Genomic DNA, 56,742 nt, shown 5'->3' on the forward strand with positions numbered 1-56,742 from the left:
GCCGCCGGGGACGCGACCGCCGTGAGACCATGGATGATTCGAGGCAAGGGAGCAAACGGCGATTGGCGGCGACGCCGTCAGCGCAGCGTGTCCACTTCCTGATAGACCAGCACCATGTCGACATTCTCGCCGTCGGTGCTCAGGGGCAGCAGCAGGGTCTCGGCTTCGCGGGAGAAGCCGTCGGAGGATGGGGTGCGGTCCCAGTCGTAGACCAGGGTCTGCTCCTCGATCACGAGGCGGTAGTTCTCCAGCGCCGCCTCGACATTGGCGCCGAAATAGCCGCTCTCGACCCGCATGCCGGTGACGTCCTGGCCGCGCAGCAAAGTCGGCCGCGTGCCGATCAGGCGATAGCGCAGCGCGTAGGGACGCAGGCGTCCCGGCGGCTCGCGCGTCACATCGACCAGCGCGGTGCCGGCAAGCCAGGGCTTCATCTCCAAGGGGTCGATGTCGGCGCGGGACGGCATCTTGCGGCCGCGCCGCTTGCTGTCCCAGTAGCGATAGAAGGCGGCGGTCGACGGGCGGCAGCGCTCCAGGAAGTCGAGCGAGGTGGTGCGGGGATAGCCGGTGGTCGATGCAGTGCCGGTGCTCGTCATCTGTCTAATCGGCGCGGGCTGTCTTTTTGGCGCGGGCGGTCATGGATGGGTGTCGCGTCCTTTAGCAGAGCGCCGACAACATGCATTGACGCAGCGCAAATCCATTCGACCGCAATGCCCTGTTCTGCTTCCCTTTTTCGACTTAACCACAAAATATCGTTCACGAAAGCTTGAAAAGCACCCGATCGGTGCTTTTATCGTATTCCGTGACCAGAGGTCGAAGAGGCGGGGAGTTTGGGCACTGCCGGTTGCAGCTGCTCATCGCGCAAGATGAACCCGCAGCCGCGTCGTTGCGGCAAACGGTGGATGCGCATCGGGAATTGCTGCGCTGGCTCGACGGCCACGTGCCGACCGAGCACAGCCACGACCTGGTCGCCCTGCACCGCCATTTCTACGAGGCGGCACGGAAGCAAAGCGGACTGCAGGCGCGCGCGGTGACGCTCGCCCTGAAGGACTTCGTGCAGCGACGGCGCGGCAAGATTGTAGAGGGCGCGCCGCTCGACGAGAAACTCTACGGGCTCAAAGGCATCGAGCTGGTCTCGATCGCCACCTTGAGCGGACGCGTCACCATCCCCTTCCGCGTCGCCGGCTACGGCGCGGAATGGAATGGCAAGAGTCCGGCGAGATTGATTGTTCGGCACGTGGGTCGGCGGGAGTCTTTGCGGGGCTCCCCCTCCCCACCTCCCCCGAAGACGGGGGAGGAGCTCACCGAGTTCGAGTTGCTGATCGCCGTGCGCTTGTCAGTTGTCGAGGGTGTGACTGCTTCGGGGTAGGCCATGTTTTCCTTTTTGACAGAGGTCGGGTTCCAGCCCTTCGTGATTGCGGGGCTGGTGCTGGTGGGGCTTTGCGCGATCGAGGTCGTGAGCCTGGTGTTCGGGCATTCGCTGTCCGGCGCGGTCGATCACCTGCTCGGGCTCGACCATGCCGATGCGGACCTGCATGCGCAGGTCGAGCACGGCTCGGTGCTGGACGTGCATGCGGAGATGCCGCACGGGAACCTGTTCGGGAGCTTCTACGACTGGCTGAATGCCGGGCGAGTGCCGCTGCTGATCCTGCTGATGGCGGCGCTCGGCGTCTTCGCGGTGGTCGGCCTGGCGATCCAGATCGTGGCGATGCATGTCGCCGCCCCGTTGCCGACCGTGGTCGCCGCGCTGCTCGCCTTCCTCGGCGTCATCCCGACCACGCGCGGCGTCAGCCGCCTGCTGGCGCGCTTCCTGCCGCGCGACGAGAGCTATGCGGTCGATGAGGAAGCGCTGATCGGGCGCACCGGCGTCGTCACTCTCGGTCCGGTGGATTGGGAGTCGGCCGGGCGCGCGAAAGTGATGGACGCCCATGGCAACGCGCATTTCCCGCGGGTGCTGGCCGCGCGCGAGAGTCTCAGCATCGAACAGGGCACCAGCGTGCTGGTGGTCGACCGCGTCGGCGGGACGCTGACGGTGGTGCCGAGTGCGGAGCGGTTGCTGGAGAAGAGCATCTGAGATTTATCGGCGGGAGTTTTCAGTCGCACCCCCACCCCAACCCTCCCCCGAAGTCGGGGGAGGGAGAAGGAAGGAGCCCTCCCCATCTTTGGGGGAGGGTTGGGTGGGGGTGCCGCGGCTCGAGCCTCTCCGCTTGCAAAGAATACCCCGCGCGTGGGTCGCGGGGGCTGGCCGGCGGCATGGGTCCGGTGACTCGGAGGTGAGGACGTAACATGGACATGATCTTTCAGTTGATGGTTCCGGCCGTGCTCCTGCTCGTGGCCTTGATCGCCATCGGCATCGTGCTGGCCAGGCTCTATCGCCGCTCGGAGAAGGACCGCGCCTATGTGCGCACCGGCTTCGGCGGGCAGAAAGTCGTGCTGGACGGGGGTTCGCTGGTGCTCCCCGTCTTTCATTCGATCGCCTGGGTCAACCTGCAGACCCTGCGGCTCGACGTGCGGCGCGACAATGCCGAGGCGATGATCAGCAAGGACCGCATGCGGGTCGATATCGGCGTCGAGTTCTACGTGCGCGTGAAGCCGGACGCGCAGTCGATCGGCCTGGCGGCGCAGACCTTGGGTGCGCGCACCAACGACGCGGCCCTGCTGCGCGAGCTGGTGGAAGCGAAGTTCGTCGATGCCCTGCGCTCGGTGGCGGCGACGATGACGCTTGCCGACCTGCAGGAGCAGCGGGCGGCCTTCGTGAAGTCGGTGCAGAACACGGTCTCCAGCGATCTCGAGCTGAACGGCCTCGAGCTGGAGAGCGCGTCATTGACCAAGCTCGACCAGACCGACACCAAGTATTTCAACCCCAACAACGCCTTCGACGCCGAAGGCCTGACCGCGCTGACCAAGATCACCGAGGCCAAGCGGCAGGAGAGGAACCAGACCGTGCGCGCGGCCGAGGTCAACATCGCGCAGCAGGATCTCGACGCGCGGCAGAAGACCCTGGAGATCGAGCGCCAGAAGAAGGAGGCGGAGCTCAACCAGCAGCGTGACATCGTCAACAAGTCGGCGGCGACCCGCGCGGAATCCGCGTTGAAGGAGGCCGAGGCGCAGCGTGCCGAGGCGACGGCGAAGATCGAGGCCGAGCAGGCGATCGCCGAACGTCAGGCTTTGGCGAAGAAGGTCCAGGAATCGGCGACCATCGACGCGCAGCTGGTGATCGCGCAGAAGCAGACCGAGGCCGATCGCGCCGCCGAGACGCTCAGGATCGCCAAGCAGCGTGACGTCGAGCTCGCCGACCAGGACCGCTCGATCGTGGTCGCGGCCAAGAGCCAGGAGCAGTCGGTGGCGCAGGCCAAGGCGGAAGAGGCCCGGGCGCTGGCGACCAGCGCCTCGGAATCAGTCGAGACCGCGCGTAAGGTCGCGATCGCCGAGCGTGACCGCCAGACCGCGGTGATCATGGCGCGCCAGCAGGCCGAGCAGGAAGCGACCAAGATCACCGTCGCCGCCGAGGCGGAGAAGGAAGCGGCACAGAACACCGCGCAGGCGGTGAAGATCTCGGCGCAGGCGGAAGCCGACGCGGCGAAGATCAAGGCCGATGCCTTGGAGAAGACCTATGCGGTCGAAGCCGAGGGCCAGCGCAAGATCAACGAGGCGCGGAATGCGATGTCCGCGGCGGTGATCGAGCTGGAGATCACCAAGGAGCGGCTGCGCATCCTGCCGATCGCTCTGGCCGAGGCGGTGCGCCCGTTGGAGAAGATCGGCGAGGTGCGGATCATCGATATGGGCGGCGGGCTTGCGGCGATCGGCGGCGCGGGTGGCGGCGGGAACGGCGGCAAGGCGGACAGCCTGGTCGATGCGCTGCTCGCCTATCGCGCCCAGTCGCCGGTGATCGACAGCCTGCTGAAGGAGGCCGGTTTCCATGCCGAGGGCAATCCGGTGACCAGCCTGATCTCGGCGGCCAAGGCCCCTGGGCATTTGAACGGCGGCGCGGTGGCGCCGGCGGATGAAGCGCCGAAGCACTAACCGCGTGTGAGGAGAGCGCCCGATTCCGCCCGGAATCGGGCGCTTCTTTCATCACGCGGCGGGAAATTTCGGCTAGACTGAAGCCGCCATGAAGCTCGCTGCCGGACCGATCGCGCTTCTCCTCGCCGCCTGCCTTGCGCCGCCCGCCGCGGCGGAATGCGGCCAGCCGGCGCATCCCGACATCACCGTCAAGATCGAGGAAGGGCCGGTCCGCGAGGACCGCTCGCTGTCGCTCACCGATCTCTCCAAGATCCCGAGCGCCTCGCGGCGCACCGGGATGGAGGCCTATGACCGGACCCTGGGCATGACGGAGGCGGATATCGGCGCCAAGGCGGATATCGACCTGGTGACGGTGCCGGACGGCGACGGCAATTTCTGCACCACCGCGCGCAAGGCGCTGATCGTCCTGGAATGGAGCACGGTGGTGCGGGTCGCCAAGCAGATCCCACCCGGCTCCTGCATCGACAAGGTGGTGACCGAGCACGAGCAGAAGCATGTCGCGATCGACCGGCACCTGATCCCGATCGCCCGGCAGGTGATCGAGATCGCGCTGACCTCGGTCATCCGCAAGACCGTGGCGGGGAAGTCGATCGAGGATTCGCAGCGCAACCTGCAGGACCAGGCACGGGCCACGGTCAACAAGGCGATCGACATCTTCTCCGTGGTGCGCACAAGGCGGCAGCTCTCGCTCGACAGCAAGGAAGAGTACGACCGGGTGCCGCGCGCCTGCGGCCTGCTCGAATATATCCGCGTGCTGCGCGACAGCGGGAGCCAGGTCGGGTCCTGAGCCCGCGTCGGGGTTTCAGGTGCCCGGGTCTCAGAGGCTGGGGCGCGTCATGCGGAAGCGGACGCTTTCCTCGACCGCGAAATAGTCCGCCGGGCCGCCGCCGCGGGCGATCGGCCGGGCCGCGACCGTGTCGTAGACGCCATCCACGATCAGGCGCCTGGCGATGTGGATGCAGACCACCTCGCCCAGGGCCAGCCAGGAATTCACCGCCTGGCCGGCGAGGTTGGTGAGCGGAACCATCTGGGTCAGCCTGCATTCGAAGGCGACCGGGCTCAAGGCGACCCGGGGCGGCTTGACGAGACGCGAGGGCGCGGCTTCGAGCCCGGCGCGCTCGAACTCGTCCTGCCCATGCGGCAGCGGCGCGCTGGTCGCGTTCATCGCCTCGGCGAGGTCGCGGGTGGCGAGGTTCCAGACGAACTCGCCGGTCGCCTGCACGTTCTGCACGCTGTCCTTCCAGCCGTTGGAGCAGAAGCCGACGATCGGCGGCTTATAGGTATAGAGGTTGAAGAAGCTGTAGGGCGCCAGATTGCGCCGGCCCTGCCCGTCGAGAGTCGAGATCCAGCCGATCGGCCGCGGCACGACGATGGAGTTCAGCGGATCATGGGCCAGGCCATGGCCATTCTTCGGTTCGTAGACGTGGTAATCTGCCAAGGCGATGGTCCTACCGTTACAGGCGCGCCCCCGGCGCGCGGGAGCGGCGAATTGCAGCAACCTAGCATGGATGACGCGCCCATTCCCTATATCACCCGCACGCGGGATTACTACGCGGCGCTCGGCTATCCCGCGCCCTATCGCTGGGCGGAGCATGCCGAGGTGCCGTTCCAGGCGCTGCGGAAACCGCTCCGCGCCGCGCGGGTGGCGCTGATCACGACCGCGGCGCCGAAGCGGCCGGGCCACGGCAACCAGGAACCGGGTGCGGCCTATAACGGCGCCGCCAAGTTCGGCAAGGTCTACACGGCCGACGCCAGGACCGAGCCGACGCTGGGGATCAATCACGTGGCGATCGATTTCAAGCACACGACCGGGGAGGATCAGGGGAGCTACTTCCCGCTGCAGGCGCTGCGGCGCGCGGCGATCGGCCGGCGGATCGCGGGGCTCACCGACCACTTCTTCGGCGTGCCCACCAACCGCAGCCAGCGGGTCACGCGGGACGAATATGCACCCGACGTATTGGCGCGCTGCCGGGCTGATGGCGCCGATGTGGCGCTGCTGGTGCCGAACTGCCCGGTCTGTCACCAGAGCCTCAGCCTGGTGGCGCGGCACCTGGAGGCGAACGGGATTCCGACCGTGGTCATGGGTGCCGCCAAGGATATCGTGGAGCGGGTCGGCGTGCCGCGTTTCCTGTTCTCGGATTTCCCGCTCGGCAATGCGGCGGGACGGCCGAACGATCCCGCATCGCAGGATATGACGCTCAAGCTTGCACTCGACCTCCTGGAGCAGGCGACGGCACCGCGGACGACGGTGCAATCGCCTTTGCGCTGGTCGGAGGATTCATCCTGGAAACGCGACTACGGCAATGTCGAGGGCTTGAGCGCAGCGGAGCTGGCGGCGCTTAGGGAGGATTTCGAGCGGCAGAAGCCACGGGCACAAGCCCCGCGATGACCCGGCGAAAACAACTGGAGATCGGGAGCGGCGCTGGCTATAACGCTCTGCGCATCCTGCCGTTATGGTTGCAAACGCAAAGTTCGGGGAATCGATGGACAAGTTTCTTGGTTGGGCCGCCTGCGGGCTGCTGGTCCTGCTGTTGGGTGCCTGCGTCACGCATATCGAGCCTTCGGTGACAGCCAATCCGCCGCCGGCGGAGCCGCTGAAGAACTTCGGGCAGTTCGAATTGCTGCCGGTGCAGGCCTCGGCGGAAGCGAAAGAGGAAACCGCGGCCTTGACCAAGATCCAGACGAATCTCCAGCAGAAGATCTCCGCCGTCACCAAGCCCTGGGAACGGACGGAGCCGAACGCACGCAAGCTCAAGATCGAGCCCTATGTAGACCAGCTGAAGTTCGTCGACGGCGGAACCCGCTTCTTCGCCGGCGCCTTCGCCGGCAGCTCGGCGGTCGTCATCAAGCTGAAGCTGATCGACGCGGCGACCCAGCAGGTGATCGCCCAGCCGGAATTCTTTCAGCGCGCAGCCGCAATGGGTGGCGCCTGGTCGGTTGGGGGGACGGATAACGGCATGCTGGAACGCATCGCCGATGTGGCACAGGACTATCTGCGACGGAATTACGATCAGGCGGTCGGGGGACCGACCGGCGCGGAGGAATAGCCCGGCAAGCCGCCGTCACGCGTCGTCGGGCGGATAGGTCGCCAGGAATTCCGGCCGCCGCTCGCAACGGGCGGCGAGCGCCGCGAGATTCGGAAACCGCGCCGGCGGGGCGAGATCCGGCGACCTCAGCGCAATGTAGCGCAGCAGGCAGACGGTGGTGACCTGCGCCTGGTCGAGCGGCGCATCCGCTGGCCAGGACAGTGCTTCCAGCGCGGCGATGGCGCTGACCGCCTGGGTCTGCAGCCGCGCGATCCATTCCGGCCATTGGTATTGCTGCGGGCGCAGCAGGCGCTCGTAGTTGGCGGCGCCCGCCTTGTCGATGGCGGCGCAAGCCAGCGCCACGCGATGCAGCGCCTGGCGCCGCGCCGGGCCGCTGCGCGGGATCAGGGCGCGTTCCGGGCCGACCTCTTCGTCGAGGTAGTCGAGGATGGCCCCGGAATCGACCAGCACGGAGCCGTCATCCAGCACCAGCGCCGGAATGCGGCCGGTCGGGTTGGTCTTGCGGATGGAATCGAAATCGCCGAACACCGAGCGCGTGTCGTGCTCATAGGCGAAGCCGAGTGCCTGCAGCGAAATCGCCACGCGGCGCACGTAGGGCGAATCGTATTGGCCGACCAGAATCATGTCTCGAATGCCCCCTGTGAATTTTTCGGAACCTAGCATCTTCGCCCGGGCGGCCATAGAATTTCCGGCGTGACCGCGGTCACCAGGGGATCACCGGAGGAAGGATGGCCATCGATCGGGGCAAGGCCGTGCTCAATGCCGTCGAGCGCGGCGACCGCGCAGGCTTGAAGAAGCTGTTGCAAGCCGGGGCGCCGGTGACGGCACGCAACGCTGCGCGGGCGACGGCGCTGCTGCTGGCGGTGCGCAAGCGCGACGCGGCGGCGGTGAAGCTCCTGGTCGCGGCCGGCGCCGAGGTGAATGCGCAGGACAACATCAAGGACTCGCCCTTCCTGCTGGCGGGCGCCCTGGGCGACGTCGAGATCCTCAAAGCCCTGATCGCCGCCAAGCCGGGACCGGATTTCACCAAGGTCAATCGCTATGGGGGTTCGGCCTTGATCCCGGCCTGCGAGCGCGGCCATGTCGCGGCGGTGAAGCTGCTGATCAAGGCCGGCGTCCCGGTCGATCATGTGAACCGGCTGGGCTGGACCGGCCTCCTGGAGGCGATCATCCTTTCCGACGGCGGCAAGAAGCATCAGCAAATCGTGCAGGCGCTGCTCAAGGCCGGCGCCGATCCCAATCTCGCCGACAAGGACAAGGTGCGCCCGCTGCAGCATGCCAAGCAGCGCGGCTATGCGAAGATCGTCGCACTGCTGGAGGCGGCGGGTGCCCGCTGACGTTCACGCGGCGCCCGAGAGCTTCAGGCCGCTGATGAAATCGGTGACGCCGCTCAAGGCGATCTGGGTGCCGACGCAGAGCAGCAGGAAGGCGGCGAGGCGCGAGACCACCTGGGCCTTGGAGCGGCCGAGCAGCCGTTCCATCTTGTCGGCGAAGGCATAGGTGATCCAGACGATGGCGGCGACGGTCAAGGCCGCCGCCGAGGCGCCGAGCACGAAGGTGAGCGCCGCCTCGCCGGCATAGGGGCGATTCGAGCCCAGGGTGATCGCCACCGCAATCGTGCCGGGGCCGGTGGTGAAGGGAATGGTCAGCGGAAAGAAGGCGACGGCGTCGATGCCCTCGGCCTCGGAGGCCTGGCGCTGCTTCCGGGCCTCGGTGGTCTCCGGCGCCTGCAGCAGGCTGAAGGCATTGACCGCGACCACGATGCCGCCGGCGATGCGCAAGGCCGAGAGGCTGATGCCGAAGAAGCTCAAGACATAGGCGCCGCCCCAGAGCGCCACCAGCATGACGATCGCCGAATAGAGCGCGATCTTGCTGGCGAGCTGCACCCGTTCGGCCGAGGCGCGGCCGGCGGTGACCGTGCTGACAATGAAGGCCGAGCCCAGCGGGTTGACGATCGAGAACAGCGCCGAAAGCGCCAGCAGATAGGTCTGGAGGGAATCGCTCATCGTGCCGTCTTGGATCTTCCCGGTCGCCGCGGGGGCCGCATCTTTGGTAGCACGGCGCGCCGCGCGGGACCAGGAGGCTGGAGCGCGGGATCTTGCGGAATTTGTCGCCCCCTACGCAGCGGCCTCGTCCTGTGCTAGGAATCCGGCGATGAATCGACCCCTTGCTCCAGAGGCCTTCAAACCGGAACGGTTTGACAGCGCCGAGGCCGCGGTAGAGCGGCTCCAGGACATCTACAACGCCAACACCGCGCGGCTGCGCGAGGCCTTCCGCGCCTTCGTCGGCGGCAGCGCGCCGGCGCGGCCGGTCCGCGCCTGCTACCCTTACGTCGCGATCACGGTCTCCGGTTTCAGCCCGCGCGACACCCTGCTCTCCTATGGTTTTGTCGACCGGCCCGGCACCTTCATGACCACGGTGACCCGGCCGGATCTCTTCCGCCACTATTACACCGAGCAGATCGGCCAGCTGATCCGCAACCACCATGTCGGCGTCGAGGTGGGCGTGAGCGAGACGCCGATCCCGGTGCATTTCGCCTTCCCCGACGTCCATGTCGAGGGCGAGCTGACGCCGCAATCGCTGCAGAAGCTGCGCAACCTGTTCGACCTGCCCGACCTCGCGGCGATGGATGACAACATCGTCAACGGCACCGCGGTCATTCCGCCCGGCGTGCCGCATCCACTGGCCCTGTTCACGGCGCCCCGGGTCGATTACTCGCTGTTCCGGCTGAAGCACTACACCGCGACCTCGCCGCAGCATTTCCAGAATTTCGTGCTGTTCACCAACTATCAGTTCTACATCGACGAGTTCGTGCGGCACGCCCAGGAGCTGATGCGGCAAGGTGGCGGCGAGTATGATGCCTTCGTCGAGCCCGGCGACCGCGTGACCAAGGCGGGCGAGACCCCGCCCCCGCCCTCGATGCAGCGCCTGCCGCAGATGCCAGCCTATCACCTGGTGCGGCCGGACCATTCCGGCATCACCATGGTGAACATCGGCATCGGCCCCTCGAACGCGAAGACCATCACCGACCATGTGGCGGTGCTGCGGCCGCATGCCTGGATCATGCTGGGGCATTGCGCCGGCCTCAGGAATACCCAGAAGCTCGGCGACTACGTGCTCGCCCATGCCTATGTGCGCGACGACCACGTGCTCGATGCGGATCTCCCGCTCTGGATCCCGATCCCGGCCCTGGCCGAGATCCAGGTGGCGCTGGAACGCGCGGTCGGCGAAGTGACCGGCCTTAAGGACCAGGGGCTGAAGGGCGTGATGCGCACCGGCACGGTCGCCACGATCGACAACCGCAACTGGGAGCTCCGCGACTATGCCGAGCCGGTGCAGCGCTTCAGCCAGAGCCGCGCCATCGCGCTCGACATGGAGAGCGCCACCATCGCCGCCAACGGCTTCCGCTTCCGGGTGCCCTACGGCACCCTGCTCTGCGTCTCCGACAAGCCGCTGCACGGCGAGCTCAAACTGCCGGGGATGGCCGACGCCTTCTACAAGCAGCAGGTCGGCCAGCACCTGAAGATCGGCATCCGCACCATGGAGCGGCTGCGGGCGCTCGGGCTGGACCAACTGCATTCCAGGAAGCTCCGGAGCTTCGCCGAAGTGGCGTTCCAGTAGGCCGGCGGCTCAATTCGGCCGCTATTCCCCGCGATCGACCGGCAGGTCGATCCAGAAGCTGCTGCCGATGCCCGCTGCGCTGCTGAAGCCGATCGTGCCGTGCATGAGCTCGACCAGCCGCTTGCTGAGCGCCAGGCCGATGCCCGTCCCTTCGATGCCGGTCTGCTCCTGGCCCAGGCGATTGAACTCCTGGAACACCTCGGATTGGCGCTCGGGCGGGATGCCGATGCCGTTGTCGGTCACCTTCAGCCGGACCAGGCCGCCAGGCCGCGCTTCCGCCGAGAAGTCGGCGTAACCGCCCGGTTTGTTGTACTTGATGGCGTTCGAGCCGAGGTTCAGCAGCACTTCGGCAGCGCGGGTCGGATCCGCCGATAGGCGGGGCAGAGCGGGATCGAGCGGTGTCTGGCGGATCTCGATCCGGAGCTTCTCCGCCATCGGCGCCAGGCTGGCGACGACCGAGCCTAGCAGCGACCCCACGGCAACCGGCTGTTCGACGATCTTCAGCTTGCCGACCTCGATCCGGTTGAGCTCAAGGATGTCGTCGATGAGATGCAGCAGGTGCCGGGCGCTGAAGTGAACCAGCCCCAGATACTCCTGCTGCCGGTCGTTGAGCGCGCCCGGGTGTCCCGTCTGCAGCAGCTCGGTGAAGCCGATGATGCTGTTCATGGGCGTGCGCAGCTCGTGGCTCATGCGCGACAGGAAGTCCGACTTCGCGCGGGTCGCCTTCTCGGCCGCTTCCTTTGCCGACTTCAGCTCCGCCTCGGTGCGCTTCAGCGCGCTGATGTCAAACACCAGGACATAGAAGCCTTCGACCCTGCCGTCCCGGAAATTCGGGATGTAATGCGCCTGGGTCTGGCGTCGCTCGCCGGACGGGATGGGGATCTCCCGCTCGAAGCTCTGCCGCTCGCCGCGAAGCGCGCCTTCGATATGGGGGCGGTTGAGCGCGAAGAGCCGCTCGCCGATCACGTCGCGAATATGCATCCCGGTCATGATCTGGTCGGGCGATTTGCCGAACCATTCGATATAGGCCCGGTTACAGAACCGGTTGCGCAGATCCTTGTCCCAGTAGGCGATCATGGCCGGGATGTTGTCGATGACGCTTTGCAGGTCGCGGCGGCTCTGCGCCAGACTTTCGGCATTGCGGCGCTGATCGGTGATGTCGTTGGCGATGCCCAGATAGCCGGTGACGGCCCCGACGCGGTCGCGCAAGGCGGTGACCGAGAGCCGGACCGGAAACGTGCTGCCATCCTTGCGCGCGTAGGTCCATTCCCGCTCGTCCGGGCCGAGATGCGACTTGGCGGCAAACACCGTGGCATCCGGCGAGACCGGATGTCCGAGCTCGGCCGAGAGCACCGCCGCGCGATTCTCGATCTCCTCCTTGAGGTGGAATATCGCGGGCGTTGCCTTGCCGATGATCTCGTCCGGCGCGTAGCCCAGCATGCGGGCGGCGCCGGCGTTGAAGTGCGTGATGATTCCGTCGATATCGGTGGCGATGATCGCGTAGTCGGTGCCGTCGAGAATCGCCTGCTTCAGGTTCGAGACCTGAAGCACCCGATCCTCGGCGCTCCGGCGTGCCTCCACCGCCGAGGCGACGGGCAGGGCCGTGAGGTTCATGACCAGCAGGAAGAGCTGCAGGACCAGGATGCGGTATTCGAGGGAAGCATCCCCGACCAGCGTCAGGGGCCCGTAACCGAGCAGAGTTCCGGTGATGGCGATGGCCGAAACCAAGGCGCAGACCAGCCCGGTGCCGGTGAAGCCCAGCCGGAACGCCGGAAGAATGACCGCCGGGAACAAGAGATACTTGATGGGCAGCTGGGTGTTGACGACCGCAAAGACCGTGATGAAGGCGCTGGCCGCCAGCAGCAGGGTGACTTCACCGGCGCTGCGTCGGGCGAGGAGGTCCTTGCCGTCCGTCGCGCTGATGGAGAGCAGGACCGGGGTGATCACCAGAATGCCGAGCGCATCCGACATCAGCCACTCGGTCCAGACCGTCGCCGGCGGTGCACCATTGGCAAACCAGAGCAGGCCGCTGGCGAGGCTGGCGGCAACGGCCGGCGCCAGGCAGCCGCAGATCGCCGCGAAGCCCAGCAGGGCGCGCGCGCCGGCGAAGCCGAGAAAGCGCCCCTCCGCGTCCACCGCGGCGAAGCGCCGATAAAGCGAAGTCGCGAGCGCAATGCCGACCAGGTTGCAGAGCGCCAAGGCGATGCCGAGCCAGAGCGCCCCGCCGGCGGCGACGTTGGCGGCGGCGATCCCCAGCAGGCCGGCGGCGAGAAGCGGCGGCGTTAGCCGGCGCGACTGGACCAGCACGGCAGCCAGGATGATCGCGTCCGCGGGCCAGATCGCGGAGACGCCGCCGGCGCTGCGCGTCATGACGATGCTGACCAGGGCGGTCGCGAACACCACGGCGCCCAGCAGCACGACCACGGTCCAGCCGGTAAAGTTGCCGCGCCCAGCGGACCGCGAACGAAGGATCTCTGCGAGGGTCAATCGAATTCGGGCCTCTCTCTCCGATGGCGTGTCCACCCGGGTCGCGGAGGCATCGCCCCGGTCCAGTGCCGGCGCCCCGGAATAACCATAGGACTATTCTCAGCGCCTGGTCGCTTTGATCTCCCTCAACGCCGCCGCGGCGGCGACGCCATCCGCGGCCGGTTCAATCGATAACCGGCCGGCCGCTGTGCGGCCCGTCACAGGCGAATCCATTGGATCGCTCCAGCCGCCGCCCCGCCTCCCGCACCACGTTGACCGACCCTGGTTCCCGGCGCTGAGTGCCATTCTCCGTGGGGACTTGACAATGTGTATGCGTCACGCATATAAATACATGCATCAGTCATATATCGTGGCTGACGCAGTCAACACGGAGGAACGTCATGGACCGCAGCAACCGCAAAGACAATCGCGTCCCGCATGGCTTGAGCTTCCTGATGTGGCCGGCCCTCCTGCGCGCCCCCTGGCTGATCGGCGACGTGATGGGCGACGGCATCGGGAATGACGACCGGCGCGATGCGGAGCGCCGCCGCCGGCGCGACCGCTGAGTATCGCAAGCGCCGAGGTTGGGGGCTTGACGACTATGTGCTCCGCGCATATTTCCCTGGAGGGTGCCGATCCTTCAGAGGATGAGACCATGACCACGCGGCTCGAGAATCTGCTGGGCGCGTTCAGCGTCGCCGTCAGCGACAGCATGGACGATGCCTTCGACGAGGCCTGCGCCGTGGGCGACAGTGCGCCGGCGGCCCTGATCCTGATCCATGAGAATCCGGACACGCGGATCGAGGCGCTGGCGCGCTATCTCAACCTCAGCCATTCGGGGACGGTGCGGCTGGTCGATCGCCTGAGCCAGGCCGGCTGGGTCGCGCGCGAGACCTGCGACGACAAGCGCGCCGTCGTGCTCGTGCTCACCAAGGCCGGCGAGAAGGTGGCGGAGCGCCTGCTGGAAGGCCGCCGCAAGAGTCTCGGCAAGGCCCTGGCCGGGATCAGCGCCACCGACCGCAAGATGCTGGAGCGGCTGCTGCCGCAGATGCTCAACAACCTGGTGACCGACCGGGCCCAGGCGGACCATACCTGCCGCTATTGCGATTCCGGCGCCTGCGAACGGGAAGGCTGTCCCCTGCCCGATTGAACGACTGGATTGAACCGTCCGGCTGGGCGACGCGACCAATCGACCGATTGGGCAGGGTTAACCCGCCACGTCATGCGCAATCCACATCGCCCCGCTTCTGGGTCAGAGGTTCGATGTGGATGGCGGAACAACCGGCGCGGTGGCGGCGTTTCTTAGGCGTTAACTCACCCTCTTCGATGATGCGGAATCGTCACGGTGCGGCGCAATCGCGCCGAGTGCAACGCATCCCGCTTGAACGACGTCAGGCGCGTGACTAGCTTCAAGCCGGGGACGATCGGAAAGGATCGACGGCAAGATGCCGACGGGGACAGAATCAACCATGCCCGACGCAACACCAGGCGGCCCGGCATCCGCGCGCGCGGATATCTTCCGCGAGGCGAAGTTCAAGATCGGCGACGTGGTGAAGCACCGGGTGTTCCCGTTCCGCGGCGTCGTGTTCGACGTGGATCCGGTGTTCGACAACACCGAGGAATGGCTGGCCTCGATTCCCGAGGATGTGCGCCCGCACAAAGACCAGCCGTTCTATCACCTGTTGGCCGAAAACGCGGAGACGACCTACGTCGCCTATGTCTCGGAGCAGAACCTGCTGGCCGATGACAGCGGCGAGCCCTGCCGTCATCCGCTGCTGCGCGAGATGTTCAGCAGCCCGAAGCGCGGCATCTATCGCATGAAAGCGATGAAGCCGAACTGATCGAGTCGACTCGCATCCGCTTCTGCTGTCCGCTGCGCTGCAGCGCGCGATGAATAGCCGGTAATTCACAGCAAAGCGCATCGCGGATGTGAATTGCACGGGCAAAGTGATGCGCAGGCGCCACGGTTCCCGGCAAAATTCAGCATATTTGCCGCGATTTCCTTGACGTTAACCAGCACGCGCGTAGCTTCGTTCGCAGGGGAGAATTGCAACGACGACTGAGGACACGATGCGCGCGTCGTTTCCAGCGCTGCGCTGCTGCAGCGACATCCTGATCGGCCTGATGGTGCTGGCGACGGCCTGGGGCCTCGGTTTCGGCCTGCTGCGCATCCTGCCGCACTTCCTCTCGACCTTCCTCAACTACACCGGCACGCTCGGGATCCTGATCGCGCTCGGAATCGTCGTGCCGCCGGTGACGCTGGTCATCCTCGGCAAGACCCGGAGGCGCATCGGCCTCACCTTGAGCCCGGTCTTCGCCGCGACCCTCGCGGCCGCGGCCTTCCTCTCGGCCGGCTATCTGCAGATGCTCGAGGTGCGCGAGCTGGAACAACGCGCCTTCCTGAAGCCGGAGGCGCAGCACGATGTGCTGGTGCTGCCCAGTTCCGGATGCGATATCGACTGCATGAAGGTGCTGGTCCAGACCAGCTATTCGGTGGCCGGCTACGCAGCCACCTCGAGCGACCAGATGGTGCTCTATCGCAAGGCGAGCGGCGATGTCTGCTACCAGAAGGACAACGTCGCGATGCTGGTCAAGTTCACCCGCGCCGGCTATGCCGGCGTCTGCACGACGCAAAGTCCGATCAGCGATCTGAGCAACGCCCTGATCCTCGAGCGGCAGGTCGGGCATGGCAGCAAGACCGACCTCAGCCTGCCCAGCTGGTATGACGGCGCGCTCTACAGTTTCATCGAGCGCAACAACGGCAAGGACCGGCTGCTCGGACGCTGGGCCGACGGCAAGGTGAAGGCGCTGACCGACTTCTCGGTCGGGCCGCGTTTCGAGGAGATCGACTTCTACGGCGCGGCGCTCGGGGTGCATTTCTCCAAGGAGAAGGTGTTCGGCAAGGACGATCTGGTCGCCCGGGTCGAGAAGCTGCGGCCGGTCCTCAAATCGCCTGACGTCCAGCCGGAGGTGGTCTGGGCCTATGGCGACCTCTTGAACGAGCTGCGCAACAGCCGGCCCGCCGTCCAAGAACCGGTCGCCGCGCCGATAGCCGCCCCGGCCGAGCCGAGGGCGGCGCCGGCGCCGGAGCTGCAGCCGATCAAGGCCTCCGCCACCGTCACGAACTGACCCCGGTCCGCGTTCTCGGACGGCGCCATCGACTGCGCTTGACTCTGGAATAAAATGAGAACATTATGTGTACATAATTAATACAGAGGGTGAGGTTGGCGATGTTTCGCACGCAGTCCACGGGGACCGGGATCCACAAGATCATCCATCAGATCGGCGAGGGTGCGGTCTTCGGCGCACTGATCACCCTCATTCTCTGGGCGCCGCATTTCATCGCTTCCTGACGCGGCAGTTCCGAAAATTCAGGACACCCGGCACTGAGCCCCCTATCTATGCGGCAGTGATTCGCCGAGGGGACGCATGCCGGGTGACCAGGAAACGAGTAGAACGACCGCATTGCCGGTGCCGCTGCAGGCGCTGCGCGATTTCGTGCGGCTCGAGAGCGCCGGCGGCATCCTGCTGCTGATCGCCGCGGCGCTGGCGCTGATGATCAGCAATTCACCGCTGGCCTGGCTCTATGAGGGGCTGCTGGAGCTCGACCTCGGCGTGACGCTCGGCACCTTCACCTTCCAGAAGACCCTGATCCACTGGGTCAACGACGGCTTGATGGCGGTGTTCTTCTTCCTGGTCGGGCTGGAGATCAAGCGCGAGGTGCTGGAAGGCGAACTTTCCAGCGCGCGCCAGGTGGCGCTGCCGGGGCTTTGCGCCCTGGGCGGGATGGCGATGCCGGCGCTGGTCTATCTCGCCTTCAACTGGTCGACACCGGAGAACCACGCGGGCTGGGCGATCCCGGCCGCGACCGACATCGCCTTTGCCGTGGGCGTGATGGCGCTGCTCGGCGGGCGCATCCCCGAGGGGCTGAAGATCTTTCTGCTGGCGCTGGCGATCATCGACGATCTCGGCGCGATCGTGATCATCGCGATCTTCTACACCGCGGATCTCTCGCTGATCTCGCTCGGCCTGGCAGCAGTCGGCATTCTGGGGCTGGCCGTGCTGAACCGGCTCGGCGTGCTGAAGCTCGCCCCCTACGTCCTGGTCGGCATCTTCATCTGGATCTGCGTGCTGAAATCCGGGGTGCATGCCACGCTGGCCGGCGTCGCGCTCGCCTTCGCCATTCCGCTCAAGGTCCAGGGGCCGCGCGAGCTGGCGCCGCTGCGGCGCTGCGAGCACGCGCTGCATCCCTGGGTCACCTTCGGCATCATGCCGGTCTTCGCCTTCGCCAATGCCGGCGTGCCGCTGGGCGGCGGGATCGGGCTCGCGGCCTTCCTGCAGCCGATCGGCCTCGGCATCGCCGGCGGCCTCTTCATCGGCAAGCAGCTGGGCGTGATGCTGGTGGCCGCGCTCGGCGTGGCCCTGGGCCTGTTCCGCCTGCCCGAGCGGGTCACCTGGGCGCAGATGTACGGCGCCAGCGTGCTGACCGGGATCGGCTTCACCATGAGCCTGTTCATCGGCACCCTGGCCTTCAACGGCCCGGAATCCGCGGCGACGCTGAGGCTGGGCGTGCTCACAGGCTCGATCGCGTCGGCGGTGTTCGGCTATCTCGTGCTGCGCCTGGCGCCGCGCGCTACTGCAGATTCAGCGCCGCGCTGACGCTTTTCGCGAAGGCGGAGACCGGGACGGCGGTGGCGATCGGGCCCTTATCGGTGTCGGCGACGGCGTTGTGAATGCCGATGATCTCGGCCTTGCCGTCCTGGATCAGCAGCAAGGGCGCTCCCGAGACGCCGAAGGTGACGTCGCAGCGGTGCACCAGCAGCTTCACGTCGGTCGCCTCGCCGAGCAGCTGGCAGCCCTGGTCGCGCATCAGCTGCTCCCCGTAATCCACCGCATAGCCGGCGACATTCATCTCGCCGGACTTCGCCGCCGCCATCGTGTCGCTGAGCGAGCGCTTGGTGAGCGGGATCGGCCGCACGTCGAGCGGCTCCGCCAGCTCGATGATCGCCCAGTCGCGCGCCATCTCCTTCAATTCGGTGCGGCGGTTGGGGTTGTAGCCGGGGGCGATGGTGAAGCGCGCCGCCTTGCTGTGCGCGGCATATTTTCCACGCTGGTAGCCGGCAACGAAATGCACCTCCACCGGCAAGGCCCAGCGCTGGGTGGTGGTGTTGAACAGGCAGTGGGCGGCGGTCAGCACCTGGCGGGCGCCGATCAGGGCGGCGGTGCAATGGCCGCCGATCTCGCGATTGAGGCGCCCGATGGCGATCCAGGGCCATTGGCTGGAATCCGCCGGCACGCGGTTGTCGAGGCCGACGATCCCGATCCGCAGCGTCGATCGCGCGGCCGCAGCCGTCGCGGCGGTCGGTGCCGCGATCGGATCGGCGAAGGCCGGAAGCGCGAGACCGAGCGCGAGGAGGAGCGCCGCGCTAACTCGCCAGAAAGGCATTCTGCACCACGACGCCGATCAGGGCTGCCAGCGCAAAGGCGGAGATGCCGAACAACGCCAGCAGCAGATGGCTGAGGCGGTCGGTCGGGCGCAGCTGACGGTCGGCGGCGACGCGCTTCGGGCTGCGCAGGTCCTTGCCGACCAGGAGAACGAGATAGGAGCGCCCGAGCAGCGGCAGCCGCATGCCGAAGCGCGCATCGATCGGATGGCGGCGGGCGCGGGCCGAGCTCGCGGCGTTGCGGATCGCGGCGACCTGCTCGGTGCTAAGGCTGTGCAGGATGTCCGGCGGCAGGCGCCGCAGCACGACTTCGCCGCGCACATCATCCATCAGCATGGCCAGGCTCCTTTGCGCGCGAAAGCGTCGCTTCAAGTCGAGCCTGAATTTCGCAACAGATGTTTAATGGAGGGTGAACAAACGACGGGGAAAACCGTCGCATCGACAGGCACTTAACCGCAGGCCGCCGGCATTATCGATGGTTCCGTAACTGGCGGATGCAGGCGCCTTAAGCTAGTCTTTACCCTGTTCATGCCGAAATTCCCTGGAAATCCGCGACACGGCTGCCACCGCGTTTCCAAGTCCTCCGCATCACAGTCCCGAGCGAGCCGATCATGCGAGCCGAAAACCTGAAGACGAAATTCATCGACGACATCCTGCGCTTCGTCGGTGAACGCATCGAGCGACCGCGCCAGAAGGCGGTCGAAGACTTCATCCGCGCCTTCTACGCCAATGTCGCCGCCGACGACATCGCCGGCGAGGCGCCGGAGGACCTGTTCTCGGCCGCACTCTCGCTCTTCAACTTCGCGCAGAAGCGCAGCGCCGCGACGCCCAAGGTCCGGGTCTTCAATCCCGAGGTCGAGGAGCATGGCTGGAAGAGCCCGCACACGATCATCGACGTGGTCAACGACGACATGCCGTTCCTGGTCGATTCCGTGACCGCGGAGCTCAATCGCCAGGACATGGCGGTGCATCTGGTCATCCACCCGATCATGCGGATCGAGCGCGACGGCTCCGGCAAGCTCCTCTCCATCGGCAAGGCCGACGCGCATGCCGAATCGGTCATGCAGCTGCGTGTGGCGCAGGCGGCGAGCGGCGCGCGCATGGAACAGGTGAAGGCGCGGATCGAGGCCGTGCTGGCCGACGTGCGCGCGGCGGTCACCGACTGGCAGGCGATGCTGGCCGAGTTGATGCATGCGATCGACGACGTCGCCGCGATGCCGGCCGGCGTCGACAAGGCGGAAAGCGAGGAGGCGCTCGCCTTCCTGAAATGGGTTGCCGACAACCACTTCACCTTCCTCGGCTATCGCGAATATGCGCTGGCCGGCGGCGGCAAGGATGCCAGTTACACCATCACCGACGGGCCTTCGCTCGGCGTGCTGAAGGATTTCAGCACCCGGGTGTTCGAGGGCATCCGCAACCGCAAGGACGCGCCGCCGGAGATCCGCAGCTTCATCAACCAGCCGAAGCCCCTGCTGGTCACCAAGGCGAGCTTGCGCTCCACCGTGCACCGCGACGCGCCGATGGATGCGATCGGCATCAAGCGCTTCGACAAGAAGGGCAAGGTGATCGGGGAGAGACTGTTCGTCGGCCTCTTCACCTCGGTCGCCTACAGCCGCAGCCCCTGGGACATCCCGCTGCTCCGCCACAAGGTGGCGCAGGTCGCCAAGCGCGCCGGCTTCACCAAGAACAGCCACGACGAGAAGGCGCTCGAACATATCCTCGAGACCTTCCCGCGCGACGAACTGTTCCAGGCGACCGAGGACGAACTCTACGACATCGCCATCGGCATCCTCAATCTCCAGGAGCGTCAGCGCGTCGCACTGTTCGTCCGCCGCGACCCCTACGAGCGCTTCATCTCCTGCTTCGTCTACCTGCCGCGCGACCGGATGACCACCGACATCCGCCTGACCATCCAGGAGATCCTGGCGCGCGCCCTGAACGGCAAGGTCTCGACCTATTACACGCATATGGACGACGGGCCACTCGCCAGACTGAACGTGATCGTCGCCACCACGCCGGGCGAGATCCCGGCGGTCAACCTCAAGGAGATCGAGACCCAGATCGCCGATGCCTGCCGCTCCTGGCGCGACCGGCTGAAGGAGGCCCTGGTCGAGATCAAGGGCGAGGCGGTCGGATTGGGGCTGCTGAAGCGCTACCAGGAGGCCTTCCCCCTGGGATTCCAGGAGCAGTTCGGCGCCCGCGCGGCGGTCGCCGACATCGAGCGCGTCGAGCTGGCGCTCAAAGCCACCACGCCGCCGATCAACCTCTATCGTCCGGTCGAGGCGGCCGGCAACGCGCTGCACCTGAAGCTCTATCGCGCATCCGAGAAGATCGCGCTTTCGAACGTGCTGCCTTCGCTGGAGAATTTCGGCCTGCGGGTCATCAGCGAGAATGCCTATGCGATCGAGCCGGCCGGCATTGACGAGCCGGTCTGGATCCATGACTTCGCCATGGTCACCGCCGACGGCGCCGAGATCGACGTTGCCGAGCTCAGGGACCGTTTTCAGGACGCCTATGCGCGGATCTGGACGGCAGAGCTCGAGGATGACGGCTTCAACCGCCTGGTGCTGACGGCGGGCCTGGCCTGGCGCGACGTCGCGCTGATCCGCGCCTATTGCAAGTATCTGCGGCAAGCGGCGATCGCCTTCAGCCAGGCCTATATGGAAGCGACGCTCTGCGGCAATCCGAAGATCACCCAGGCGATCGCGCGGCTGTTTCACCTGCGCAACGATCCCGCCTTCACCGGCGATCGGGTAGCCGGCACCGCGAAGATCAATGCGGAGATCGAGCAGATGCTGGAGGGCGTCAGCAATCTCGACGATGACCGCATCCTGCGTCGTTACGTCAACGCGGTGGTCAACACGCTGCGCACCAACTTCTTCCAGCCGCCGGCGAATGGGGGCGTGAAGGAATACATCTCCTTCAAGCTGGATTCCCAGAAGCTGGACGAGTTGCCGCTGCCGCGGCCGCTGGTCGAGGTCTTTGTCTACGCGCCGCATGCCGAGGCGGTGCATCTCAGAGGCGGCAAGGTGGCGCGCGGCGGCATCCGCTGGTCCGACCGCAAGGAAGATTTCCGCACCGAGGTCCTGGGCCTGATGAAGGCGCAGATGGTGAAGAATGCGGTCATCGTGCCGGTCGGCTCCAAGGGCGGCTTCGTGGTGAAGCGGCCGCCGGTCGGTGCCGACCGCGAGACGATGCAGGCCGAGGTCATCCGCTGCTACCAGACCCTGATGAAGGGGCTGCTTGACCTCACCGACAACCTGGTCGGCGGCAAGGTCGTGCCGCCGCCGTCGGTGGTGCGGCATGACGGCGACGATCCCTATCTCGTGGTCGCGGCCGACAAGGGCACCGCGACCTTCTCCGACATCGCCAACGCGGTATCCCGCGCGTATGGCTTCTGGCTGGACGACGCCTTTGCCTCCGGTGGATCGGCCGGCTATGACCACAAGAAGATGGGCATCACCGCCCGCGGCGCCTGGGAGAACGTGAAGCGGCATTTCCGCGAGCTCGGGACCGATATCCAGACCCAGGCCTTCACCTGCGTCGGCGTCGGCGACATGTCGGGCGATGTCTTCGGCAACGGCATGCTCTGTTCCGGCGAGACGCGGCTGATCGCCGCCTTCAACCACATGCATATCTTCATCGATCCCAATCCGGATCCGAAGGCGAGCTTCGCCGAGCGCAAGCGCATGTTCGACCTGCCCCGCTCGACCTGGGCGGATTACGACGCGAAGCTGATCTCCGCCGGCGGCGGCATCTATGAGCGGCGCGCCAAGTCGATCAAGCTCTCGCCCGAGGCGCAGAAGGCGATCGGGCTCATGAAGGATCAGGTGACGCCCAACGAGGTGATCAAGGCGATCCTGGTCGCCGAGGTCGATCTCTTGTTCCTGGGCGGCATCGGCACCTATGTGAAGGCGACCGACGAGACCCATCTCGAGGTCGGCGACCGCGCCAATGACGCGATCCGCATCAACGGCAACCAGGTGCGCGCCAAGGTGATCGGCGAAGGCGCCAATCTCGGCTTCACCCAGCGCGGCCGGATCGAGGCGGCGCTGAGCGGCCGGAGACTCAACACCGACGCGCTCGACAATTCGGCCGGTGTCGACACCTCGGACCACGAGGTCAACATCAAGATCCTGCTGAACGAGGCGGTCGCCAACGGCGACCTCACCATGAAGCAGCGCGACAAGCTGCTGGCCTCGATGACCGACGACGTGGCGAAGCTGGTCCTGCGCCACAACTACCTGCAATCCCAGGCCTTGTCGGTGGCGGAGAATCTGAGCTTCACCCTGCTCGACCAGCAGAACCGCTTCATGCGGGCACTGGAGCGCGCCGGCAAGCTAGACCGCGCGATCGAGTTCCTGCCCGACGACGAGACCATGCGCGAGCGGCTGGCCCAGCGCATCGGCCTGACCCGGCCGGAGCTGGCGGTGCTGCTCGCCTATTCCAAGACGACGCTCTATGACGAGCTGCTGCCGTCCGACCTCCCCGACGATCCGCGGCTGGTGCAGGATCTCTATGACTATTTCCCGCCGGCCCTGAAGTCGGAATTCCGGCCGCAGATCGAGAAGCATCGCCTGCGCCGGGAGATCATCGCCACCCTGGTCACCAACTCGCTGGTGAACCGGGTGGGGTCGACTTTCGTCCATGTGATCCGTGAGAAGACCGGACAGCCGGCAAGCGCGGTCGCCCGCGCCTATGCGATCGTGCGCGAGACCTTCCGCTTCCGCGAGCTCTGGTCGGCGATCGAGGCCCTGGACAACAAGGTCGATGCCAGGACCCAGACCGAGATGCTGATCGAGATCAACCGTCTCGCGGAGCCGGCGACCAGCTGGTTCCTCAGGAACGGCGCGCATCCTCTCGACGTCTCGGCACTGCTGGCCGAGGCGCAGCCCGGCATCACCGCGCTGGAAGCGGCGATGTACGAGATCATCTCCGAGCCCGACCGCACGGATATGGACCAGTACCGCGCGGCCTTGATGGAAAAGGGCGTGCCGAAGGATCTCGCGATCCGGATCGCCAACCTGCCGCAGCTCTGGTCTTCGCTGGACATCGTGCGGATCGCCACCAAGGCCGGGATCAAGGTCGAGGCGGCGGCCGCGGTCTACTACGACATCGGCCTGGTCTTCGGCCTCGACTGGCTACGCGACGGCGCGCGGCGCCTGATCGGCGACAACCACTGGGACCGGCTCGCGGTCTTCGCCATCATCGACGACCTCTACGGCCACCAGCGCGACCTGACCGCCGCGGTGCTGGCGGACCAGAAGGGCAAGCCGGCCAAGGAAGCGATCGCGGCCTGGCACGCGGCGCGCGGCGTGCCGGTGCAGCGGGTCGAGCAGCTGTTCGCCGACCTGCGCCAGGTCGGCAAGGTCGAGCTCTCGATGCTGGCGGTGGCGAACCGGGCGCTCAGGAGCGTGATGGAGTAGCCAATCGCGTCATGCCCGGGCTTGACCCGGGCAGCTGCGGCCGGTCGGCGCGAGACCCGCGGGTCAAGCCCGCGGGCGACGAGGCTACCTCTTCCGTTCCGCGGCGATCGCTTCGATGCGGGCTTTCAGGTCCGGGTGCTGGTGCATCAGGCGCTGGAAGTCGGCGCGGTCCAGGACCAGCAGACGGGTTTCGGTGAGCGCGGCGACGGTCGCGTTGCGCACGGTGTCGTGCAGCAGGCCGACCTCGCCGAAGAACTGGCCCTTGGCGAGCTTCACCGGCGGCTCGATCTCGACCTCGACCTCGCCTTCCATGATGAAGAACATGGCATCGGCCGGCTCGCCGCGGCGGACCACCACCTGGCGCTCCGGCACGATCTGCGGCTTGAGCAACCGGGCGATGGCGGCAATGCGTGTCGCGTCGAGGCCGGCGAACAGCGGCACCCGCGCCACCGCGTTCCAGGTGACGACGAAATCGCGGCGCCGGATCTCGGTCGCGAAGCCGGTCGCCAGGATGCCGGCCGGCACCGCAAACATGGCGATGCCGAGCAGCATGACCATGCCGCCGAACAGCCGGCCCAGCGCGGTCACCGGCGTCATGTCGCCGTAGCCCACCGTCGCCATGGTGACGATGCCCCACCAGAGCGAACGCGGGATCGAGCTGAAGACCGTCGGCTGGGCGCCGCGTTCCAGCAGGTACATGACGCCGGAGGCGATCACCAGCAGCACCAGCATGACCAGCAAGGCCGCGGCCAGCGCCCGCCATTCGCTCTTCAGCACGGTTCCGACCAGGGACAGCGCCGGCGTCAGGCGCGACAGCTTGAACAGCGCCAGCAGCTGGCCGATCAGCAGGCTGTCGGCAAGCTCGGGCATGACCAAGCCGAGCAAGGGCGCCGCCGAGAGCAGATCGACCACGCCGATGAAGGAGAGCAGGTAGCGTCGCCGGGCATGCGGCAAGTCCGGGTCGAGCAGTGGCGCGCGCCAGATCCGCCAGAGATACTCGGCGAGGAACATGATGCCGGCGACGGCCGCCGCGACGTGGCAGTCGAACCGCTCGAGCGCGGGAAGATCGGGCAGCGTGACGATGGCGGCGCTGCCGACCGACAGCAGGATGGCGACGACCAGTCCGACCCGGGCCGGCCAGTTGACCTGGCCGTCCCGCGCGCTGATGTCCAGCAGATGCAGCAGCCTGCTGCGTCCGTCTCCGCCCATGGGCATTCTTGCATCCATGGGCCGTCGCCTCCGGTTATCCGCGCCCCGTCTTCAACCGCGATTGACGCGGTTGTCGATCAGGTCCTTCACCACGTTCGGATCGGCGAGCGTGGAGATGTCGCCAAGATTGCCATATTCGTTCTCGGCGATCTTGCGCAGGATGCGGCGCATGATCTTGCCGGAGCGGGTCTTCGGCAGGCCCGGGGCCCATTGCACCAGGTCCGGCGAGGCGATCGGGCCGATCTCCTTCCTGACCCATTGCACCAGTTCCTTGCGCAGGGCCTCGGTCGGTTCCTCGCCGGCCTTCAGGGTCACATAGGCGTAGATGCCCTGGCCCTTGATGTCGTGCGGGTAGCCGACCACGGCGGCCTCGGCGACCTTGGGATGCGCGACCAGGGCGCTTTCGACTTCCGCGGTGCCCATGCGATGGCCGGAGACGTTGATCACGTCATCGACCCGACCGGTGATCCAGTAGAAGCCGTCCTCGTCCCGCCTACAGCCATCTCCGGTGAAATAGCGGCCCTTGTAGGTGCTGAAATAGGTCTCGGCGAAGCGCTTGTGGTCGCCGTAGACCGTGCGCATCTGGCCCGGCCAGGAATCGGCGATGCAGAGATTGCCCTCGGTGGCGCCTTCCAGAACCTTGCCTTCGGCATCGACGATGATCGGCTGGATGCCGAACAGCGGCCTTGTCGCCGAGCCGGGCTTCAGCTTGGTGGCGCCGGGCAGCGGTGAGATCAGGATGCCGCCGGTTTCGGTCTGCCACCAGGTATCGACGATCGGGCAGTGATGCCGGCCCACCACGCGGTGATACCAGAGCCAGGCTTCCGGGTTGATCGGCTCGCCGACCGAGCCCAGCAGGCGCAGGCTCTTCAGGCTGCATTTCTGCACCGGCGCCTCGCCTTCCCGCATCAGCGCGCGGATCGCGGTCGGGGCGGTGTAGAAGATGTTGACCTGGTGCTTGTCGCAGACCTGCCAGAAGCGCGAAGCGTCGGGATAGTTCGGCACGCCCTCGAACATCAGGGTGGTGGCGCCGTTGGCGAGCGGACCGTAGACGATGTAGCTATGGCCGGTGACCCAGCCCACATCCGCCGTGCACCAGTAGATATCGCCGTCGTGATAGTCGAACACCAGCTGGTGGGTCAGCGCGGCATAGACCAGGTAGCCGCCGGTGGTGTGCAGCACGCCCTTCGGCTTGCCGGTGGAACCCGAGGTGTAGAGGATGAAGAGCGGGTCTTCCGCGTTCATCGGCTCGGGAGCGCAGTCCTTCGAGACCTTGGCCGTCTCCTCGTGGTACCAGAAGTCGCGGCCGCTCTGCATGGCGATATTGCCGCCGGTGCGCTTCACCACGATCGTGGTCTTGACCGTCGGGCAGGATTGCAGCGCCTGATCGACATTGGCCTTGAGCGGCACCTTCTTGCCGCCGCGCAGGCCTTCATCCGCGGTAATGACGAAGTTGGATTCGCAGTCTTGGATGCGGCCGGCGAGGCTGTCGGGCGAGAAGCCGCCGAACACCACCGAATGAATCGCGCCGATCCGCGCACAGGCCAGCAGTGCATAGGCGGCCTCGGGAATCATCGGCAGGTAGACGGTGACGCGGTCGCCCTTCTTCACCCCATGCGCTTTCATCACATTGGCGAGGCGGCAGACCTGCTCGTGCAACTCCGCATAGGTGATCTTTTTGTCGTCCTTGGGATCGTCGCCTTCCCAGATGATCGCGGTCTGGTTCGCCCGTTTGGCGAGATGACGATCGATGCAGTTCGCCGAGACGTTGAGAACGCCGTCGTAATACCAGCGGATGCGGATCTCCCCGGTGTAATCGACGTCCTTCACCTTGGTATAGGGCTTGATCCAGTCGAGGCGCTTGCCCTGCTCGGCCCAGAAGGCTTCCGGATCGCTGACGGAGAGCTTGTAGGCGTCCTCATACTGCCGGGCGTTCACCCAGGCCCGCTTCGCCCAATCCTCCGGCACCGGAAATTCGGTCTGATCGCTCATGCCTTTTGCTCCCCATTTCAGGCGCATGAAAGTTCGGCCTTTACGGCCGGTTGGATCGATTATCGACGGAAAAACTCAGGAATTACAAGCGGCGGCTGGCCCTGGCCTTAACGATTGCTCAACCACAAGCGCGCAACATCGCTGCGGGGAAATACGTAGCGACAATCCGTCGCCGCAGAAGGCGAGAGGCTCGAAGGTCACGTCATGAAGGTTCTTTCCATGGGTATCCGCGGCAAGATCGTGCTTGCCGGGATCATCGTCACCCTGCTCGGCATCGGCGGCGCCGGCGGGCTTGCGCTCTGGGGCGCGTTCGACGCGTCGCGGACCGAGGCCAACCGCAGCCTCCTGGCGATCTCCGAAGGCACCGCGCGCCAGGTCGGCGGCTTCATCCAGCCGGCGATCGACATCGCGCAGACCGTCGCCCGCACCGTCGAAGGCGGCCGCGCCAACGGCCTGCCGCGCACCGCGATCCGCGGCCTGGTCACCTCGGTGATCGGCGCCAACAAGCGTTTCGTCGGCGTGACCGTCGCCTTCGAGCCCGATGGCTATGACGGTAAGGATGCGGAGTTCAAAGGCGTGGCGCCGGAGCAGGACGAGGCCGGGCGCTATGTACCCTACTTCTTCAACATGAAGGACGGGACGGTCGGCGTCGAGAAGCTCATCATGACCGTCGAGGCCGGCATCGAAGGCTGGTATCTGACCCCGCTGAAGAACGCCCGCACCACCCTGACACCGCCCTATATCTATCCGGTCGAAGGGGTCGACGTGCTGATGGCCACCATCAGCGTGCCGATGCAGGCGGACGGCAAGGGCTTCGGCATCGCCACGGTCGACCTGCCGCTGACCAAGATGTCGGAGACCATCGCCGCCTTGAAGCCGTTCGGCACCGGGCAGGTGATGCTGATTGCCGACAACGGCACCTGGGCCATCAACCCGGATGCCGCGCGGATCGGCAAGACCGTCGGCAAAGATGGCGATGCTGACTTCGCCGGCGACGCCGCGGTGGCCAAGGCCTATCAGAGCTTCATGGACGCGAAGGCCGACCAGCCCACGGTCACGCTGGATGAGGCTTCCGGAACGTATTTCGTGCTGAGCCCGGTAACCTTCGACGGCCCGGCGGAGAAATGGACCATCGTCGTCTCCGTGCCCGAGGCCACCGTCCTGGCCGATGCGAAGCAGCTGGCCTGGACCATCCTGGCGGTGCTGGTCGCCGCGGCGGTGATCGCTGCCCTGGTCTTCGTCGTGATCGGGTCGCGGATCGCCAAGCCGATCGTCTCGCTCTCCAAGAACACCGCCGCGGTCGCCGCCGGCGACCTGCAGACCGTCGTCACCGGCGGCGACCGCCGCGACGAGATCGGCACCATGGCGCGCACGCTGGAGACCTTCAAGCAGAGCCTCGCCGAGAACCAGCGGCTGCAGACCGAGCAGCAGGAGATGCTGAAGCGCGGCTCCGAGGAACGCAAGAAGGCGCGCGACGATCTGGCAGCCAGCTTCGAGGCGGAGGTCTCGAAGTCGATCGGCGAGATGGCGACGACGACCCGGCACATGGCCACGTCGGCCGAGGCGATGTCCGCCGCGGCGCAGGACAACGTCCAGCGCAGCGGCGCGGTCGAGCACACCGCCGGCCAGGTCTCTGACAACGTGCAGTCGGTGGCGGCGGCGGTCGAAGAGCTCGCGGCCTCGATTCGGGAGATCAGCCAGCAGGTCAACAGTTCGAGTTCGGTCGCCAATTCCGCGGCCGACCGGGCGCGGGGCGCGGTGGAACGGGTCAATGCCCTGGTCTCCACGGCCGAGCAGATCGGCTCGGTCATCACCCTCATCAACGACATCGCCAGCCAAACCAACCTGCTCGCGCTCAACGCGACCATCGAGGCGGCGCGCGCCGGCGAGGCGGGCAAGGGCTTCGCGGTGGTGGCCAGCGAGGTGAAGAACCTTGCGATGCAGACCGCGAAGGCCACCGATGAGATCTCGACCCAGGTGCAGGCGATCCAGCAATCGACCGGCACCGCGGCGGCGGAGATTTCCGAGATCGCCAAGACTATCGAGCAGATCAACCAGATCGGAGGCACGGTGGCCGCGGCGGTGACCGAGCAGGAAGCCGCGACCGGCGAGATCAGCCGTGCGGTCACCCAGGCCGCCAGCGGCACCTCGGAGCTCCGCGGCAACATCCAGAGCGTCGCCGAGACCGCGCGCCGCAGCGGCCAGACCGCTTCCGACATGCAGAATGCCGTGAGCCTCGTCGGCCAGCGCTGCGACGAGCTGCAGGCCCGGGTAGACGATTTCCTGAAGCGCGTGCGCGCGGGGTAAGCGCGCACGTCGGTTCGTTCGAGTCTGCGGCACCCCCGCCCAACCCTCCCCCGAAGTCGGGGGAGGGCTTTCTTTTGTCTCCCTCCCCCATCTTTGGGGGAGGGCTGGGGTGGGGGTGCAACCGCTCCTAAACCAGCTTCTCCTTCCCCACCCGGTACCAATCGATGTTCCTGGTCACGATCATCGCGGCCAGCAGCGTCGCGAAGAGGGCGAGCGTACCGGCCAGCAAAGCGTAGTCATCCATCTGCAGGAGATCGTAGATATAGGCCTGCACCGCGGTGAGGATGACGGCGACCGCGTAGCCCAGTTTGCGGCTCATCGTGCGCCAGGCATACCAGGCGATCATCGCGATATCCGCCGCGCTGGCGATGACATAGGCGTGGAGGAAAGCGATATGCTCCGAGAGCGAGAGCAGCAGCAGATAGAAGAGGCAGAGCGCGCTGCCCACCATGAGATACTGGATCGGGTGCACGCGTTTTCCCCCTGAAGATTCTTTGGCGAACAGGCCGCTGATGAAGATGGTCGCGAAGGTGAGTGCGATCACCAGCACGCCATATTTCAGGATCCGGTCGGTCTGCTGATGCACATCGCCGGGCTCGACGAAGGCGACGCCGACGGTGTTGTTCCACAGCGTCTCCGGATTGGCCTCACCGAGCCGCCAGGTCGCGGGGAAGCCGCGGGTGAGCGCGCCCAGAGACCAGGTCGCGTCGAAGCCGGTCTCGGTGATGTTGCGTTCATCCGGCAGGGTTCGGCCGGCAAAGTCCGGATGCGGCCAATCCGACTTGAGCCTGACCCGCGTCACGTCGGCGATCGGCGCGAAGCGCAAGGCCGAGCTGCCGCGAAAGTCGATCGCAATTCTGAAGCCCAGCGGCTTCGCGAGATCAGAAGCGATGAATGGCACGGCCAAGGCGAGGCTGGAGGAAAGCCCGGCATCGCGCTGCAAGGCGTCCTCCGCGACCGGCGGCTGGTCGGCGACCGCAATGGTGATGCCGCGGATGGCGGAGGGATCGGCGATGCCGATCAGGAGCTTCGCGGCGCTCCAGTCGATCATGTCGGGCGCGACGTCGCCACGCGGCTTGGTGAGGCCGGTGAAGTCGCCGCTGAGCTGCGCGGTGCCGCCGTAGACCAGCGCCTCGTAGATGCTCTTGGCGCGGCGTTCGGCTTTCACCTCGGTCGCAATCTCCAGATGCTTGGGCAGGAAATAGAGCTGGCTGGTGCCGAGACGCGGCGTGCCGGACGCGGCGTCACCGGCTTCGCTGACATAGCGATAGGGGACGACCAGGATCGGCCCCAAGATGGTCTGCGGGCCGCCCCATTGGCTGGTGATCTCGGAATCGACCTCGAGCTTGCGATTCTCGCGCTCGTAGACCAGGCCCTCGATCATTTTCAGCGGGATGAGCAAGACCAGCATCAGCAGGCCGAGGAAGACGGCGCGCCTGGTCGCCTCGAAACCGGCGCTACCGAGTCCGAAGCGGCGATGCCAGGGTTGGCCGTTGGGTTGGCGCGGGGTTGCAGGCTCCTGACGCGGGATGTCAGGGTGTTGGTCGGTCATCGTTTTTCCCCTCTTGCTCGGGTCTGTCCCCAAGGGGCAGGTTGCGGGTCCAAGTCGTTCCGCGCGCGGCGGAACTGAGGCGAAACCGGGGAAAACCGGGTGCCGCATCATGACGGAGCTTTTGAAATGGCCAGCCAAGCCGAGAAAGCCGAGACCTTCCGCAAGCTGCATGCGAGCGGCACTTTCGTGATTCCCAACCCCTGGGACGTCGGTTCGGCGAAGCTGCTGGAAGCCTGGGGCGCCAAGGCGCTCGCCACCTCCAGCGCGGCCTTCGCCTTCACCCTTGGGAAACCGGATGGCGACAACGTCGTCAGCCGCGAAGAGACCCTGGCGAATTACGGCGCGATCGCCGCGGCGACCGATCTGCCGGTCAGCGCCGATTTGCAAGGCTGCTTCGGCCGTGACCCCAAAGTGGTGGCGGAGACCATCCGCCTCGCCGGTGAAGCGGGCTTGTGCGGCGGCTCGGTCGAGGATGCGGTCGGCGAGATCCTCGATCTCGGGCTTGCGCGGGAGCGCGTCGCGGCGGCGGCCGAAGCCGCACGCGCGATGAAGTTCCCCTTCACCTTGACCGCGCGGGCGGAGAACTTCCTCTGGGGCAAGAAGGATCTCGCCGACACGATCAAGCGGCTGCAGGCGTTCCAGGAAGCGGGCGCCGACGTGCTCTACGCACCGGGCCTTGCCACCGAGGCCGAGATCGCGAGCGTGCTGAAGTCGGTCGATCGCCCGATCAATGTGCTGGTCGGAATGGGCTCCAAGCCGCTGACCGTCGCGGACTTCACCCGTCTCGGCGCGCGACGCCTGAGCGTCGGAAGCAGCCTCTACACCGCGGCCATGGGCGCATTCCAGCACGCGGCCAGAACGCTGCTGGAGAAAGGCATCGTCGATTACGGCAAGCCGATGCCGTTCGGCGATCTGCAGAAGGCGTTTTCGAAGTAGGCGCTACCAAGCGCCGTCATGCCGGGACTTGGTCCCGGCATCCACGCCTTTCTATCGTGCGGCACCCAAGGCGTGGATCCCGGCGCCTAGCGCCGGGATGACGGCAAAGTCCGAGAACTACTGCTTTACCCCGCCCATCTTGCAGACCTGCTTCCACTCGGCAGCGGTCACCGGCTGCACCGAGAGGCGGGAGTTCTTCACCAGCACCATATCCTTCAGGGCCGGCGTCGCCTTGATCTCCTTCATCGAGACCGGGGTCGGCACCGCGGCCACGGGCTTCACCTCGACCATGCCGAACTTCTCCGTCTTGTCGGTTGGGTCGGGGTGGTATTCCTTGGCGATCTCCATGATGCCGACGATCTCGAGGCCCTCGTTGGAGTGATAGAAGAAGGCGCGGTCGCCCTTCTTCATCTTCTTCATGTTGGCCGAGGCCTGGAAGTTGCGCACGCCGGTCCAGCCGGTCTTGCCGTCCTTGTTGAGCTGTTGCCAGGAATAGGCGGAAGGCTCGGACTTCATCAGCCAGTATTGCATCGCGGCTTCTCCTATTTCGGGAAGACTTTCTTGACGCCGTGCACGGCGACCGACTGGAACAGGCCGGCCTTGGCGTAGGGATCGCCGGTCAGGAACTTGTCCATCTCGGCGCGGTCGGCGACCTCGAGCACCAGCAGGCTCCCGATCATCGTCTCGCCGTCGAGCAAGGGACCGGCAAAGAGCAGCTTGTCGTTATGCGAGGTCAGATACTCGACATGCTTCGGCCGGTTCGCCATGCGGATGTCGATGGCGCCGGGCTTGTCGAGGCAGTAGGCCATGAATTGCATTCTTGCGGTCTCCTTCGTTAAGCCTTCACGCCCGCGCCGCGCAGCGCGGGGGCGTCGTTGTCCAGCGGCCAGCGCGGGCGCGGGGCGAAATCCAGTGCGCTCGTCTCGCCGCGCTTCAGATGCTCGAGCCCGGTCCAGGCGATCATCGCGGCGTTGTCGGTGCAGAGCGCGATCGGCGGCGCGACCAGAGGCAGGTTGCCTTTCGCCGCGGTCTCGGCGAGACGCTTGCGCAGGCGCGCATTCGCCGCGACGCCGCCCGCCACCACCAGCGCGGTCATGCCGGGCGCCATGGCGATCGCGCGCTTCACCCGGTCGGCGATGGATTCGGTGACCGCGATCTCGAAACCCGCGGCGAGGTTGGCGACCATCGCGGGCGAGAGCGGACGTAGCGCCTCGACGCGCTGGCGCAAGGCGGTCTTCAAGCCGCTGAAGGAGAAGTTGCAGTCGGGCCGGCCCAGCATCGGGCGCGGCAGGTCGATCACCGGCGCGGCGGCGCCTTCGGCGGCGCGCTGGATCGCCGGGCCGCCGGGGTAGCCGAGGCCCAGCAGCTTCGCCGCCTTGTCGAAAGCCTCGCCGGCGGCGTCGTCGATGGTGGCGCCGAGCCGGCGATAGCTTCCAATGTCTTCCACCACCAGCAGCTGGCAATGGCCGCCTGAGACCAGCAGCAGCAGATAGGGAAAGGCGACGTCGTCGGAAAGCCGCGCGCTCAGAGCATGGCCTTCGAGATGGTTGACCGCGTAGAACGGCTTCTTGTGCACGGCGGCGATCGCCTTGGCCATGGTGACGCCGACGATGACGCCGCCGATCAGGCCCGGCCCGGCGGTCGCGGCGATGCCGTCGAGATCGGCGAAGCCGATTCCGGCCTGCTTCATCGTCGCCTCGATCAGCGGACCGAGATGCTCCAGATGGGCGCGGGCGGCGACTTCGGGCACCACCCCGCCATAGGGCTTGTGCTCGTCGAGCTGGGAGAACAAGGTCTCGGCCAGCACCCGGCGCTGGTCGTCGACCACGGCGGCGGCCGTTTCGTCGCAGCTCGATTCAATGCCCAGGACAATCATCGGGGTAGGATCATGCAGGCGTGATTTCCGAGCTTCCGGCGGAGGTTGCAATGCAGCGCCCCACCCGGCTAAAAGGACGCGAAATCCTGAAGAAAATGGGCGCGGCGCAGCAGTTATGGCGGTTTCCGGATCGAGTATCAACATCGGCACCCGCGGCAGCCCGCTGGCCCTGGCCCAGGCCGCGCTGACCAAGGCGGCGCTGCTGGCGGCGCATGCCGACCTCCGGCCCGAAAACGTCACCATCGTCCCGATCAAGACCACCGGCGACAAGGTCCAGGACCGGACCTTGAGCGAGATCGGGGGCAAGGGCCTGTTCACCAAGGAGATCGAGGAGGCATTGCTCGACGGCCGGATCGATCTGGCGGTCCATTCCATGAAGGACATGCCGACCTTCCTCCCCGCCGGCCTGGTGATCGCCGCGATGCTGGAGCGCGAGGACCCGCGCGACGTGCTGATCTCGCCGGTCGCCGACAGCATCGCGAACCTGCCCCGCGGCGCCATCGTCGGCACCGCCTCGTTGCGGCGGCAGGCGCAGCTGCTGGCGCTGCGGCCCGATCTGAAAGTCCAGCCATTGCGCGGCAATGTCGGCACGCGGCTCGACAAGCTCGCGCGCGGCGAGGCGGCGGCGACCTTGCTGGCGCTGGCCGGTCTCAAGCGACTCGGGCGGGCCGATGCGGCCACCGCGATTCTCTCGACCGACGACTTCCTCCCCGCCGTGGCCCAGGGCGCGATCGGGATCGAGATCCGAGAGAACGACCCGCGCGCCGCCGCTTTGGTGGCGCCACTCGACCACAAGCCGACCACCATCGCCGTGACCGCGGAGCGCGCCATGCTGGCGGTGCTCGACGGATCCTGCCGGACGCCGATCGCCGGTCATGCGGAAATTTTCGGAACCGCCCTGCGGCTCCGAGGATTGATTGCGCTTCCCGACGGCACCGAGTCGCATCGCACGGAAGACACCGGCAACGCGACGCTGGAAGGCGCTGCGGCGCTTGGCCGCGCGCGGGGCGAGAAGCTCAAGGCGCTGGCGGGGCCGCACTTCCTGGCTTAGGCTTCCGACTCAATACTCCGACCCGTCGGGGACAGAGGGCTACCATGCATGCATTGATCACCCGGCCGTTGGAAGATGCCAAGCCGCTGGCCGAGCTGCTGGCCGGCCGCGGCGTCGAATGCACGGTGGAGCCGTTGCTGGAGATCGCACCGCTGGCCGAGGCGGTGATCGATCTCGACGGCGTGCAGGCTTTGCTCTTCACCAGCGCCAATGGGGTGCGCGCCTTCGCCGCCAAGAGCTCGCGCCGCGACTTGAAGGTGCTGACCGTCGGTGACGGTTCCGCGACAACCGCCCGCGAGATGGGTTTCAGCGACGTGACCGCGGCCGGCGGCGATGTCGAGGCCTTGGCCGCCCTGGTCATCGCCAAGCTCGATCCCAAGGCCGGGCCGCTGTTCCATGGCGCGGCTTCGGTCCTGGCCGGCGATCTCCAGGGCAAGCTCGAAGCCGCGGGCTTCAGCTTGCGCCGGGCCGTACTCTACGAAGCCAAGACCGCGACCACGCTGACGCATGAGACGCGGATGAATCTGGCGCTGGGCGGCGTCGATATGGTGCTGCTGTTCTCGCCGCGCACCGCCCGCACCTTCGCCGAGCTTTGGCGCAAGGCCGATGCGCCGAGCCTGGGCAAGACCACCGCCCTCTGTTTGAGTGCCGCGGTCGCCCGCGAGATCGCCGATCTCGGCTGGCAGCGGATCGAGATCGCGGCGAGCCCGGAACAGCCCGCCATGCTCGCGCTGGTCGAGGCCGAGATCGAACGCCGCACGCCGCCGGTCGAGGTGCTGCCGTCCAAGGCCGAAGCCCCAAAGGAAGCGCCGCGCGTCGAGGAGACCATGCAGCAGAATTTCACGCCGCCGCCGCTCTACAACCCGCCGCCGCCCCGGCAGAAATCCGGCATCTTCGGCGGCGTCGTTGCCGGGCTGATCGCCGGCGCGGCCGCGGCCGCGGGGATGATCTACACCCAGCCCTATTGGCTTCCGCAGCAGCAAGCAGCGCCTGCGGCCGATCAAAGCGCGGAACTCGCCGCACTGCAGTCGAAGATCGATGCCTTGGCGCAAAGCGGCACCGGCAGCGGTGTCAGCCCCGAGGCGGTCAGCGCCGCGGTGAACGACGCCAAGGCGGCGATCGCGCAGGAGATCGCCGCGGCTTCCGACCGGATCGGCAAGTTGGAGCAGAGCGTCAACGCCCTGGCGCAGGCACCGGCCACCGCGACCCCGGCACTCGATCTGCAGCCGCTGCAGGACCGGATCGCAAAGCTGGAATCCGGCCTCGCCGACGTTTCACAGCAGGCGCAGGCGGCGCCGGGCACGCCGGCCGGTCCGGATCTTTCCGGCGATATCGCGGCGCTGAAAGCAGCGAATGATGCGCTGACCCAGCAATTGAACGCGGCGCGCGACGAGATCAAGGCGCTGCAAGCACAGCAGAGCGAACTCTCCGGCACCGTCGGCAAGATCGCGGCGCAGCCGGCCGGCGTCACGCCCGCCGAGCAGCGGCGCACAGCGGCGGTGGTGGCCTTGAGCGCGTTGCGCGGCGCCTTGCCGCTCGACAAGCCCTACGCCGTCAGCCTGAAGGCGGTGGACGATCTCGCCGCTGCCGATGCCGACCTCAAGGGCCAGCTTGCGCCGGCGCTCGATCCCTTGCGGTCGCTGGCCGCTGAGGGTGCGCCGACTCTCGCGCAATTGCAGGCGAGCCTGCCGACCAAAGCAATCGCCGACGCGGCCAATGCCGAAACGACCGCCGACGCGGTTGGCGCCGAACCGGGCTGGTCGGAGCGGCTGATCAACCGCCTTTCGGAAGCGGTCACCGTGCGCCCCGTGGGCGAGAATGCCGAAGGCGACGGGCCGCTGGCGCATCTGGCGCGCGGCGAAGCCAAGCTCAAGGCCGGCGATCTTGCCGGCGCAGTCGCCGAGATCGGCGCGCTGCAGGGCAAGGCGGCGGATGCCGCTGCATCATGGCTGAGCGGCGCAAAGGCGCGGCTGGCGCAGGACGAGGCGAGCACGGCGCTCGACCAGACCGCCACGGCGTTGCTGGCGCCCGCAACCGGACCGGAACAGTGAGCGCGCGGAAGCAATGACCCTCGGCCGCACCGTCTGGTTCTTCTTCAAGATCGCCGTTGTCGTCGCGGTCGCCGTCTGGCTGGCGGACCGGCCCGGCCATGTCTCGATCGAATGGCTCGGCTACAACATCGACCTCGCGGTCGGCACCGCGCTGGCGCTGCTGGTCGTCTTCATCCTGGTTCTCTATCTGCTCTGGCGGCTCTGGCATATCGTCACCCATGCGCCGACCGGCTTCGCGCTGTTCCGCCGCAACCGGCGCCAGGCCAAGGGCTTCAAGGCGCTGACCCGCGGCCTGGTCGCGGTCGCAGCGGGCGATGCGGCGGAGGCGAAGCGCCTGGCCCGCACCGCGCATGGCCTGCTGGATCATTCGCCGCTGACGCTGCTCTTGGCGGCGCAGGCGGCGCAGATGGAAGGCGACGAGCATGCCGCCGCGCGCTATTTCGAGGCACTGTCGAAGAATCCCGAGGCAGCGCTGCTCGGTTTGCGTGGCCTGACCACCGCGGCGCTGAAGCGCGGCGACGAGACGGCGGCCTTGACCCATGCCGAGGCGGCGCTGCAATCGCATCCCCATGCCGACTGGGCGGCGGAGACCGCGCATCGCCTGCAGGTGAAGCACGGCAAGCCGGCCGAGGAGAGTTTGAAGGCGCTGGTGCGGAGCGGCGTGATGACGGCGAAGGAAGGCCAGCATCGCCGTGCCGTGCTGCTCGCCGAGCGCGCGCGGCTGCATCTCTTGCCCGAGACCACCGATGCCGATCACGACGCCGGCCTGCGTTCGGCGCGCGAAGCACTGAAGCTCGACAGCGCGCTCATTCCCGCGCGGCTGATCCTGGTCAATCTGCTTCTGCGCCTCGGCAAGAAGCGCGAGGCGTTGAAGCTGATCGAGCAAGACTGGGAATCCAACCCGCATCCGCTGCTGGCCCGCGCCTATATCGAGGCCGAGCCCGGCGAGCGCCCCGCCGAGCGCATGAAGCGGCTGGAACGGCTGCAGCGGCAGAATCCGAATCACGCCGAGACGCATCGCGCCCTCGGCATGGCAGCGCTCGCCGCCGGACTCTGGGGCGATGCGCGCCGGCACCTGGAAAAGCTGGTCGCGGCCGAGCGTGCCGCCGACGGCCTGAGCTATGGCACCTGCCGCGCCATGGCGGCGCTGGAAGAGGGTGAGAGGCCGGATCCTCGGACCGCGTCCGCCGCTGTCCGGCAATGGCTGGACGCGGCGGCCGAGGCCCAGCCGGATCCCGCCTGGATCTGTTCGGTCTGCGGGCACCCCGGCGAAGCCGGACCCGCCTCCGGCCATTGGCAGGCGGTCTGCCCGCATTGCTCCGGCATCGACAGCTTTCGCTGGCAGCGCCCGGTCCTGCCCAGCGCCGGCATTCTGCTGGTCCCGGCGGCGGCAGCGGCGGCTGAGCCCGCCCCGGAGCCGCCGTTGCCCGAGGCCCCGGCGCCGCTCCCGGCTCCGGAAGTCTCGGTTCCGGCCGAGAAATCCACGCCGGAGCCGGGCCCGGCCGCGATCGAAAAACGGCTGGAAACCCAACTGGCTCCGTCGGTTGACGCCGCCCGGTTGATCAACTAGCTTCCGGCCGCGCCGCCGGGATTACACCCGGCCGGCCGCTCCTGGAGTGCCGTAGTAGCTCAGTGGTAGAGCATCCGCTTCGTAAGCGGGCGGTCGGGGGTTCAAATCCCTCCTACGGCACCACTTCCGCTCAGATCCGCGCCCCGCTCTTTTCGTCGAACAGGAACACCCGGTCCGGGCGGAACTTGAAGGCGATCGTGGTGTCGATCGCCTGGCGGAAGGCGCGGTCGACCTTGGCGACCACCAGTTGCTCACCGGCCCATGTCGTGACCAGGGTCTGGTCGCCGGTGGGCTCCACGGAATAGATCTTCGAAACCAGATTGCCCTGCTCGGGTGCAGCGATGTCCATGTCCTCCGGGCGGATGCCGAGGACGACATTCGGGCGCGACTGAATGCCGGGGATATGCAGCCGCGTGTCGGGACCGATGAAGGTGCCGCCGTCGATCGATCCCGGGATCAGGTTCATCGCCGGCGAGCCGATAAAGCCGGCGACGAAGAGATGGTTGGGGTTGTTGTAGATCTCGTCCGGCGTGCCGAGCTGCTGGATCTTGCCCTTGTTCATCACCGCCACGCGATCGGCCAGGGTCATCGCCTCGATCTGGTCGTGGGTCACGTAGATCGTGGTGATCTCGAGCTCGCGCTGGATATGCTTCAGCTGCGCGCGCATGGTGAGGCGCAGCTTGGCGTCCAAGTTCGATAGCGGCTCGTCCATCAGGAAGACCTGCGGGTGGCGCACGATGGCGCGCGCCAGCGCCGCGCGCTGGCGCTGGCCACCGGAGAGGGCGCGCGGCTTGCGGTCGAGATAGTCGCCGAGCTCGACCATGGCCGCCGCCTTGCGCACCAGGCCGTCGTGCTCGGACTGCGGAATCTGCCGCATCCGCAAGGGGAAGCGGATGTTCTCGTAGATCGACATGTTGGGATAGAGCGCGTAGCTCTGGAACACCATGGCGACGTCGCGGTCCCGGGCATCGACGTCGTTCACCAGCTCGCCGTTGATCTGGATCTCGCCCGCCGTGGGCTCCTCGAGCCCGGCTATCATCCGCATGGTCGTGGTCTTGCCGCAGCCCGACGGCCCCAGGAACACCATGAACTCGCGGTCGCGGATCTCGAGATCGACCGCATCGACGCCGATGAAGCTGCCCCACGCCTTGGTGACGGCGCGCAAGCTGATCTGGGCCATGAAACTCTCCGTTCTCCCCGCTCCCAGGCCTCAACCCACGGTCCTTGGCTTCTTGTCGGCCGAACTCTGCGTCGCGGGGTGCCGGCCCGCAAGATCGCAAGATCGGCACAGAAATGCAACACTTAGACATGATCTATACGTTTTGTGCCCACTCCAGACACCAAGAAGGGCGGACCTGCAGCCGCCGGCCAAGCCCCGCATGCCCGATTCAGTCGCGTTCTGCCGCCGTTTTCGCGCCTGCGAGAGGTACTATCACTTATTGACTCACAAACTCATAAATGTATCTAATTGAGGCAGAACAAGTCAGGGAGGGTCGTATGCCCGCAAACAAGATTGGGCCGGCCAGCGGATTGGCCGTGGATCTGGAGCGCCGCCTCGGCCAGGCCAAGGCGCCGATCCGGATCGGCCTGGTCGGGTCCGGCGAGATGGGCACCGACATCGTGACGCAATGCGACCACATGACCGGCATCACCGTCGCCGCCATCGCCGAGATCAACCTCGGCGCGGCGAAGCGCGCGCTGGAGATCGCCGGAAGGCCGCCGGAGAGCTACGCGCTGGTCGAGACCGCCGCCGATTTCGACAAGGCGCTCGCCGCCGGCAAGACCGCGATCACCCAGGACGCGCAGCTGGTCTGCCGCAACGAGCGGATCGACGTGGTGATCGACGCAACAGGGAAACCGGCGGTCGGCGCCGAAATCGGCCTCACCGCCATGGAGCACGGCAAGCACCTGGTCATGATGAATGTCGAGGCCGACGTAACCATCGGCACCTATCTCGCCGCCGAGGCGCGGCGGATGGGCGTGGTCTACACCTTGGGCGCCGGCGACGAGCCCAGCTCTTGCATGGAGCTGGTCAATTTCGTGACCGGGCTCGGCTATCCGATCGTCGCCGCCGGCAAGGGCAAAAACAACCCGCTGAACATCGCGGCGACGCCCGACCAGTATATGGACGAGGCCAAGCGCCGGAACATGAACCCGCGCATGCTGGTCGAGTTCGTCGATGGCTCGAAGACCATGGTCGAGATGGCGGCGATCGCCAACGCCACCGGTCTCGTCCCCGACTGCCCCGGCATGCACGGACCGGCGGCCACGCTGGATCAGCTCGAGAAGGTGCTCTGCCCGGTCGGCGACGGCGGCGTGCTCTCGAAGAAGGGCGTGGTCGATTACTCGATCGGCAAGGGCGTCGCCCCCGGCGTCTTCGTGGTCGCGGAGATGGCGCATCCCAGGCTGCGCGAGCGGATGCATGACCTGAAGCTCGGCGCCGGCCCCTACTACACTTTCTACCGCCCCTATCACCTGACCAGCCTGGAAGTGCCGCTCTCCTGCGCCCGCGCCGTGCTCTACGGCACGGCGGACATGGTGCCGCTCAGCCGGCCCAGCGCCGAGGTCTGCGCGGTGGCGAAGAAGGATCTCAGCGTCGGCGACAAGCTGGACGCGATCGGCGAATACACCTACCGCGCCTGGATCATGACCTATGGCGAGGCGCAGAAGGCCAAGGCCGTGCCTTGCGGTTTGCTCGAGAAGGGCAAGGTCACCAAGGCGATCAAGCAGGGCGAGTTGCTGACCTATGCGAATTGCTCCGTCGATGCGACCGCCGGCATCGTGAAGCTCCGCAAGCGCCAGGACGAATTGCTGGCAGCGGTTCCGGCATGAACCTCCAGCGCCGTGACGCCGATCAGAGCAACGACCGGCCGTTCTACCGCCATTTCGCGCCCGAGGCGCTGAAGGATGCGCTGCGGCGGATGTACCTGATCCGGCGCTTCGAGGAGGGTGCCGAAGACTCCTACATGCGCGGCCTGATCCACGGCACGATGCATCTCTCGATCGGGCAGGAGGCCTCCGCGGTCGGATCCTGCATGCATTTGCGCAAGACCGATTACATCACCTCGACCCATCGCGGCCACGGCCATTGCATCGCCAAGGGCGCCGATCCGAAGCTGATGTTCGCCGAGTTCTTCGGCAAGGAAGAGGGCTATTGCCGCGGCCGCGGCGGCTCGATGCATATCGCCGATGTCGAGAGCGGCAATCTCGGCGCCAACGGCATCGTCGCCGGCGGGATTCCCATCGCCGTGGGCGCGGCACTCGCGATCAGGAAACAGAAGCGCGACGACGTCGCCATCTCCTTCTTCGGCGACGGCGCCTCCAACGAGGGCGCGTTCCACGAGGCGCTGAACATGGCGGCGATCTGGAAGCTGCCGGTGATCTTCCTCTGCGAGAACAACAAATACGGCATGTCGGTCTCGACCGAGCGCTCGATGGCGGTGGAGCATGTCGCCGACCGCGCCGCCGGCTATCGCATGCCGGGCGTGATCGTCGACGGCAACCGGATCGAGGACGTCTCGGAAGCGGTGATGGAAGCGACCGCGCGCGCCCGCGCCGGGGACGGCCCGACCCTGATCGAATGCAAGACCTATCGGATCCGCGGCCATTCCAAGAGCGACCGCAACCGCTATCGCAGCAAGGAAGAGATCGAGGCCTGGCAGGCCCGGGACCCGATCCGGCATTTCGAGCTCGAGCTGATCGCGCGCCGAATCCTTACCGAGAACGGCGTTGACGAGATCCGCGCTGCCGCCGAGCAGGAGATCGCCGAAGCGATCGACTTCGCCCGCACCGGCACCGACCCCGATCCCACCGAAGTCACGCGCGACGTCTACACCGCATGAACGCCCCCGTATCACGCGAACTGACCTATTCCCAGGCGATCCAGGAAGCGCTGGCCCAGGCCATGGATGCCGATCCCAGCGTCTTCCTGATGGGCGAGGATATCGGCGTTTATGGCGGCGCCTTCCAGGTGACCGGCGACCTGGTGCACCGCTATGGCGAGGACCGGGTGATGGACACGCCGATCGCCGAATTGGGCGCCGCCGGCGTCGCGGTCGGCGCGGCGCTCGCCGGATGCAAGCCGGTCTTCGAGTTCCAGTTCTCGGATTTCTCCGCCCTGGCACTCGAGCAGATCGTCAACCAGGCGGCCAAGATCCGCTTCATGCTGGGCGGCAAGATCTCGGTGCCGCTGGTGATGCGCTTCCCGGCGGGCTCGGGCACGGGCGCCGCCGCGCAGCACAGCCAGTCGCTGGAGGCCTGGCTCGCGCATGTGCCGGGCCTCAAGGTGGTGCAGCCTTCGACGCCCTATGACATCAAAGGCATGCTGCTCAGCGCGATCGACGATCCCGACCCGGTCATGGTCTTCGAGCACAAGCTGCTCTACAAGATGAAGGGCGAGGTGCCGGCCGAGCCCTACCGCGTGCCGATCGGCAAGGCCGTGGTGCGGCGCGCGGGTACCAGCATCTCCATCGTCGCCACCTCGATCATGGTGCACCGGGCGCTGGAAGCGGCCGAGATCCTGAGCGGCGAGGGCATCGACGCGGAAGTCATCGATCTGCGCACGCTGCGGCCGATCGACCGCGAGACGATCATCGAGAGCGTGAAGAAGACCGGCCGCCTCGCTTGCGTCTATGAGGGCGTGAAAACGCTGGGCATGGGTGCTGAGATCAGCGCCCTGATCGCCGAGAGCGAGGCCTTCGACTATCTCGACGCGCCGATCCTCAGGCTCGGCGGCGCCGAGGCGCCCATCCCGTACAACCCGGTGCTGGAGAAGGCCGCCGTGCCGCAGACCGACCTCATCGTCGCGCGGGTGCGCGAGCTGATGCAGGGCCGGATCTGAGCCATGCCGATCGAGGTGATCCTGCCCAAGGTCGATATGGACATGGCCGCCGGCACGATCAGCCGCTGGCTGGTGAAGGACGGCGATAGGGTCAAGAAGGGCGCGACGATCTTCGAGATCGAGACCGACAAATCGACCATGGAGGTCGAGTCGCCCGGCGACGGCACGATCGGGCAGATCTCGGCCCGGGAAGGTGCGGTGGTGCCGGTCGGCGTCGCGGTCGCCTTCATCTTCGGCGAGGGCGAGGATGCGGGCGCCATCCGCCTTCCCGCTTCTGCGCCCGCAAAGGCAGCGGAAGCGCCGGGGCTGCAGGTTGCCGTCTCGGAGATCGCGGTCCGTTCCACGGGTGACTCGTCGAAGCCGCGCGCGACCCCGCTCGCGCGACGCATCGCGCGCGAGCAGGGGCTTGATCTCGCGGCGATTGCAGGACAGGGACCGCGTGGGCGGATCCGCGCCGAAGATGTGCAGGAGCATCTCCACCGGCCACAGCCGGCGCCGGTTTCGGATGACTATGTTCTTGTCCCGATCGACAGCATGCGGCGGACCATCGCCGAACGGCTCACCTTGTCCAAGACCACGGTGCCGCATTTCTATCTCTCCGCTTCCTGCGACATGGAGAAGCTGCTGAAGCTCCGGGCCGAGATCAACGCGGTCGAATCGATGCCGAAGCTCTCCGTGAATGACTTCATCGTGAAGGCGCTGGCGCTCGCCTTGCGCCAGGTGCCGGAAGCCAATGCGCGCTGGAGCGACGACGGTATCCGGCAGTATCGGGCGGTCGATGTCAGCGTTGCCGTAGCGGTCGAGGGTGGGCTGGTGACGCCGGTGGTGCGCGCCGCCTGCGCGAAGTCGCTCGGCGCCATTGCCGCGGAAGTGAAGGACCTCGCCGCGCGGGCCAAGGAGCGCAAGCTGCAGCCTGCCGACTATGCCGGCGGCACCACCACGCTCTCCAACCTCGGCATGTTTGGGGTCGAGCGCTTCGCCGCGATCATCAACCCGCCGCAGGCCACGATTCTCGCGGTCGGCGCGGCGACTCGGCGGCCGGTGGTGGTCGGCGAGGGGGTCCGGGTCGGCACGCGGATGGATTGCACCCTTTCCTGCGACCACCGGGTGGTGGACGGCGCGGTCGGCGCCCGGCTGCTCGCCGCCTTCCGCGACCTGGTCGAGACCCCGCTGCGGCTCCTCGTATAGCCCCGGCAGGCTAGGATGTCGCTCGGTCCATATGCTATTGAATCGGGGGGTTCGCGAACGGGACGCCGCGAGAGGATTGGGGATCGAATGCCGCGAGATCAGTCGCAAAGCGGTAAGGAGTTGCGCCGGAGCGGGCGGCTGGCGCGCAACCGCATCCGCATCGCCTGGATGTATTACGTCGAGGGCCTGACCCAGAACGAGATCGCCGAGAAGCTCGATATCGGCCGGGTGACCGTCGTCCGCAACATCAACGAGGCGCTGAAGCAGCGCGAGGTGAAGATCTGGATCGAGGGCGACATCGCCGAATGCCTCGATCTCGAGAAGCAGCTCCGGCAGGCCTTCGGCCTCGAGGAGGCGGTGGTGGTGCCCGAGCCCTCCGATCCCGCCAACATCGCCCGGTCGATCGGCGTCGCCACCGGCATGTTCATCACCGACCACCTGCATTCCGACATGTCGATCGGCGTCGGCTGGGGCACCACGCTGCACGACGCGCTGCAGACCCTGGCGCCGAAGGATGTCGAGAACCTCAAGGTGGTCTCGCTGATGGGCGGCATCCTGCAGGCCCGCTCCTACAACCCGTCGGAGTTCGCCTGGCAGTTCGCGCGGATCACCGATGCCGATTGCTATCTGCTCCCCGCCCCGGCTCTGGTCGATTCGCCGGCGACCCGCACCGCGCTGATCGAGCGCTGCGGCTTGAGCGACGTCTTCAAGCGCGCCGAGCGGCTCGACATGGCGGTGATGAGCGTCGGCTATATCGCCGCGAGCTCCAGCACCTTCAAGGTCAACCTGGTCTCCGAGAGCGAACGCGCCGAGCTGGTGCGCGCGGGTGCCGTGGGTGACGTGCTCTGCCATTTCTACGACCGCGAGGGCAAGATGGTGAACCACTCGGTCAACGACCGGGTGATGTCGGTGCCGATCCAGACCCTGAAGAAGGTGCCGCGGCGGGTGATCGCGTCAGGCGGCTCGGAGAAGGTCGAGGCGCTGCTGGGCGCGATGAAGCTGATCGACTGCAACGCGCTGATCACCACGGAGGCGACGGCGCAGGAACTGCTAATCCGAAAAAAGTAGGCTGCGGGGTTTCAACCGCAGTCGGGAGGAGTGCTGATGAAGTACGATTTCTCGTCGACCGGATTCTATACGTTCGACTGCCTGGGCTGGCCCTTCACCGCGGTGCCGCCGGGGGGTGGCTGTTATTTCATCGACGAGCTCACGCTGGCCGTTTCGGGCGCAGCGGGCACGGCGGCGATCGCGGCGGCGAAGATGGGGCTGAAGACCCTGGCGGTCGGCGGGGTCGGCGACGATCTCATGGGCAAATGGGTGCTGGAGCGGCTGGGGCATTTCGGCGTCGATGCCTCGGGCATGCAGACCATCAAAGGCGGCAAGACCTCCTCCTCGATCGTGACCACGCGGGCCGACGGCTCGCGGCCCGCTTTGCATATGAAAGGCGCCACCGGCGACTTCTATGTGGACGACACGCTCTTGGAGCAAGTCACCGACGCCAAGGTCGTGCATATCGGCGGCATCGGCCTGACCGAGACCATGGACCGGCGCGGCCGCAACGCCGAGCTCATGCAAGAGGCGAAGCGCAAGGGCGCCATCACCACGCTGGACGTCTTCGCCACCTCGCCGGACGACATGAAGGCGGTGGCCGAGGTGCTGCCGCATGTCGACTATTTCCTGCCCTCGATCGAGGAGGCGCGGGCGCTCTCCAACATCGAGGACATGGAGCAGGCCGCGCGCTTCTTCCTCGACCTCGGAGTCCAGTGCTGCGTCTTCACCCTCGGCGGCGACGGCGCCTATTACCGGCATTCGAATGGCACGCGCTTCGCCCTGCCCGCCTTCGACATCGACGTCAAATGCACCTGCGGCTGCGGCGACGCCTTCAATGCCGGCTTCGCGGTGGGCTTGTGCCGCGGCATGCCGGCGGAGACCGCGGTCAAGTTCGCCCAGGCGACCTCGGCGCTGAACGCGACCGGGCTGGGCTCGCAGGCCGGGGTGCAGTCGTTCGAGCACACCTGGGCCTTCATGCAATCGACGCCGGTGAAGCAGACGGCGCCGCTGGCGGTCGCCGGTTAGCAGCCTCGTCTCAACACAGACGGCTTCGCTCGGAAGATGTGGCGCCGGATCCGCTAACCCTTTGCCGCGGAACGCCAGACGCCGCAACGCGGGGCAAAGAGAGCGTCGATTCCGTCTGTGTCCGGTCTGCGTTGCGCGCTCCGTCCGCGTCCGGTCTGTGTTGTGCGGTCTGTCTGCGTCCGTCTGCGTGGTGCGATTCCGTCCGGGTCCTGTCCGGGTTGCCTGCCGACGGGACCACGCGCCGTGCCAACAGCGCCTGTCCACTCCAAGCTGAGAAAGACACATCAAGCCTCTGACAAGACAGGCTTTTGCCTCAGGCGCGGCAGCGGCGATGGTCGATTCCGTACATGCACTGTCCATGCAACGCGTGGCGTGGCAACCCGGCACGCCTCTCGGCCGCGCCGTTCGGGAAAGCATTCACACTGTCAAACAGCGCGGAGAACAGGCGTGAATTATACCACGATCGGTCGCACTTGTCGCCCACTGGAGCATATGCCTGAATTCGGGAGTATGCAGCGGGGGTTGATAGCACGCTCGACCCTAATTGCGCGACTGACGGTCGGCGCTATCCCGGTTCGTCCCTCGAACTGGCCGCGTCAGTGTGAGAGAAGAACCGGCAGCTTTGGGTGAGAGATGACGGTTCTCGTGGCACCGCCCAGAACGAAGTCGCGCAGGCGCGAGTGCCCGTAGGCGCCCATCACGAGCAGGTCGATCCGATGCGTGGCGGCCCACTCTTCGAGTACCTGGCCGATGGGCCGGCCCGCCGCTTCCTCCTCGTCGAGGACTGCAGTGATTCCGTGGTGAGACAGATGGCGCGCGAGCTCGGTACTTGAATTTCGTGTATCGATGGCTTTCTCCCGCGTGACCATGACGACGCGCACGGTCTTGGCCCGCTTCAAGAGCGGGAGAGCATCGGCGACCGCTCGCGCGGCGGGTCGGCTGAAGTCCCAGGCAATGCCGACAACGCCGCCATACCAGGCTGCCGGACCTCGTGGGACTTCAGGCAGAATCAACGTCGGCCGGCCTGAACCGAATATGACGGATTCCGCGACATAGTGCTGGAGGCCCATATGCTCGTCGACGGGGATGATCGTGATGTCGTGCATTCTGGCATGGTCCGTCACGATGGCTCCCAAATGCGCGTTCGCGCAAGATTCGATCTTGTGATCGTTCGCGACCGCCCGGCTCGTCGCGAGAGACTTGAAGTCGGCCGTCAGCTTCCGGGCGTTGTCGGAGCTCTTCTTTTCCTCCGACGCAATCATTCCCGGGATATCCAGGACGATGTTCGCGAGTGCGTTTCCGACGCGCGGAATTTCGATCTTGAAGGTGAGCCCCGTCAGGTGCGCTCCCTGGGCCTTGGCGAAGTCAACCGCCTGTTCGATCACAGCCGTCGGCGTCGGTTCGGGATAGCTGCTCACCTGCAGCAGGACGTCTTTGAAAGCCATTCCACTCTCCTCGCGGTCTGCCGATGTCAAGGTGTCCAACGCGCCGTCACGCCGGCTGCTTCAAGCCATAGTCCGCCGGATTCAGATTGAGCGCGCCACAGATGCTGATCAGCGCTTCCCGTTCGCTGGCATCGAACGCCTGATCGGCCGTTGCGATCGCATGGCAAGCGCGCAGAAGAGGTATCCCGACCTTCTGGTCCCGGCCAACGCGTCGGATCAAGTCGAGGGCCCGGCGCTTGGCATCCGCGGGGCCAGACTCGAACCATCCGGTGGCGGTTTCAAAAGCCTGGGTCAAGTCCCGCTGGGGAAGGAACCGGAGCGTGGCGAACCGGGGGATGATGCTCCGCACGCGCAGCCGCTCTTCCTGCGTGACCTTTCCATCGGCATAGGCGACGAGCGCGAATCCGGCCATGACCGCTTCAAGAACTGCGTCGGCGTCTGGCTCGCTGAGATCGATCAGGGCGTCGTCGATGGATCGCTGCAATTCATTCGCTTGTCGCGGCATGGGATCTCCTCGGCTGCAGATGAAAGGGGGATCGAACGGAAATTGGTTGATGCGGCGACGGAAGGTCGATCATCAACGGCAGCAGCGCGCGACCCGCGCTGCTGAGCTCGCCGTCAGGGGCGAGGGTTGAGAACGGAGCCGCAAGCAACTGTGAATTGGATTTGGGGTCACTGAGCGCAGTCAATCGGGGCGCATCCTCCAGGTGCTTGCATGCAACGCGAGCAGGTGAAGGATCCGACATCGCGGCTTGGCAGCCGCCAGAGGGGCCCGGATCCGGCAACGGGATATGTAATCTTGCGCCGCCGCCGTTCAAGCCAGCCGAGGTGCGGCGCTATCGCGCGCGTGGGTTCTCGCGCCGGGTGCGTCCAGCGGCACTTCCGGTCACTTGAGGCAGATCAAGTCATCGCAACGGCGTCCGTTCTCTCTGGCGATCACTGCGTGAGGTTCGAATCGCGCACGTCAGAGCGCTATCGCGCTGCGCGCCTTCGGCACGCGCCCCCTCACCCAGCTGCGGCTAAGCGCACTGTCGTTCGCTAAGCCTTCGCAACCCTCTCCCACGAGGGGAGAGGGGGATCTACGAGGTAGCGCCAGGGAGAGACTGCGCGGCTAATACAGCGCCTTGATGGCGGCGAGTTCGGCTCCGAGCTTCTTGGCGTCGTCGCGGGCGATCAGTTGCTCGATCGCCGGCAAGCGCGGGGCGATGAGGGCGGCGACGATGGCGAAGAACTGGTCTTCGTCGATCTCGTCGGTGGGCTTGCCCTGGTCGCCGAACAGCAGCGCGATGCCGGCGACGGCGGCGATGCTGACATTCGGATCCCTGGTCTTGGCGAGCACGGATTTGGGGTCGATCGTGCCGACTTCGACCACCGGCGCGGCACGCACCAGGGCGATCAGCGCGCGGGCCATGAAGGCGGTGTCGGAAGTGTCGGGCTGTTCGGCGGCGGCGAGCGCGCGGCGCGCGGCGTCGATCCGGTTCTCCAGCACGAGGTAAGGCGGCTTGGCATAGCGCTGCAGGATGTGCAGGGCGGCGCGGTAGAAATAGGCGTTGAAGAGCGCGTTGGCGGTGAAGCTCTGGCTGCCGATCGCCGCCGCGATCTCGCGCATCATGTTGCGGTTGAAGGGCGAGGGCAGGACCCGCCAATCCGGCGCCAGCAAGGCGGCCGCGGCGTCGCTCGACCAGTTCATCACCTTGTCGGCGATGCGGGCGTTCTGGGCGATGAAGCCGGTGATGAGCGAGGTCGGGGCGTCGGCGGGCAGCAGCCAGGTCGGCTTCTTGCGCGCGTTGCCCTGCCCGGCCGGATCGTCGGCGGTCGCCAGCTCCTGGACGAAGTAATGCGCCGCGCGCAGGCCGTCGCGGGCATTGGCGGCCATGCTGGCGGCATGGGAGCCGAGGGAACCGGGGATGGGCATCTTCGGCAAAAGGGACATGGCTCGATTCATCCTTTCACGGCGCCCATTGTCAAGCCGCGGGAGAGGTGGTTCTGGATCGCGATCAGCAGCACCAGGACCGGCATGAAGGCGAGGAAGGCGACGACCGAGATCGCGTTGTAGATGATGCCGTCCGAGCCGCCGGTGAAGTTCGCCAAGGCCACCGACAAAGTGTAGGCGCTCTTGGTCGAGGCGATCAGCAAAGTGAACAGAAACTCGTTGATCCCGAAGATGACCGCGATCACCGCCGCGGTGATGATGCCGGGCAGGCACATCGGCACGATGATCAGCACCAGGATCTTCAGGTCCGTCGCCCCGTCGGTCCGCGCCGCGTCCTCGATCTCCGCCGGGATATCCAGCATGTAGGAACGGATGATCCAGGTGACAAGCGAGAGATTCATCGCCGCGTAGACCAGCATCAGCGCCCAGACCGTGTCCAGGAGACCGAGATTGCGGAACAGGAAGAAGATCGGGATCGCCACCACAGCCGGCGCCATCATCCGCGTGGAGAGGATGTAGAAGCCGATATCCTCCCTGAGCTTGAAACGGTAGCGCGCCAGCGCATAGGCGGCCGGGATCGCCAGCAGGAGATCGATGACCACGCTGCCCAAGACGGCGACGATGGAGTTCCGGAGGTAATAGGCCATCGGCCAGTCGCTCCAGATCATGTTCCAGGCGTCGATGGTCCAACTCGGCCAGTAAATGGGCTGCGGCAGGATGATCTCGGTCCTGGGCCGGAGCCCGATCGAGAGGAACCAGAGGATCGGCAGGACGCAGAACAGAGCCCAGGCGCCGAGGATGGAGAGGCGCAGAATCTTCGAGGGGGCGCGATGACGGAGACTCTTCATCTCAATCCCGTCCTGAGCGGAAGAACCGCTTCACGAAGGTCTGGGCGAGAATCACGGTCGCGACCAGCAGCACCACCGAGGCGGCCGAGGCGTAGCCGAAGTCGAAGCGCTTGAAGCCGGTGCGATAGATGAAATAGCTGACCGTCTCGGTGGCGCCGCCGGGCGTGCCGCCGGTGATGATGAAGACCGAGGTGAACATGGTGACGATGTCGATTCCGCGTAAGACCAGGGCGACGGCGACGATCGGCTTGATCAGCGGCAGGGAGATGTTGAAGAAGATCTGGCTCCAGCGCGCGCCGTCGAGGCGCGCCGCCTCCTCGATCTCCATATCCTGCGATTGCAGGGCGGCGACGAAGATGATGAACAGGAACGGCGTCCACTGCCAGACGTCGGTGATGACCAGCGACAGCCGCGCCAGCCAGACGTTGCCGAGGAAGTCGAGCGGGCTCGAGATCAGGCCGACGCCCATCAGCAGGTCGCTGACGATGCCGCCGTCGTTGAAGGCGAGCTTCCAGATGAACGCCACGGCGGAGGGCATGAACAGCATCGGCAGCAGGAAGACGATGCGCCAGCCGCGCACCCAGGGATCGCGATAGGCAAAGGCCGCCAGGGTCATGGCGATGACGAATTGCAGCGCCAAGGCGCTGGCGCCGATGACGAAGGTGTTCCAGAGGCTGGCCCAGAATTCCGGATCGCTGAACAGCTTCTCGTAGTTGTCGAGGCCGATGAAGGTCCAGGAGGCGAACTTCACCCGGTAGAAGCTCTGCACCATGGCGTAGATGCCGGGATAGAGCGTGATCCCGAGCAGGTAGACCACCGCCGGCATGACCAGCAGATAGGGGAACATCTTCCGCCGCAGCGGTGAGCGGCGGCGGTAGAGGCGCGGACGGGCGACCGAAGCCGCCCGTCCTTGATGATTGGCAGTCGCAATCGACATGCTGGATTATGACACTTCTAGACCGGCGGTGTCTTGCCCTTGCCGATCCAGCCCGCATCGGCCACTGCGGCGAAGTCGATCGGCGGCTTGCCGCCGTAGAAGCCGTTCTTGTCCATGATCTCCTTCCAGGCCTTGGCGCCGGCATCGAGCGCTTCCTTGGGCGAGGCCTGGCCGACGATCGCCTTGTTGAGCTCGTTGCCGAGGGCCTGCTCCATCTCGAACATGCCGGGCAGGCGCGGGGCGCACCAGGCGTAGTCGAGCTCGGTGGCCCAGACCTCGGCGGGCTGGGAAACCTTGCGCAGGCTGGCGTTGTTCAGCACCGAGCGGTAGCCCGGGGCGACGCCGTTCGCATTGGCCTCGTTCATCGCCATGATCGAGGCGGTGGTGAGGAAGCCCAGCATCAGGAAGGCAGCCTCGGCATTCTTCGAGGTCGCGGTCACGACCGAGGTCGAGCCGGCGATGTTCGGCGGCGCGAAGCGGCCGCCCTGGACGCGCGGCTCGTAGATCGTGATGACGTCGTCCACGATCTTGCTCTGGTCCGGACGCGTCGCCTGGGTGCCGGAATCCTGCCAGGAGATGTTGGTGGCGAGCTGGCCGCCGAGCCAGGCGGCGCGGTTCTCGCCCCAGCCCCAGCCGGCGACGCCCGTGGGCCCATTCTTCTGCAGGGCGATGATCATCTCCAGCGCCTTCACGCCGGCATCGCCGTTGAAGACCGGCTCCCATTTGTCGTTGAAGAGATCCATGCCGTATTGCGCGGCGACATGCTCCCAGGTGTAGGTCGACCAGAAGCCGCGCGCGGCCATGAAGCCGACGCCGGCCACGCCCTTGCTGGCGTTGTTCAATTCGCCGGAGAGCTTCAGCAGGTCGTCGTAGGTCTTGATCGTGTTCTTCGGATCGACGTCGCCGCCGGTCACTTCCTTGAAGTATTTCGACCGGACATGGATCATCTGGATGTCGCAGTCGAAGGGAATGCCGTAGAGGCCCTGCCCGCCCCAATAGCCGTAGTTCAGCTTGTAGGTGTCGTAGAAGTCGTCGAGCGGCAGCTTCCACTTCTCGGCATAGTCGTCGAGCTTGGCGAGGAAGCCTTGGCCCGCGAAGTCGCCGAGCCAGGGCGAGAAGAATTGCAGCGCGTCGAAGCTCGCATTGCCGGAGACGAACTCGGCCACGACCTTGTCGTAGAGCGAATCATCCGGGATCGGCACCAGCTCGACCGTGATGCCGGAGAGCTGCTCGAACGGCTTCAACCCGTCCTGGGCGGATTCCGCGTCGGCGGCGCCGATGGCGAATTTCACCGTCTTGCCGGCGTGTTCGCTGCGGACCTTTTCCCAATCGACGGTGCGGATCCAATCCTTCTTCGGATCCCACAGCAGCTCGTCATCGGCGAGGCCGTATTGCTTGCGGTAGTCGGCCTTCACGTATTTGCCGACATTGATCTCGGCCAGAACCTTCGCGGGATCCGGCAGATCGGCGGCGAAGCCGCGGCCGATATTGAACAGCGAAACGCCGCCGAACCCGGCGGCGGCGCCCAGGGCGGCGCCAGACCTCAACACTGACCGCCGCGTGAGCAGCGATCCCCCTTTCCTCGGCATGTTTATCCTCCCAAGCTGGCCTGATTGGGCCGTTTTCTCGCGCCACGAGACCAGACGTGACACGGGCCATGGTGACCTTTTGGCGGGCTGCCATGTGCCGGAATGCGCCCGCGCTTTCGCCTCAGACAATACTAAATGCCAATCTGAAATTCAAATGTCTCATTTTGATATCTGTGAGCTTTTGCAGCAATTTCGCGGATTTCAACGAGTTGACGGCGTTTTGGCAGAGGTTTCGGGTCCGCCGCCCCTTGAGCGGACTGAGTAAAATGTTAAGTTGAATGCCATTCTGTATCTGAATTTGCCGAACTGGCTCGATCGCCCCGGTCCGGTAAGATGCGGCCGAGCCTGTGGGAGGAGCGATGCTGACGCCATTGATGCCGGAGATGCTGAACGAGGCCGGCCTTGCCGAGCGCGCCAAGCGATTCCGCACCGTCGCCGCCTCCTTTCATCGCCATGCCGCGCTGCTGTTCAAGGGCAGCGCCTTCGGGTTCGAGATCGACGACGAGGCCCTGGCCCGGGCCTTCGGCGAATGGCGGCGGAATTTCGATGAACTCAAGAATCAGGTCGAGACCGACCGGCGCGACCTCCTGATCTTCGCCGGCGGGCTGATGCTGAAGGAACTGTTCCAGCATCACCCGATCGAAATCAAGCCGCGCGGCGTCGAAGTCTTGAAGAGCTTCCCGGAAGCGATGACCGCCTGGCCCGAGGGCTATGCCTATGCGAGCTATTGCTTCTCGGTGGTCGCCGCGGTGATCGCGCAGGAAGGCCATGCCGCGCTGCTTCCGGCGGCGAGCGCCGAGGAGCGGCAGTTCTGGACCTCGTTCCGCGAGAACGTGCAGGAAGACGCGCGCACCGCGATCGGCTTCTTCGACCTGCTCTGCGGCCTCACGCCGAACTGGGAGCTGCCGCTGGAGCGGCGGGTTCCGGTTCCGGGCTGACGAGATCCGCTTCCCAGCCGAACACGCTGCGGCCGCCGCGCATCGGCGATTGGGCGCGTTCGTTGGCGATGAAGGCGTCGACGCTGGGGCCCGAGACCAGGCCTTCGAGCTTGCGCGCCTGGTCGTCCAGCCGCTTGAGCGCCCCCAGTTCCTCGTCACGGCCGAGCTTCGCCCGCTGCACCGCGTTCTTCAGGATCCGCAAGGTCTCGTCATAGACCCTGAGCGGCACCGGATAGGGATGGCGGTCCTTGCCGCCATGGGCGAGGCTGAAGCGCGCCGGATCGGCGAAGCGGCAGGGCGCGCCATGCACCACTTCCGCCACCATGGCCAAAGCCTGCACCGTGCGCGCGCCGACGCCGGGCGTCAGCAGCAGATCGGGGAAATCGGCCGGGCCGCGATCCGCCGCCGCGGCCAAAGTCGCGTGCAGGCGGCGGCCGATGATGTCCTCGGCGCGCACATCGTGATGCGCCGGCATGATCAGGTAGGGCAGTTGGCCCTGGGCCGGGGTCTTGCCCTCGAGCTTGGCGATCTCCAGCGCGATCCGGTCGGGGCCGAGATCGGAGAGCAGATTCAATTGCGCGGCGCGCGAGGCGGCGGCGCGGCGGTCGGCGAGGTTGACGAGGACACCCTGGTTGCGGCCCTCGATCGCCGCATGCGGATCATCGACGAAGCTGCTGAGGCCCTCCGAAAGCCAGTGATAGCGGCGCGCGAGCCGCGTGCCGCCGTTCATGCCCTGCTGCACCACGGTCCATTGCCCGTCCGCCGCCAGCACGAAGCCGTGGAGGTAGAGATCGAACCCGTCCTGCACGGCGGCGCTGTCGACCTTCGCGACCAGCCGGCTGGTGCGCGCCAAGGCGGCGCCATCGACGCCGATGCGCTCGCCGATCGCGGTCAGCTCCTGCGGCGTGCTGCGGGAATGGCTGCCGCGGCCGCCGCAGACATAGAGGCCGAGTTCGTTCTGCCGCGGGCCGAGGCCGCGCTTCAGCGCGCCGATCACGCTGGTGGTGATGCCGGAGGAATGCCAGTCCATGCCCATGACGGCGCCGAAGGACTGGAACCAGAAGGGATTGGCCAGGCGGCGCAGGAACTCGGTCCGGCCGCAATGCAGGATGATCGCCTCGGCGACGACGGTGCCGAGCTTCGCCATCCGCGCCGCCAGCCAGGGCGGCACGCGGCCGTTGTGCAAGGGAAGATCGGCGGTGCCGGCGCGTCGGGCCATGGCGCGAGTCTAGCGCCGGAACATAGATGGAACAACAATCTTTGAAGTCGTCATCCCCGGGCATGACGGCTAAGCGAGCCCGGCGATGACGACCTAGAAGCGCGTGCACGATTGAGCGACACTCGCGCCGCATATCGATTCGGGCAGGGAGACCAGCGTGAGCATTGCACCTTTCGGCGAGGCGGACGGCAAACAGGTTCAGGAAATCCGGCTGAAATCCGCGGCCGGTGCGGAAGCCTCGATCATCAGCTTCGGCGCGAGCCTGCGCGACTTCGTCGTGCCGCTGGCCAACGGGCAGAAGCGGCGCGTGGTGCTCGGCTACGAGACGCTGGACGGCTATCGCAGCGGCCATGCCTCGATCGGCGCCACCTGCGGCCGGGTCGGCAACCGCATCGCCAACGGGCAGTTCACCCTGGCGGGGAAGAGCTTCCAGCTCGCCAAGAACGAGAACGGCAAGACGCATCTCCACGGCGGCAATGTCGGCTATGCGAAAAGGGTCTGGGAGGTCGCCGATCACACCGACAGCAGCGTCAGCTTCCGCCTGCATTCGCCGGACGGCGAGGAGAACTATCCGGGCAACCTCGCGGTCTTCTGCATCTACCGCCTGCTGGAGCCGGCAACCATCCGGGTCGAGATGACGGCGACCACCGACGCGCCGACCCTGGTTAACCTGGTCAATCACTCCTACTTCACGCTCGCCGAGAATACGGAGATCTGGGACCACAGGATGCAGGTGGCCTCGGGCTTCATCACCGCGCTCGACCCCGACCTGATCCCGACCGGAGAGATCGTGAGCGTCACCGGCACGCCGTATGATTTCCGCAAGCTGCGGCCGATCCGCCATGGCGATGGCAAGCCGTTCGACTACGACATCAACTTCGTGCTCGACAGCCTGCCGCCGGTCGGCCAGCCGGGCGACGTCGCGGTCAAGGTGGTGTCGCCGACGGGAGACCTGACCCTGGAATGCGCCACCGACGAGCCCGGGATGCAGCTCTATACCGGCGCGGTGGTGCGGCATACCGCGCCGGGCGTCGCCGGGCAGAAGCATTTCCCCCATGCCGGCTTCTGCCTCGAGGCGCAGCGCTTCCCCGACGCGATCCACAACCGGCATTTCGCGCAGGCCACGCTGCTGCCGGGCGAGGTCTACCGCCAGGTGACGGA

Annotated in this window: 49 protein-coding genes and 1 tRNA gene (1 of these 50 running past the window's edge); 29 read left to right on the forward strand and 21 right to left on the reverse strand. The window is 66.5% G+C overall.

Features of this window, described 5'->3' with window-relative positions; translation table 11 throughout:
* Window positions 1-77: 77 nt before the first annotated feature.
* Complete coding sequence (locus ACYQ4T_RS26395; RefSeq protein ID WP_459859624.1) at window positions 78-593, reverse strand: PAS domain-containing protein; 516 nt, start codon at window positions 591-593, stop codon at window positions 78-80.
* A 248-nt stretch (window positions 594-841) separates the two neighbouring features.
* Here ACYQ4T_RS26395 and ACYQ4T_RS26400 point away from each other — a divergent pair, with 248 nt between their 5' ends.
* From ACYQ4T_RS26400 to ACYQ4T_RS26415, 4 genes are all read left to right on the forward strand, one after another.
* Complete coding sequence (locus tag ACYQ4T_RS26400) at window positions 842-1,366, forward strand: hypothetical protein (protein WP_459859625.1); 525 nt, start codon at window positions 842-844, stop codon at window positions 1,364-1,366.
* 3 nt (window positions 1,367-1,369) lie between these two features.
* Window positions 1,370-2,071: an OB-fold-containig protein gene (locus tag ACYQ4T_RS26405; protein ID WP_459859626.1), complete on the forward strand. Its 702-nt coding sequence runs from the start codon at window positions 1,370-1,372 to the stop codon at window positions 2,069-2,071.
* Between the two features lie 212 nt (window positions 2,072-2,283).
* Window positions 2,284-4,020 (forward strand): flotillin family protein, encoded by a 1,737-nt coding sequence (locus ACYQ4T_RS26410; protein WP_459859627.1) that lies wholly within the window; start codon window positions 2,284-2,286, stop codon window positions 4,018-4,020.
* Window positions 4,021-4,108: 88 nt separating this feature from the next.
* On the forward strand, window positions 4,109-4,807 hold the full coding sequence (locus tag ACYQ4T_RS26415; protein ID WP_459859628.1) for a hypothetical protein: 699 nt from the start codon (window positions 4,109-4,111) through the stop codon (window positions 4,805-4,807).
* Between the two features lie 30 nt (window positions 4,808-4,837).
* Here ACYQ4T_RS26415 and ACYQ4T_RS26420 read toward each other — a convergent pair whose 3' ends face one another.
* Complete coding sequence (locus ACYQ4T_RS26420) at window positions 4,838-5,458, reverse strand: flavin reductase family protein (RefSeq protein ID WP_459859629.1); 621 nt, start codon at window positions 5,456-5,458, stop codon at window positions 4,838-4,840.
* Window positions 5,459-5,524: 66 nt separating this feature from the next.
* Between ACYQ4T_RS26420 and ACYQ4T_RS26425 the strand changes: the two genes are divergently transcribed.
* Window positions 5,525-6,409, forward strand: coding sequence for a hypothetical protein (locus ACYQ4T_RS26425; protein ID WP_459859630.1), 885 nt, complete (start codon window positions 5,525-5,527; stop codon window positions 6,407-6,409).
* 94 nt (window positions 6,410-6,503) lie between these two features.
* Complete coding sequence (locus ACYQ4T_RS26430) at window positions 6,504-7,067, forward strand: hypothetical protein (protein WP_459859631.1); 564 nt, start codon at window positions 6,504-6,506, stop codon at window positions 7,065-7,067.
* A gap of 15 nt (window positions 7,068-7,082) precedes the next feature.
* Here ACYQ4T_RS26430 and ACYQ4T_RS26435 read toward each other — a convergent pair whose 3' ends face one another.
* On the reverse strand, window positions 7,083-7,691 hold the full coding sequence (locus ACYQ4T_RS26435) for a glutathione S-transferase family protein (protein WP_459859632.1): 609 nt from the start codon (window positions 7,689-7,691) through the stop codon (window positions 7,083-7,085).
* Between the two features lie 104 nt (window positions 7,692-7,795).
* Here ACYQ4T_RS26435 and ACYQ4T_RS26440 point away from each other — a divergent pair, with 104 nt between their 5' ends.
* Window positions 7,796-8,404: an ankyrin repeat domain-containing protein gene (locus ACYQ4T_RS26440; RefSeq protein WP_459859633.1), complete on the forward strand. Its 609-nt coding sequence runs from the start codon at window positions 7,796-7,798 to the stop codon at window positions 8,402-8,404.
* Between the two features lie 3 nt (window positions 8,405-8,407).
* On the opposite strand, the gene ACYQ4T_RS26445 is transcribed toward ACYQ4T_RS26440, so the two are convergent.
* On the reverse strand, window positions 8,408-9,073 hold the full coding sequence (locus tag ACYQ4T_RS26445; protein ID WP_459859634.1) for a MarC family protein: 666 nt from the start codon (window positions 9,071-9,073) through the stop codon (window positions 8,408-8,410).
* A 148-nt stretch (window positions 9,074-9,221) separates the two neighbouring features.
* Here ACYQ4T_RS26445 and ACYQ4T_RS26450 point away from each other — a divergent pair, with 148 nt between their 5' ends.
* Window positions 9,222-10,688, forward strand: a complete 1,467-nt coding sequence (locus ACYQ4T_RS26450) for an AMP nucleosidase (protein WP_459859635.1) — start codon at window positions 9,222-9,224, stop codon at window positions 10,686-10,688.
* A gap of 21 nt (window positions 10,689-10,709) precedes the next feature.
* On the opposite strand, the gene ACYQ4T_RS26455 is transcribed toward ACYQ4T_RS26450, so the two are convergent.
* Window positions 10,710-13,175, reverse strand: coding sequence for a PAS domain S-box protein (locus ACYQ4T_RS26455; RefSeq protein ID WP_459859636.1), 2,466 nt, complete (start codon window positions 13,173-13,175; stop codon window positions 10,710-10,712).
* 380 nt (window positions 13,176-13,555) lie between these two features.
* On the opposite strand from ACYQ4T_RS26455, the gene ACYQ4T_RS26460 reads away from it, so the two are divergent.
* The 6 genes from ACYQ4T_RS26460 (at window position 13,556) to nhaA (ending at window position 17,813) form a co-directional block, all read left to right on the forward strand.
* Complete coding sequence (locus tag ACYQ4T_RS26460; RefSeq protein WP_459859637.1) at window positions 13,556-13,720, forward strand: hypothetical protein; 165 nt, start codon at window positions 13,556-13,558, stop codon at window positions 13,718-13,720.
* An 89-nt stretch (window positions 13,721-13,809) separates the two neighbouring features.
* Window positions 13,810-14,304 carry a MarR family winged helix-turn-helix transcriptional regulator gene (locus ACYQ4T_RS26465; RefSeq protein WP_459859638.1) on the forward strand — a complete coding sequence of 165 codons (495 nt, stop codon included), beginning with the start codon at window positions 13,810-13,812 and terminating at the stop codon, window positions 14,302-14,304.
* Between the two features lie 319 nt (window positions 14,305-14,623).
* Window positions 14,624-14,995 (forward strand): heat shock protein HspQ, encoded by a 372-nt coding sequence (gene hspQ, locus ACYQ4T_RS26470; RefSeq protein ID WP_459859639.1) that lies wholly within the window; start codon window positions 14,624-14,626, stop codon window positions 14,993-14,995.
* Between the two features lie 229 nt (window positions 14,996-15,224).
* Window positions 15,225-16,283, forward strand: coding sequence for a hypothetical protein (locus ACYQ4T_RS26475; protein WP_459859640.1), 1,059 nt, complete (start codon window positions 15,225-15,227; stop codon window positions 16,281-16,283).
* A gap of 101 nt (window positions 16,284-16,384) precedes the next feature.
* Window positions 16,385-16,507 carry a hypothetical protein gene (locus tag ACYQ4T_RS26480; protein WP_459859641.1) on the forward strand — a complete coding sequence of 41 codons (123 nt, stop codon included), beginning with the start codon at window positions 16,385-16,387 and terminating at the stop codon, window positions 16,505-16,507.
* 118 nt (window positions 16,508-16,625) lie between these two features.
* Entirely contained in the window at window positions 16,626-17,813 is a 1,188-nt protein-coding gene (gene nhaA, locus ACYQ4T_RS26485) for a Na+/H+ antiporter NhaA (RefSeq protein WP_459859700.1), read from the forward strand.
* Here nhaA and ACYQ4T_RS26490 read toward each other — a convergent pair.
* Complete coding sequence (locus ACYQ4T_RS26490) at window positions 17,788-18,600, reverse strand: trypsin-like serine peptidase (protein ID WP_459859642.1); 813 nt, start codon at window positions 18,598-18,600, stop codon at window positions 17,788-17,790. The genes nhaA and ACYQ4T_RS26490 overlap by 26 nt on opposite strands.
* Window positions 18,581-18,934, reverse strand: a complete 354-nt coding sequence (locus ACYQ4T_RS26495; RefSeq protein WP_459859643.1) for a hypothetical protein — start codon at window positions 18,932-18,934, stop codon at window positions 18,581-18,583. Before ACYQ4T_RS26495 ends, ACYQ4T_RS26490 begins: the two co-directional genes overlap by 20 nt.
* A gap of 275 nt (window positions 18,935-19,209) precedes the next feature.
* Between ACYQ4T_RS26495 and ACYQ4T_RS26500 the strand changes: the two genes are divergently transcribed.
* A complete protein-coding gene (locus ACYQ4T_RS26500; protein ID WP_459859645.1) occupies window positions 19,210-24,024 on the forward strand; it encodes an NAD-glutamate dehydrogenase in 4,815 nt (1,604 codons plus the stop codon).
* Window positions 24,025-24,108: 84 nt separating this feature from the next.
* Here the strand turns inward: ACYQ4T_RS26500 and ACYQ4T_RS26505 are convergent, their stop codons facing one another.
* Window positions 24,109-25,239 (reverse strand): cyclic nucleotide-gated ion channel, encoded by a 1,131-nt coding sequence (locus ACYQ4T_RS26505; protein WP_459859646.1) that lies wholly within the window; start codon window positions 25,237-25,239, stop codon window positions 24,109-24,111.
* A 45-nt stretch (window positions 25,240-25,284) separates the two neighbouring features.
* Window positions 25,285-27,225, reverse strand: a complete 1,941-nt coding sequence (gene acs / locus ACYQ4T_RS26510; protein WP_459859647.1) for an acetate--CoA ligase — start codon at window positions 27,223-27,225, stop codon at window positions 25,285-25,287.
* A gap of 204 nt (window positions 27,226-27,429) precedes the next feature.
* On the opposite strand from acs, the gene ACYQ4T_RS26515 reads away from it, so the two are divergent.
* Complete coding sequence (locus ACYQ4T_RS26515) at window positions 27,430-29,532, forward strand: methyl-accepting chemotaxis protein (protein ID WP_459859648.1); 2,103 nt, start codon at window positions 27,430-27,432, stop codon at window positions 29,530-29,532.
* 127 nt (window positions 29,533-29,659) lie between these two features.
* On the opposite strand, the gene creD is transcribed toward ACYQ4T_RS26515, so the two are convergent.
* Window positions 29,660-31,084 carry a cell envelope integrity protein CreD gene (creD, locus tag ACYQ4T_RS26520; RefSeq protein WP_459859649.1) on the reverse strand — a complete coding sequence of 475 codons (1,425 nt, stop codon included), beginning with the start codon at window positions 31,082-31,084 and terminating at the stop codon, window positions 29,660-29,662.
* Window positions 31,085-31,210: 126 nt separating this feature from the next.
* Here creD and ACYQ4T_RS26525 point away from each other — a divergent pair, with 126 nt between their 5' ends.
* Entirely contained in the window at window positions 31,211-32,020 is an 810-nt protein-coding gene (locus ACYQ4T_RS26525) for an isocitrate lyase/PEP mutase family protein (RefSeq protein ID WP_459859650.1), read from the forward strand.
* 117 nt (window positions 32,021-32,137) lie between these two features.
* On the opposite strand, the gene ACYQ4T_RS26530 is transcribed toward ACYQ4T_RS26525, so the two are convergent.
* The 3 genes from ACYQ4T_RS26530 to tsaD are packed head-to-tail and all read right to left on the reverse strand — an operon-like array spanning window position 32,138 to window position 33,896.
* On the reverse strand, window positions 32,138-32,551 hold the full coding sequence (locus ACYQ4T_RS26530) for an EVE domain-containing protein (protein ID WP_459859651.1): 414 nt from the start codon (window positions 32,549-32,551) through the stop codon (window positions 32,138-32,140).
* Between the two features lie 11 nt (window positions 32,552-32,562).
* A complete protein-coding gene (locus tag ACYQ4T_RS26535; RefSeq protein WP_459859652.1) occupies window positions 32,563-32,838 on the reverse strand; it encodes a YciI family protein in 276 nt (91 codons plus the stop codon).
* Between the two features lie 17 nt (window positions 32,839-32,855).
* Complete coding sequence (tsaD, locus tag ACYQ4T_RS26540) at window positions 32,856-33,896, reverse strand: tRNA (adenosine(37)-N6)-threonylcarbamoyltransferase complex transferase subunit TsaD (protein WP_459859654.1); 1,041 nt, start codon at window positions 33,894-33,896, stop codon at window positions 32,856-32,858.
* Window positions 33,897-34,011: 115 nt separating this feature from the next.
* On the opposite strand from tsaD, the gene hemC reads away from it, so the two are divergent.
* The 4 genes from hemC to ACYQ4T_RS26560 all read left to right on the forward strand — a co-directional run bounded on the left by hemC (window position 34,012) and on the right by ACYQ4T_RS26560 (window position 38,691).
* Entirely contained in the window at window positions 34,012-34,947 is a 936-nt protein-coding gene (gene hemC, locus ACYQ4T_RS26545) for a hydroxymethylbilane synthase (protein WP_459859655.1), read from the forward strand.
* Between the two features lie 44 nt (window positions 34,948-34,991).
* The gene (locus tag ACYQ4T_RS26550) at window positions 34,992-36,998 is read left to right on the forward strand and encodes a uroporphyrinogen-III synthase (protein WP_459859656.1); all 2,007 of its coding nucleotides are present in this window, start codon (window positions 34,992-34,994) and stop codon (window positions 36,996-36,998) included.
* A 13-nt stretch (window positions 36,999-37,011) separates the two neighbouring features.
* Window positions 37,012-38,568 (forward strand): heme biosynthesis HemY N-terminal domain-containing protein, encoded by a 1,557-nt coding sequence (locus tag ACYQ4T_RS26555; RefSeq protein WP_459859657.1) that lies wholly within the window; start codon window positions 37,012-37,014, stop codon window positions 38,566-38,568.
* Between the two features lie 48 nt (window positions 38,569-38,616).
* Window positions 38,617-38,691 (forward strand) — tRNA-Thr (locus ACYQ4T_RS26560).
* A gap of 7 nt (window positions 38,692-38,698) precedes the next feature.
* Here ACYQ4T_RS26560 and ACYQ4T_RS26565 read toward each other — a convergent pair.
* Entirely contained in the window at window positions 38,699-39,748 is a 1,050-nt protein-coding gene (locus ACYQ4T_RS26565; protein ID WP_459859658.1) for an ABC transporter ATP-binding protein, read from the reverse strand.
* Between the two features lie 317 nt (window positions 39,749-40,065).
* On the opposite strand from ACYQ4T_RS26565, the gene ACYQ4T_RS26570 reads away from it, so the two are divergent.
* The 6 genes from ACYQ4T_RS26570 (at window position 40,066) to ACYQ4T_RS26595 (ending at window position 46,672) form a co-directional block, all read left to right on the forward strand.
* Complete coding sequence (locus ACYQ4T_RS26570) at window positions 40,066-41,400, forward strand: NAD(P)H-dependent oxidoreductase (RefSeq protein ID WP_459859659.1); 1,335 nt, start codon at window positions 40,066-40,068, stop codon at window positions 41,398-41,400.
* Window positions 41,397-42,410 carry a thiamine pyrophosphate-dependent dehydrogenase E1 component subunit alpha gene (locus tag ACYQ4T_RS26575; RefSeq protein ID WP_459859660.1) on the forward strand — a complete coding sequence of 338 codons (1,014 nt, stop codon included), beginning with the start codon at window positions 41,397-41,399 and terminating at the stop codon, window positions 42,408-42,410. The genes ACYQ4T_RS26570 and ACYQ4T_RS26575 overlap by 4 nt, the downstream gene beginning before the upstream one ends.
* Window positions 42,407-43,408, forward strand: a complete 1,002-nt coding sequence (locus ACYQ4T_RS26580; protein WP_459859661.1) for an alpha-ketoacid dehydrogenase subunit beta — start codon at window positions 42,407-42,409, stop codon at window positions 43,406-43,408. Before ACYQ4T_RS26575 ends, ACYQ4T_RS26580 begins: the two co-directional genes overlap by 4 nt.
* 3 nt (window positions 43,409-43,411) lie before the next feature.
* Window positions 43,412-44,596, forward strand: coding sequence for a 2-oxo acid dehydrogenase subunit E2 (locus ACYQ4T_RS26585; protein WP_459859662.1), 1,185 nt, complete (start codon window positions 43,412-43,414; stop codon window positions 44,594-44,596).
* An 87-nt stretch (window positions 44,597-44,683) separates the two neighbouring features.
* A complete protein-coding gene (locus tag ACYQ4T_RS26590) occupies window positions 44,684-45,664 on the forward strand; it encodes a sugar-binding transcriptional regulator (protein ID WP_459859663.1) in 981 nt (326 codons plus the stop codon).
* 36 nt (window positions 45,665-45,700) lie between these two features.
* Window positions 45,701-46,672 (forward strand): carbohydrate kinase family protein, encoded by a 972-nt coding sequence (locus ACYQ4T_RS26595; RefSeq protein WP_459859664.1) that lies wholly within the window; start codon window positions 45,701-45,703, stop codon window positions 46,670-46,672.
* 596 nt (window positions 46,673-47,268) lie between these two features.
* Here the strand turns inward: ACYQ4T_RS26595 and ACYQ4T_RS26600 are convergent.
* The 6 genes from ACYQ4T_RS26600 to ACYQ4T_RS26625 form a co-directional block, all read right to left on the reverse strand.
* Window positions 47,269-48,117 (reverse strand): universal stress protein, encoded by an 849-nt coding sequence (locus ACYQ4T_RS26600; RefSeq protein WP_459859665.1) that lies wholly within the window; start codon window positions 48,115-48,117, stop codon window positions 47,269-47,271.
* Between the two features lie 46 nt (window positions 48,118-48,163).
* Window positions 48,164-48,622, reverse strand: coding sequence for a tellurite resistance TerB family protein (locus tag ACYQ4T_RS26605; protein WP_459859666.1), 459 nt, complete (start codon window positions 48,620-48,622; stop codon window positions 48,164-48,166).
* 606 nt (window positions 48,623-49,228) lie between these two features.
* Window positions 49,229-50,050 (reverse strand): hypothetical protein, encoded by an 822-nt coding sequence (locus tag ACYQ4T_RS26610; protein WP_459859667.1) that lies wholly within the window; start codon window positions 50,048-50,050, stop codon window positions 49,229-49,231.
* Window positions 50,051-50,058: 8 nt separating this feature from the next.
* The gene (locus tag ACYQ4T_RS26615; RefSeq protein WP_459859668.1) at window positions 50,059-50,898 is read right to left on the reverse strand and encodes a carbohydrate ABC transporter permease; all 840 of its coding nucleotides are present in this window, start codon (window positions 50,896-50,898) and stop codon (window positions 50,059-50,061) included.
* Window position 50,899: 1 nt separating this feature from the next.
* Complete coding sequence (locus tag ACYQ4T_RS26620; protein ID WP_459859669.1) at window positions 50,900-51,835, reverse strand: carbohydrate ABC transporter permease; 936 nt, start codon at window positions 51,833-51,835, stop codon at window positions 50,900-50,902.
* Between the two features lie 17 nt (window positions 51,836-51,852).
* Window positions 51,853-53,385 carry an ABC transporter substrate-binding protein gene (locus ACYQ4T_RS26625; protein WP_459859670.1) on the reverse strand — a complete coding sequence of 511 codons (1,533 nt, stop codon included), beginning with the start codon at window positions 53,383-53,385 and terminating at the stop codon, window positions 51,853-51,855.
* Between the two features lie 398 nt (window positions 53,386-53,783).
* Between ACYQ4T_RS26625 and ACYQ4T_RS26630 the strand changes: the two genes are divergently transcribed.
* Entirely contained in the window at window positions 53,784-54,362 is a 579-nt protein-coding gene (locus tag ACYQ4T_RS26630) for a hypothetical protein (protein ID WP_459859672.1), read from the forward strand.
* Here ACYQ4T_RS26630 and ACYQ4T_RS26635 read toward each other — a convergent pair.
* A complete protein-coding gene (locus ACYQ4T_RS26635) occupies window positions 54,310-55,581 on the reverse strand; it encodes a DUF763 domain-containing protein (protein ID WP_459859673.1) in 1,272 nt (423 codons plus the stop codon). The two genes, ACYQ4T_RS26630 and ACYQ4T_RS26635, sit on opposite strands and share 53 nt — an antisense overlap.
* 157 nt (window positions 55,582-55,738) lie before the next feature.
* Between ACYQ4T_RS26635 and ACYQ4T_RS26640 the strand changes: the two genes are divergently transcribed.
* Window positions 55,739-56,742, forward strand: the 5' portion of a protein-coding gene (locus tag ACYQ4T_RS26640; RefSeq protein ID WP_459859674.1) for an aldose epimerase family protein. It continues 16 nt past the right edge of the window; the window shows 1,004 of its 1,020 coding nt (coding positions 1-1,004); it begins with the start codon at window positions 55,739-55,741; its stop codon lies beyond the right edge, outside the window.

The organism is Dongia sp. agr-C8 (assembly GCF_054658695.1).

Bases quoted from the DNA above. Each gene is read 5' to 3' on its own strand.
- ACYQ4T_RS26395 (WP_459859624.1), bottom strand. From the start codon at position 593: ATGACGAGCACCGGCACTGCATCGACCACCGGCTATCCCCGCACCACC.
- ACYQ4T_RS26405 (WP_459859626.1), top strand. From the start codon at position 1,370: ATGTTTTCCTTTTTGACAGAGGTCGGGTTCCAGCCCTTCGTGATTGCG.
- ACYQ4T_RS26410 (WP_459859627.1), top strand. From the start codon at position 2,284: ATGGACATGATCTTTCAGTTGATGGTTCCGGCCGTGCTCCTGCTCGTG.
- ACYQ4T_RS26415 (WP_459859628.1), top strand. From the start codon at position 4,109: ATGAAGCTCGCTGCCGGACCGATCGCGCTTCTCCTCGCCGCCTGCCTT.
- ACYQ4T_RS26425 (WP_459859630.1), top strand. From the start codon at position 5,525: ATGGATGACGCGCCCATTCCCTATATCACCCGCACGCGGGATTACTAC.
- ACYQ4T_RS26430 (WP_459859631.1), top strand. From the start codon at position 6,504: ATGGACAAGTTTCTTGGTTGGGCCGCCTGCGGGCTGCTGGTCCTGCTG.
- ACYQ4T_RS26435 (WP_459859632.1), bottom strand. From the start codon at position 7,691: ATGATTCTGGTCGGCCAATACGATTCGCCCTACGTGCGCCGCGTGGCG.
- ACYQ4T_RS26440 (WP_459859633.1), top strand. From the start codon at position 7,796: ATGGCCATCGATCGGGGCAAGGCCGTGCTCAATGCCGTCGAGCGCGGC.
- ACYQ4T_RS26445 (WP_459859634.1), bottom strand. From the start codon at position 9,073: ATGAGCGATTCCCTCCAGACCTATCTGCTGGCGCTTTCGGCGCTGTTC.
- ACYQ4T_RS26450 (WP_459859635.1), top strand. From the start codon at position 9,222: ATGAATCGACCCCTTGCTCCAGAGGCCTTCAAACCGGAACGGTTTGAC.
- ACYQ4T_RS26460 (WP_459859637.1), top strand. From the start codon at position 13,556: ATGGACCGCAGCAACCGCAAAGACAATCGCGTCCCGCATGGCTTGAGC.
- ACYQ4T_RS26465 (WP_459859638.1), top strand. From the start codon at position 13,810: ATGACCACGCGGCTCGAGAATCTGCTGGGCGCGTTCAGCGTCGCCGTC.
- hspQ (WP_459859639.1), top strand. From the start codon at position 14,624: ATGCCCGACGCAACACCAGGCGGCCCGGCATCCGCGCGCGCGGATATC.
- ACYQ4T_RS26475 (WP_459859640.1), top strand. From the start codon at position 15,225: ATGCGCGCGTCGTTTCCAGCGCTGCGCTGCTGCAGCGACATCCTGATC.
- ACYQ4T_RS26480 (WP_459859641.1), top strand. From the start codon at position 16,385: ATGTTTCGCACGCAGTCCACGGGGACCGGGATCCACAAGATCATCCAT.
- ACYQ4T_RS26490 (WP_459859642.1), bottom strand. From the start codon at position 18,600: ATGCCTTTCTGGCGAGTTAGCGCGGCGCTCCTCCTCGCGCTCGGTCTC.
- ACYQ4T_RS26495 (WP_459859643.1), bottom strand. From the start codon at position 18,934: ATGCTGATGGATGATGTGCGCGGCGAAGTCGTGCTGCGGCGCCTGCCG.
- ACYQ4T_RS26500 (WP_459859645.1), top strand. From the start codon at position 19,210: ATGCGAGCCGAAAACCTGAAGACGAAATTCATCGACGACATCCTGCGC.
- ACYQ4T_RS26505 (WP_459859646.1), bottom strand. From the start codon at position 25,239: ATGCCCATGGGCGGAGACGGACGCAGCAGGCTGCTGCATCTGCTGGAC.
- acs (WP_459859647.1), bottom strand. From the start codon at position 27,225: ATGAGCGATCAGACCGAATTTCCGGTGCCGGAGGATTGGGCGAAGCGG.
- ACYQ4T_RS26515 (WP_459859648.1), top strand. From the start codon at position 27,430: ATGAAGGTTCTTTCCATGGGTATCCGCGGCAAGATCGTGCTTGCCGGG.
- creD (WP_459859649.1), bottom strand. From the start codon at position 31,084: ATGACCGACCAACACCCTGACATCCCGCGTCAGGAGCCTGCAACCCCG.
- ACYQ4T_RS26525 (WP_459859650.1), top strand. From the start codon at position 31,211: ATGGCCAGCCAAGCCGAGAAAGCCGAGACCTTCCGCAAGCTGCATGCG.
- ACYQ4T_RS26530 (WP_459859651.1), bottom strand. From the start codon at position 32,551: ATGCAATACTGGCTGATGAAGTCCGAGCCTTCCGCCTATTCCTGGCAA.
- ACYQ4T_RS26535 (WP_459859652.1), bottom strand. From the start codon at position 32,838: ATGCAATTCATGGCCTACTGCCTCGACAAGCCCGGCGCCATCGACATC.
- tsaD (WP_459859654.1), bottom strand. From the start codon at position 33,896: ATGATTGTCCTGGGCATTGAATCGAGCTGCGACGAAACGGCCGCCGCC.
- hemC (WP_459859655.1), top strand. From the start codon at position 34,012: ATGGCGGTTTCCGGATCGAGTATCAACATCGGCACCCGCGGCAGCCCG.
- ACYQ4T_RS26550 (WP_459859656.1), top strand. From the start codon at position 34,992: ATGCATGCATTGATCACCCGGCCGTTGGAAGATGCCAAGCCGCTGGCC.
- ACYQ4T_RS26555 (WP_459859657.1), top strand. From the start codon at position 37,012: ATGACCCTCGGCCGCACCGTCTGGTTCTTCTTCAAGATCGCCGTTGTC.
- ACYQ4T_RS26565 (WP_459859658.1), bottom strand. From the start codon at position 39,748: ATGGCCCAGATCAGCTTGCGCGCCGTCACCAAGGCGTGGGGCAGCTTC.
- ACYQ4T_RS26570 (WP_459859659.1), top strand. From the start codon at position 40,066: ATGCCCGCAAACAAGATTGGGCCGGCCAGCGGATTGGCCGTGGATCTG.
- ACYQ4T_RS26575 (WP_459859660.1), top strand. From the start codon at position 41,397: ATGAACCTCCAGCGCCGTGACGCCGATCAGAGCAACGACCGGCCGTTC.
- ACYQ4T_RS26580 (WP_459859661.1), top strand. From the start codon at position 42,407: ATGAACGCCCCCGTATCACGCGAACTGACCTATTCCCAGGCGATCCAG.
- ACYQ4T_RS26585 (WP_459859662.1), top strand. From the start codon at position 43,412: ATGCCGATCGAGGTGATCCTGCCCAAGGTCGATATGGACATGGCCGCC.
- ACYQ4T_RS26590 (WP_459859663.1), top strand. From the start codon at position 44,684: ATGCCGCGAGATCAGTCGCAAAGCGGTAAGGAGTTGCGCCGGAGCGGG.
- ACYQ4T_RS26595 (WP_459859664.1), top strand. From the start codon at position 45,701: ATGAAGTACGATTTCTCGTCGACCGGATTCTATACGTTCGACTGCCTG.
- ACYQ4T_RS26600 (WP_459859665.1), bottom strand. From the start codon at position 48,117: ATGGCTTTCAAAGACGTCCTGCTGCAGGTGAGCAGCTATCCCGAACCG.
- ACYQ4T_RS26605 (WP_459859666.1), bottom strand. From the start codon at position 48,622: ATGCCGCGACAAGCGAATGAATTGCAGCGATCCATCGACGACGCCCTG.
- ACYQ4T_RS26610 (WP_459859667.1), bottom strand. From the start codon at position 50,050: ATGTCCCTTTTGCCGAAGATGCCCATCCCCGGTTCCCTCGGCTCCCAT.
- ACYQ4T_RS26615 (WP_459859668.1), bottom strand. From the start codon at position 50,898: ATGAAGAGTCTCCGTCATCGCGCCCCCTCGAAGATTCTGCGCCTCTCC.
- ACYQ4T_RS26620 (WP_459859669.1), bottom strand. From the start codon at position 51,835: ATGTCGATTGCGACTGCCAATCATCAAGGACGGGCGGCTTCGGTCGCC.
- ACYQ4T_RS26630 (WP_459859672.1), top strand. From the start codon at position 53,784: ATGCTGACGCCATTGATGCCGGAGATGCTGAACGAGGCCGGCCTTGCC.
- ACYQ4T_RS26635 (WP_459859673.1), bottom strand. From the start codon at position 55,581: ATGGCCCGACGCGCCGGCACCGCCGATCTTCCCTTGCACAACGGCCGC.